Genomic DNA, 41,323 nt, shown 5'->3' on the forward strand with positions numbered 1-41,323 from the left:
TGCACTCCACCCGCAGGGTGCCGTGGCCTGTGACGTGGTCGAATCCGGCGTGGACGAAGTGGTCGGCGACGGAGCCCTCGGGACGGCGGTGGAGCGAGACGTTCCGGAAGATGCCGGGCAGCCACCACTGGTCCTGGTCCTCCAGGTAACTGCCCGACGACCACTGGTGGACCCGCACCGCCAGCACATTGCGGCGCGGCCGCAGCAGCGGCCCGACCTCGAACTCATGCGGCAGCCGGCTGCCCTTGAAGTGGCCCAGCTCCACCCCGTTGAGCCAGACCCGGGCACAGGACTCCACCCCGCCGAAGTGCAGCACCGCGGGCCCATCCCCCCACCCCTCGGGAAGATCGAAAAGGCGCCGGTGATCGCCCGTCGGGTTCTCGTCCGGCACCCGCGGCGGATCGACCGGGAAGGGGTAGGCGGTGTTGGTGTAGGCGGGCGCCCCGCCGAGCTGCGGCCGGTCACCTCCCCGGTAGGAGCCCTCGGCGGCGAAGCGTCCCATGAGCGGCCAGTGGCCGGGCACCCGCAGCTCCTGCCACTGGGTGTCGTCGAAGTCCGGCCGGGCGAACGCGTCGTCCTCGGCGGTGGCGGATGCCGAGAGCCGGAACCGCCAGGTGCCGTGCAGCGAGATCCGGGCGGCATCGGAGCGCGCGTACCAGGCGCGGGGCGGCAGTGCCCCGCTTCCCGGCGAGCGGTCCTCGTAGTACGGGAGGTGCTGGGGGTGGTGCGGTGCGCTGTCCGTCTCGTCGGGGGTCCGCGGGGGCGGTGCGGACGGCATGGGATGCGGCGCGTGCGGCGAGGTGCCGGTCACTGGTCCTCCTGCTGCGGGCGACGTGCCTGGCGGTGGGGGATCGGTTCAGCGAATCACGAGCGAGGGCACGGCGCAGCCGGATGAGGAGGATGGGGCCACACCGGCGGCCGGCCGGGGAGCCGCCCGCCGGCCCCGGGTGCGTCCCGGGTCCGGCCCCGGGTCAGTGGCTCACCCCGGCGGCGAACGGGATCCCGGCGGCAGCGGCGCCACCGGGGGCAACGGCGGCCTCCTCGGCCGCGTGGCCGGATGCCGCCACAGCCCGGCGTCCCACAGCACCCCTGGCGCGGGAACGGGCGGGAGCCGCCCCGCCCCACCCCCGCCCTCACCCCCACCCCGTTCCTCCTCACCCCTCCGCCGACAACCCCGCCAGCGCACCCGCCGGATCGTCCGTGGCCGGCCCCGCGGGCACCCACCGCCCGCCCTCCCGGCGATACGGCCACCAGCGGCCGTCCCGCCCGTAGCGCAACTGGGCCGCGCCGCCCACCACCGTCCAGCGGTTACGGGTGACCCGCAGCCGCGGCCGGATCTCGTCGTCCTCCCACGCGGCCGCCAGCCGGCCGGTGGCCCGTGCCAGGGCCTCGGGCTCCGGTGTCCACTCCTCCTCCAGGACCGCGAGCCCCGCCGCACCGCCCAGCTCCCAGGCCCGTACGGCCGACGCCAGACTCCGCGCATCACGCCCCGAACCGGCCGCCAGCCGCGCCGATATGGCCGTCCCGGGGCCGGCCGCCGCCAGCCGCACCGCGTCCTGGGCGGGCGTCAGTACGCGCGGCGGCGGACTGTCCGGATGCCAGGTGGACAGCGCATCCGCCAGCATCCGCTGGGCGCGCGCCGCCGCGTCCCCGATCAGGAACTCCAGCGCGGCCACGTCCACCCCGGGCGCGGGCGGGGTGCCGCCACCGAGCACCGGCGGGGCACCCGGTGCGCCGACCGGCGGCGGCACCGCGGGCAGCGGCGGCAGAATGTCGCGCGCCGCATACGCCTCGGCCGCCGGCACCCCCGCGCCGGGCCGCTCCGCCGCCGCGGCCCCGCCCGCCGGCCGCTCCGCCCGCGACGCACTGCGCGCCTGCAACTCGTCCAGCAGCTCCCGCTCACCCCGGCCCCGCATCAGCAGCAGGACGAACGGGTCCTGGTCCAGCAGCCGCGCCAACTGGTAGCACAGCGCGGTCGAATGCGCGCAGTGGTCCCACGCCCCACAGCTGCACTCCGACTCCAGGTCACCGATGCCCGGCAGCAGTTCGATGCCGGCCGCGGCGGCGTCCTCGACGAGGACCGGCGGCATGTCACGGTCCAGCAGCGCCGCGATATGCCCGGCCCGGTCCGCGACCATGTCCAGGAGACGGTCCCAGTCCGCCGCGCTCAACTGCTGCAGCAGGACATCGGACCGGTGCCGCGTATGGTCCCGGTCCTGCACCACCGCGGTGATCCGGCCGGGACGCACCGACACCGCGCCGACCGCACCGGCCCGTGCGTGCTGCCGGCCCAGCTTCACCTGCGCGCCGTCCAGCGCGGTGTCCTCCAGCGCCTTGAGCCACGCCTGCCCCCACCAGCTCCTGGCAAAGGCCCGTCCACGGGCCGCGGGCAATGCCTCGAACGTCCGCTCAGCGGCGGGGGGAGCCCCCTCGTCCAGGTACATCGGTCCCTCATCTCCAGGCGTGTTCATCGCTCGCTCCCCCGCAGTGCGACCAGATCCGCCAGCTCGGCGTCGGTGAGTTCGGTCAGCGCGGCCTCGCCGGACCCCAGCACCGCATCGGCCAACTGCTGCTTACGGGAGAGCATTTCGGCGATCCGGTCCTCGATCGTGCCCTCCGTGATGATCCGGTGGACCTGCACCGGCTGGGTCTGCCCGATGCGGTAGGCGCGGTCGGTGGCCTGTGCCTCGACGGCCGGATTCCACCAGCGGTCGAAGTGCACGACATGCGCCGCCCTGGTGAGGTTCAGACCGGTACCCGCCGCCTTCAACGACAGCAGGAACACCGGCGCCGCCCCGTCCTGGAAACGCCGCACCATCTCCTCACGGCGGGCCACCGGCGTCCCGCCGTGCAAGAACTGTGTGGGCACCCCGCGCGCCGCCAGATGCCCCTCCAACAGCCGCGCCATCTGCACATACTGCGTGAACACCAGCACGCTCGCGCCCTCGGCGAGGAGGGTGTCCAGCAGCTCGTCCAACAGCTCGACCTTGCCCGAACGCCCCGCGATCCGTACCGCTCCCGCCGCGCGGCCGTCCTGGGCCGGGCCGCTCTCCTTCAAGTACTGCGCGGGGTGGTTGCAGATCTGCTTGAGCGAGGTGAGCAGCTTGACCACCAGCCCGCGGCGGGCGAACCCGTCCGTCCCGGCGATCTCGTCGAGCCCCTCGCGCACCACGGCCTCGTACAGCCCGGCCTGCTCCCTGGTCAGCGCCACCGCACGGTCGGTCTCCGTCTTGGGCGGCAGCTCCGGCGCGATCCCCGGATCGGACTTACGGCGGCGCAACAGGAACGGCCGCACCAGCCGGGCCAGCCGCTCGGCCGCCGCGCCCGCCTCCGGGGACGCCGCCGCACCGCCCTCGATGGCCTGCGCATAGCGCGTACGGAACCTGCCCAGTGGCCCCAGCAGTACCGGTGTCGTCCAGTCCAGGATCGCCCACAGCTCCGACAGATTGTTCTCCACCGGGGTACCCGTCAGTGCCACCCGGGCCTTGGCCGGAAGGGTCCGCAGCGCCCCGGCGGTCGCGGAGAAAGGATTCTTGATGTGCTGGGCCTCGTCGGCGACGACCAGCCCCCAGCCCGCCTCCGCCAGCTTCCCGGCGTCGAGCCGCATCGTCCCGTACGTGGTGAGCACGAACTCGCCGTCCGCCAGCTCCGCCAGACTGCGCCGCCCCGCGTGGAAGCGGCGGACCGGTGTGCCCGGCGCGAACTTCTCGATCTCCCGCTGCCAGTTGCCCATCAGAGAGGTGGGACAGACGACGAGGGTGGGGCCGGCCGGCCCGGGACCGGCCTGGCGGTGCAGATGCAGGGAGATGAGCGTGATCGTCTTTCCCAGCCCCATGTCGTCGGCGAGACAGGCACCCAGCCCCAGCGAGGTCATCCGGTGCAGCCAGCCGAGTCCGCGCAACTGGTAGTCGCGCAGCGTCGCGGTGAGCGCCGCCGGCTGCCGGACCGGCGTGGTGTCGCCGCCCTCCGGGTCGGCGAGCCGGTCGCGCAGCCGGGCCAGCCAGCCGGAGGCCGCCACCTCTACCCGGCCGCCGTTACCGTCCTCGGCGCTGCCGGTGAGCGCGGCGCCGAGCGCATCGAGCGGCGTGATCCTTCGTTCCTGCCGGTTCCGGGCGGCCCGTACCGCCGCCGGATCGATCAGCACCCACTGACCGTGCAGCCGCACCAGCGGCCGCCCCGCCTCGGCCAGCCGGTCCAGCTCCGCCCTGTCGACCTCCTGGTCCCCCACGGCGAACCGCCAGCTGAAGGAGAGCAGGGCATCCGCCGACAACAGTGAGGGCAGCCCCGCCCCCTTCCCCCCAGACCCGTCACCGTTACCCTCCCTGTCACCTTCGCCGGCGTCCGGCGGCCCCACCACCGCCCGCGCCGTCAGCGTGCGCGTCAGCTCCTTCGGCCAGTGCACCTGCACCCCCGCGGCGGCCAGCGCACCGGCGGCCGGCCCGAGCAGCTCCGCGATCTCCTCGTCGGCGAGATCCAGCGCATCGGGCACCGCTGCCGACAACAACGGGGTGAGCGGCGCCCAGGCATCCGCCCCCCGGCGCAACGTCAGCAGCGTGTCCATCCGCGCCCGCGGCCCGAACGCCTGCCCCGCCGTCGAAGCCCCCGCCCACACCTCGGCGGCATCCGCGACCAGCGTCGGATCGGTGAGGCTGTGCAACTGCAGAACGGCCTTGAACGCGAAGGGAGAGCGGCCGGGCATCGCGTCGACCTCACCGACCTCACCGACCTCACCGGCCTGACTGGTTTCACCGACCTCACCGACCTGACTGGCCTCACCGGTCTGACTGGCCTCACTGGCCTCACCGGCCGCATCGCCGCCCAGCCGGCTTCCGGACGCACCCGCCTCGGCGCCCTGCTCCCCGTCCTGCCCACCGGGGCCCATCGGCCCGTCCCGGCCACTCAGCTCCGCCGCCTGCGCGCCGTGCACCTCCACCCGCAGCGAGATCCGTACGCCCGCGTCATGCCCCGCGGCGACATCCGCGGCCCAGGCGCGCTGTTCGGGGATGTGCTGCGGGGCGGTCACCGCGAAGGCCGGCGCTCCGGTGGCCAGCGCGGCGCCGGGGGAGCGCGGCAGCCCGTCCGCCACCGCGTCGAGGAAGGCCCGGACGTGCCGTTCGGGATCCGGCAGCTCCAACGGATCGGTGTCCGGGAGCGGGGTGGCGTGTGCGTACGGCGGCATCGCGGCGGCGAGATCGCGCAGCCGCGCGAGGTCCTCCGGGTCGAGCGGCCCGAGCCGCCAGGCGTCGTATCCGGCCGGACTGACCCCGGGCAGCATCCGGCCACGGGCGGCGAGCTGCAGCGCCAGTACGGACGCGGCCCCCCAGAAGGCGGCAGCCGGATGGGCGCCCCGGCCGGCCCGCGCACGGGTGAGCACCGGCACCGCGTCGGCCACCGTCAGCACCAGGGCCGGAACCTCGCACAAGGAGATCCCGCCGTCGTCATCCGGCAGGGCAACGCCCAGCGACGCGTCCCCCACGGGGTCACCATCAGGCCGCCAGAAGGCGATCTGCCCGGCCCGTGGCGGATCCGCCGGCAGGAAAACCGCTGCGCACTGCGCGAGCGCGGAGAGCTGTGCGGGGGTGACCGCGGGGAGGGATGTCACTGGGTCCCGAACTCCTCAAGTTTGACTACTGGCGCTGGAGCGCCCGAGAGTACAGGACGGCGCGCCCCCGGAAGGAACCTGCGGCGCGGAAACGGCGTTCAATGGAGTACACAGAGCGCGGCATGCGCCGCGGAAGGGGCGTGAAGGATGTCCACACAGGCGAAGGTCGCGGTTGGCGGCGTCGCGGTGGGAGTGATCCTGCTGTGGCTGCTGCCGTTCTGGGCGGCCCTCTTGGTCATGGTCGGAGTCCCGGCCGTCGCGTATCTGACACTCGACTCCTCCCAACGACGCCGCCTGCGCCGCGTCAGCGGCAAACAGATCGGCCGCTGAGCGAACGCGCCCCACGAGCCGACGCGGACCCGTCGCGGGCCCGGCCCTATCCGTGGGTGGGGTCGCGGCCTGCCTGCTTGGGCGGTGTCGCGGTGCGGGTTTGCCGTGGGCTGGGGCCGGTGCGCCTACGGGCGGTGGGTGGCGGGTCGGAGGGGACGTCCGGTAACCCGTCCTCGGCGCGGGCGACGCGGGTCCCAGAGGTTCCTCGCCCCGTTGTTCGCTCCGGGTCCTGCGGGCGGCTCACCGGGTATCCCCTCCGACCTCCGTTCGTGGGCGACTGTCCCGCCGTACCGATCACCGTCATGACCCCCGTGCGGCACCTCTTGGCAGGGACCTGGCCGGGCCACCCGATCTTTGGGCGCGGCCACGTCTGGGCGGTGACGGGCGGTGTCACCGGGCGGCAGTCGGCAACGCTGGACGGTTGGAGGGGAGGTGCCGGTGCCCGCCCGCAGGACTGGAGCGAACGCCGGGGTGCTCAATTGCACGTAGCCGCGTCGCCCGCGCCGTGGGGGCACCTCCCGGCCGAAGGCTGGGGGAGGGTACCGGTGCGTCCCCTCCAACCCCCGCGGCAACCACCCAACCCGCAACACCCCAACCCCCACCGACCCGAGCGGAACGCACGAAACCCGCAAAACCCCAACCCCGACGATTTCCGGCCGAGGGAGACGCTCTGTGGCCAGTGACCTGGGATTGAACGTAGCGGACATGTACGTCAGCGCTCCTGGTCGGGCGCTGTACCACTCGATCGAGTGCCGTGGACGGACCGTTGCCGGTGCGCCACGCGCGCCGTCGCCGGCCTGAAAGGTAGATCCCCCGTGCATTCCTTTTCCTGATGCCTAAGTTGCCGTCTTCACGCCAACGCGGCATACAGCGCACCATGCTCGCGTCTGATCGACCAGGGCCTTCACCGGTCCACTCGTGCGGAACATCGCGTCGGTGAGCTCGAAGAGCGCATCCGCACGAGAGTGCAGGTAGTCATAGAACTCGACCCGAAAGCGGGACAACGGGTACCTCGACGGGCAGACTCACACGCAGCGACCGTTCAGGCCGACTGAAGGGGAGGAACACTGTCCTGTGAAGCCCTGTCGGGTCCCGAGTTTTCCTGCCACGATCTAACTTTCCTAATGGGCGTGGGAGTTGAGGCATGGTGGAAGCGGAAAATCTGTCGGCGGTTGCTATGCAGTTTCTGACGGCCGCTGCCACTGGGACCGGAACAGGTCTCGGGGATGGCGTGGCAAACTTGATTCGGGAGCGACTCGGGGAGTCGCCGACCGGCGTTGGAGCCTTGGAACGCTTCGAGCGGAGCCCGCAAGATCCACAAGCAGCTGATGAGGTAAGCGAGTTGGTGGGCGAGGCCATCACGGCAGACCCGGCCTTCGCTGAGCGCCTGGAGCATGCTTCGATCACGGTCCGTGCGACCGCGCAGGGCACAGGAAACACCGTGCACGGAAACCTCAGTAATGTATCGATTTCCGGAAGAATGAAAGGCAATATCACGATCGGTCCAGTCACCATGTCGGACACGCCCAAAGTGCGTGCCGCACTGGTAGGGGCTGGCCTCGTGATGGTCGCACTACTCGCGCTGGGAGCCTATGGCGGTGTGCGAATGCTCGAAGACTCCTCGCCCGACAAGAACAGTCAGGGCTCGACATCTGGTGGACCTGAAAGCAGCCAAGGCGTGGACCCCGCCGTGTCTGGTGGACCTGAAGGCGACCAGGGGGTGGACTCCGGCAGCGGTCAGCCGCTGGGGCAGTTAGCGGTAACGACGCCGGACTTGTCCGCGAGCCCCTTCGGTTGGATAGTAAGCCCCGTCACGAACGCGGATGGACCGGTCGTTGCCAACACAGTCGGTGCGGTCGCCGATGACCCAGCGTGCCAGCCCGTGGTGGATCTTACCGACGGCGAACCAAAGGGAGCGGAACCTGTGCTGCTGGGACCGATGTCGTCACTCACTTCAACCGGCAAGGGGTGGCAAGTCAAATTGCTCTTGCGGGAGTACAGCAACGAGCGCGACGCTAAAGACACCATCGATCATTCCATCGCCGCTATCCGAGATTGTCCATCATTCACTGTTGATCTATCTCCGGACTTGGTTAATGACTCCGTGGAAACACGAGTAATAGCCGCTGGCGACAACAACTTGGCTGGCGAACGAGTTGAATTCACCCTTCGCCAGAGCAGTGAAACGGGAAAAGTCCAGGAAGGCGAGGAGTACTTGCGCATGACTGCGACCCGCAAGGGAAACCGCCTGGCAATGTTCTATCAGGGTGCAAGCTCCGTCAGTGAACTCGCCCCCTCTGCGGCGTTGCCCATCGAGGAGCAGAGCAAAAAGCTCGGCTGACTGTTAGCACCCGGTGCGGCTTCGCCTACACTCGCGCTGCCGACCAGCTTGTGAAGCGTCTGCCAGGAGGCGCCGAACAGCGGAGGCAAGGAGACGTCCGCCAACGCACGAGCCCCACAAGCCCCCGCCCCCACTGCGCCACGCCCCCCACGAACCAACGCCTCAGACCGGCCGCGCCGCCAGTTCGTCGAGTGACGACAGCAGGCCGGGCAGTTCGGGGCCCCGGCCCACCGGATGCACCTCGCCCGGTTCCTCGTCCAGCAGCACGAACGCAATGTCATCGGTCCGGGCGACCATGCTCCAACCCGGCCCGTCAACCCGCAGCGTGCGGGCCTCGCCGGCCGCGAACGACGACCGCACCCGCCCGGGCGGCGGCGGATCGTTCACATAGCCGCGTGCCTCCTCCAGCACCCGCCGCACACCCTTGTGCGCCTCATCGCCCGGCTCGGCAAAGCTGATCTCGCCCTCCACCTGCTCCCGCCACGCCGCCCATTGCATGGCGATCTCGTCCGCACCGAGCCGCCGTTGCGCCGGCCCCCACTCCTCGGCGTCCGGAGGGGTGAGCGGTGTCGGGTCGCCTTCCTGCGGCTCAGGGTCGTGCGGCTGCGGCACACCGGGTGCCGCTACGGCGAGCGCGAGCGGCCAGCCGGGAAGCGCCCCGACGATGCTGTTCTCGCCGGGCGAGAGATCGTACTCCATGCCGCAGTCCCAGGCCGCGATCGCGCAGGCGACCAGTGACACATCCTCCGTCACCACGGTCCAGCGCGCACCGTCACCGTCCTGACCGAGGACCAGCCCGTAGCCTTCCGCGTACGGTTCGAGGCCAAGGCCCGCGCACACCTCGGGGTAGTCGTCGCCGAGCACGCTCGGGAACTGCGCGGGCGTCAGCAGCACCGCCGTCAGCACGAACAACTGGTCGTTGTCGGCGCTCTCGGTCGTGGGCACGCGGGCCTCCCCATCCGGTCCATTGCGAAGTATGTCGGCGCACCCTAATTGGCTTGGTACGGGCTTGTCACCAGCCGTACGCTGCGCAGATGTGTTTTTACAGCCGCCGGATGCACTTCGTGTGCCTGGCCTGCCGGGCCGCGTGGAAGAAGACGCCGACCTCGCAGGAGCCCGGCCGCTGCCCGCAGTGCCGTGGTGAGCTGATCAACGCGGGCGCGGACCTGGCGGTGCCCAAGCGGCGCGATGTGGCCGGCTGGCGTGCGCTGGAGGCCGTGTTGCGCGCCGGGCTGACCTTCCATGGCGGGTGCTGCGGTACGGGGCCGGGCTACCGTCCGCGCACTCCACGCGAGGTCCAGGAGCGGCTGGCGCTCGCGGGCCGCACCGGCATGCCGGTGCGGACGGCACTGGCCGTAGTGGATCCCACGCTCACCGACCGCTATGGTGCCGACGCGCGTACCCCGGGCGCGGCACCCGTAGCGGTCGGCGGCCGGCCGGTGTGCCGAAGCGCTCACGGGAGAGCGCCCGGCGCGCCTGATTCCGGCCACCGCGCGGCGCGATCTGATGCCCCGTAGCACCCTTCAAGTGCCGCCCCCGCCCGTAAAATTGGCGGTTCGGCAAGCGAAGGGACGGTTGTCAGGTGCGGCGCTACGACTGGTTGAGGGAGATCCGGCGGCTCGACCCGGAGCGCGACTACCTGCGGATCTACCGCATCATCGCGACCCATGAATTTCCCTGGGACCTCACCCGGGCCCTGGAGCTGGCGCTCTACCGCACCTATGCCGTGCCGAGCATCGGCCGGCTGCTCGCCGAGACGGCGGAGCTGACGGACCGTACACAAAAGCGCTATGACGACACCGCCCTTCTCCTGGATGCCGTCGTCGAGCACGGCTTCGACAGCGACGACGGCCGGACGGCGATCCGCCGCATCAACCAGATGCACCGCAGCTACGACATCAGCAATGAGGAAATGCGCTATGTCCTGTGCACCTTCGTGGTGGTGCCCAAGCACTGGCTGGACGAGTACGGCTGGCGGCGGCTGACCGCACATGAGCAGCATGCCGTCGCCACCTACTACCGCACCCTCGGCCGCCATATGGGCATCACCGAACTCCCGCAGACCTACGAGGACTTCGAGCGGTGCCTCGATGCCTACGAGGAGGCGCATTTCGCCTGGGACGAGGGCGGGCGAAGGGTCTCGGACGCGACCCTGGACCTGATGGCAGGGTGGTACGGCCCGCTCGCCCCGGTGGTGCGCGGTGCCAGCATGGCTCTCCTGGACGACTCGCTGCTGGACGCCTTCCGGTACGAGCGCCCCAAGCCGGCGGTCCAGAAGGCGGTACGCACCGCTCTGAAGCTGCGCGCCAAGGCCGTACGGCTGCTGCCGCCCCGCCGCACCCCGCACTACGCCCGCCAGAACCCCGAGATCAAGGGCTACCCGAACGGCTTCCGGGTGGCCGAGCTCGGTACCTTCCCCGCCTCCCGCCGCACCGGCAGCTGCCCGGTTCCGCACGGGGAGGGCCCGGCGGCCTCCTGAGGCACCGGTGCCGTCCGCGCGGCGTCATCCCCGGCGGACCGCCAGCGCCAGGTAGCGGGAGTCCTCGTCCTCGTACCGGACGAGGTCCCAGCCACAGCCGGCGAGAAGGGGCCGCAGATTCGGCTCCGCCCGCAGATCGTCGGGTGTGATCGGGCGGCCCTTGCGCGCGGCGAGGGCGGCCCGTCCGATGGGGTGGAAGAGGGCCAGCCGGCCTCCGGGGCGGACGGTTCTGGCGAGTTCGGTGAGGCCGCCCGCCGAGTCCGGCAGATGGGAGAGGAGCCCCGCGGCGAAGACGGCGTCCAGTGCGGCATCGGGCAGCGGCAGCCGGGCCACGTCCGCGAGCAGCAGCGCCGCGTCACGGTCACGCCCGGCCTGTACGGCGGCCTGCAGCATCTCGGGCGTGAGATCGGCGCCCAGCACCGTTCCGCGCGGTCCCACGGCCGCCCGCAGCGCGGGCAGCGCGCGCCCCGTACCGCAGCCGGCGTCCAGGACTCTTTCGCCTGCCTGGAGGCCCAGTTCGGCGACGCCCGCCGCATAGGCGGGGCCGTCGTCGGGGAACTTCGTGTCCCAGGTGGCGGCGCGTGACGCGAAGAACGCACGGACCTCGTGCGGACGGTCGGCGTGGTGGTCGGTCATCGGGATCCTCCGGGAGTGGGACGGTCGGCGGGGGAGGCGGTGCGGGCCTACAGGGCGCCCTCGACGGTCAGGGCCATCCGTTGCGCTCGACGGCACCGGCCGGGGCGGTCGCCGCGGGCGGTGATCCGTGCCGCCCCGGTGATTGCTGCTGCGCCATGAGCTCATGATCCCGCACAAGCCCGGCCGGTCAGCGGGCGAACGACCGCCCAGCACGGACCGGACTCCGGGCGGAGGAGGCCTCGCCACGGTCCAACTATCACGAATCCGGAGGTTGATGAGCTTCTTGATCGAAAGACGTGACGGCTTTGGCAATTTCGAGAAAATCCCGGTCAGCGGGCGGTACGGTCCTCGCCATGGATTCGGACGGCCCTCTGCCGCCGAAGGCTCCCCCCGTCGAGCCATGGATCCGCATACCCCGTTACGCGCAGGACCCTGCATCCTGGAGGAGACGGCCGATGAACGCCGCACAAGGGGCCCCGGAGGGCGCAGCCCCGGGCCTCGACGCCGAGTTGACCCTGAAGATCTTAGTCGCGGGTGGCTTCGGCGTGGGCAAGACAACCCTGGTGGGCTCGGTGAGCGAGATCCACCCGCTGCGTACGGAGGAACGGCTCAGCGAGGCGGGCGAGACGGTCGACGACACCGGGGGAGTGGACCGCAAGGGCAGCACCACCGTGGCGATGGACTTCGGCCGTATCACCATCCGGCAGGGCCTGTCCCTCTACCTCTTCGGCACCCCGGGGCAGGACCGCTTCTGGTTCCTGTGGGACGACCTGTCGGAGGGCGCGCTGGGCGCCGTCGTACTGGCCGACACCCGGCGCCTGCAGGACTGCTTCCCGGCGGTCGACTACTTCGAGCGCCGCGCGATCCCGTTCCTGGTGGCCGTCAACTGCTTTGCGGAGTCCCGCTCCTACGGCGCCGATGAGGTGGCCCGCGCGCTGGACCTGGACCGTAGCACTCCCGTTGTGCTGTGTGACGCCAGGGACCGCGACTCCGGCAAGGAAGTGCTGGTGCGGCTGGTCGAGCACGCGGGGCGGCGGCACTCCGACAGAGTGCTGGATTCGGTGGGATGACCGGCGGCGGCACGTGGCGCGGCGCCGGACGGCCCGCGCCACGTGTGCCTCAGCTCGCCACGTCCGCCAGGGCGATGGCCTTGTCGATCTTGACCCGGACCACCACCTCGCCCGGAACGCCGTTGCGGGCGCCGAACTCCTCCGCCTGCTCCTCGCCCATGTAGCGGGCCGCGATCTTGGTCGCCCAGTGACGGACGTCCGCCAGATCGTTGCTGATCTCCGCCGACCCCTGTACCACCACGAAGGAAAACGGTGGACGGTCGTCATCGACGCACAGTGCCACCCTGCCGTCGCGGGCGAGGTTACGGCCCTTGACCGTCTCCTCCCCGGTGTTGAACACCAGCTCATCACCGTCCATGAGGAACCACACCGGTGCGACGTGCGGGCCGCCGTCGTCCCGGACGGTCGCCAGCTTGCCGGTACGGGTGCCCTCGGAAAGGAACCTCTGCCACTCGTCCTTCGTCATCTTGTGTGCCATGCCGACATCCTCGGCCATGCGGCGCGAACCGGAACCGCGTGGCACGCCGGACCGCGGGGCCGCTTGCCGAGACGGCGGAGGTGGGACAGGCTGGCACGACAGCCTTCGAACGGACCACGGGCTGCGGTCCGGCAAAGAGTGCGGGCTAAGACACGGGGAGGAAGCAGCAATGGCATTGAGCAGCGGACTCGACTGGCTGCTGGACGACCTGACCAAACGGGTGGAGAAGGTACGGCACGCGCTGGTGCTCTCCAACGATGGCCTGGTGACCGGGGCGAGCGAAAGACTGCCGCGGGAGGACGCCGAGCATCTCGCGGCGGTCGCCTCGGGACTGCACAGCCTCGCCAAAGGTTCGGCGCTCCACTTCGGTATCGGGCGGGTGCGCCAGACCATGGTCGAGTTCGACGACGGGGTGTTGTTCGTGACGGCGGCGGGGGACGGCAGCTGCCTGTGCGTGCTGGCCGGCGCCGACGCCGACCTGGGCCAGATCGCCTACGAAATGACGCTGCTGGTCAACCGTGTCGGCGAGCATCTGGGCGTCGCGGTCCGCCAGCCGGAAAGTTATCCACAGGTCTGAGGCGGGGGTTGACCCACTGTCATCGCCTGCGGCTACAGTCGTCACTGTCAGTGATCGACCGAGTTGCGGGGGAACCGACATGACAGTGATGTGCGACGGGCCGCAGACGCTCACGATGGGGCGAGCGGCCCGTGAACTGGAGCTGAGGACCGGCGAGTTCGAGCTCGCCGCCCAGCTCGGAAAGGTGCGGACGGTCCCGGCCGGGACCGGCGCCCGCCCGGGAGCCGCCGGATCGCTCGGCCGACGCCGGGTCCCGGCGGAGGAGATCACCCGCCTGCAGGCCGAGCCGGGCTTCCCCGACGCGCTCCGCGAACGGATCCGCACGGTCAGCACGACCGAGGCAGCCGAGCTGATGGGCGTCGGCCCCGGCCGGGCCGTGCGCCTGACCCGGGCCGGCTGCTTGGGCCCCGTCAGGTTCTATGTGAACCGCTTCGGCGCGGTGGTTTGGCTCTATCTCGCGGCCGAGGTCACCGACTTCGCCGACCGCGAACCCGACCTGATGCGGGGCCACACCCCCGCAGCGATGCGGGTGATGCTCGACAGCGGACAGGACTGGCGGGCCCGCCAGTGGCGCAGCCGACGGGTCGCCCAGCTCATGGGACAGACCGACGACCCCTGGGAAGCGGCAGCGGTGATCGCCGCCGTGCTGCCCCCGGAGGAACTGGCCTCGGTGGCCGAGGACCCGCGGGAGCGGTCCCTGCTGCGCCGGCTCAGGCCTGCTCTGGCATCCGTGATCACGGTGACCCCGGCCGCCCGGGAATCCTTCGAACGCGTGCTGACGGCGGACGAGTTCGACGAGGTGATGTGGTACCGCGTCAACCTCTCCCGCGAACTCGAAACGGCCCGCAGGGAAGACCCGGGACGGCTGCGGACATCCACCGCGGCGACCTCCGCCACCCGCCCCGGTCAGCCGCCGAGCTTCCTGAACAGCCCCTCCTGGGGTGGTCGGACACTTCCCACGGTGCCCTGAAGAATCCTTCTGGGATGGTCTTGCACGTCCACGTTCCTACAGAGGACGAAAGAGTCCCTCCTGGACGACCGACACCAGCAGCCTGCCCTCCCGGTCGTAGATCCGCCCGCGGGCCAGCCCGCGGCCGCCCGTGGCGATCGGCGACTCCTGGTCATAGAGGAACCACTCGTCCGCGCGGAACGGACGGTGAAACCACATCGCGTGGTCGAGCGAGGCCATGTCGAACCCGCGTGGTCCCCAAAGCGGTTCGATGGGGATGCGGACGGCGTCCAGCAGCGTCATATCGCTGGCGTAGGTCAGCGCGCAGGTGTGGACGAGCGGATCGTCCCCGAGCGGACCGACCGCGCGCATCCACACCGCGCTGCGCGGCTCCCCACCCTCGATCTCGTCCGGGGTCCAGCGCAGCCGGTCGACATACCGGATCTCGAACGGCATCCTGCGCGCCATTCGCTCCAGCCCCTCGGGCAGATCGCGCAGGTGCTCGCGGACCTCGTCCGCAACCGTCGGCAGATCCTCCGGGTCGGGCACCGCCCGGCGCATCGGCAACTGATGATCGAAGCCGGGTTCCGGCTTGTGAAAGGAGGCGGTCAGATTGAAGATCGTGCGTCCCTGCTGGACGGCGACGACCCGGCGCGTGGTGAAGGACCGCCCGTCGCGGACCCGCTCGACCTGGTACACGATCGGCACCCCCGGCCGGCCGGGCCGCAGAAAGTACGCATGGAGCGAATGGACCGGGCGGTCCCCTTCCGTGGTCCGCCCGGCCGCCACCAACGCCTGGCCCGCGACCTGCCCGCCGAAGACCCGCTGCAGCGATTCCTGGGGACTGCGGCCCCGGAAGATGTTCACCTCGATCTGCTCGAGATCCAGCAGATCGACTAGCTTCTCGGCAGGATTGGTCATGACCGGTGGCCCTCCGTCATATGCCTCGGCGGCTTCGGCCGAAGCCGCCGCCTCACAACTGACCCACGTCCGTGACCCGCACGACCGCGCGCCCCTCCTCGTCGGAGGCGGCCAGATCCACCTCCGCGGAGATGCCCCAGTCGTGATCACCGTTCGGGTCGGCGAAAGTCTGCCGGACCTTCCACAGTCCGTGCTCGGCATCCTCCTGAATCTGCAGCAGCTTCGGACCACGCGCATCCGGACCCGTGCCCAGCTCGTCGTATTCGTCCCAGTAGGAGTCCATCGCCTCGCCCCAGGCGTCCACGTCCCAGCCGGAATCGGCATCCATCTCGCCGAGCTCCTCGACCTTGTCCAGCGCCGCCAGCTCCACCCGCCGGAACATCGCATTGCGCACCAGCACACGGAACGCCCGCGCGTTGGACGTGACCGGCCGGACCTGATCCGCCCGCTCCGCGGCCTGCTCCACAGTCTCCACCTCCGGATTGGCGAGCTGTTCCCACTCGTCCAGCAGGCTGGAGTCGACCTGCCGCACCATCTCGCCCAGCCAGGCGATGATGTCCTGGAAGTCCTCGGACTTCAGATCGTCCGGCACGGTGTGGTCCAGCGCCTTGAACGCACTCGCCAAGTAGCGCAGCACGATCCCCTCGGTGCGCGCCAGCTCGTAGAAGGACGTGAACTCCGTGAAGGTCATGGCGCGTTCGTACATATCGCGGATGACCGACTTCGGCGACAGCGGGTGGTCGCCGACCCACGGGTGGCTCTTGCGGTAGAGGCCGTAGGCGTGGAAGAGCAGCTCTTCCAGCGGCTTGGGGTACTCGACGTCCATGAGCCGTTCCATGCGCTCTTCGTACTCGACGCCGTCGGCCTTCATCTGGGCGACCGCCTCGCCCCGGGCCTTGTTCTGCTGCGCGGCCAGGATCTGCCGCGGATCGTCCAGCGTGGACTCCACCACCGAGACCATGTCCAGCGCGTAGGACGGCGACTCGGGGTCGAGCAGGTCGAACGCGGCCAGGGCGAACGTCGACAGCGGCTGGTTGAGTGCGAAGTCCTGCTGAAGGTCCACGGTCAGCCGGACGATCCGGCCCTCCGCGTCCGGCTCCGCCAGCCGCTCCACGATCCCGCCGTCCACCAGCGAGCGGTAGATCGCGATGGCCCGGCGGATGTGCCTGATCTGGTTCTTGCGCGGCTCATGGTTGTCCTCGAGGAGCTTGCGCATCGCCTCGAAGGCATTGCCCGGCCGGGCGATCACGGACAGCAGCATCGCGTGCGTCACCCGGAAACGGGAGTTCAGCGGCTCGGGATCGGACGCGATCAACTTCTCGAAGGTGTTCTCACCCCAGTTGACGAAGCCCTCCGGCGCCTTCTTGCGCACCACCTTCCGGCGCTTCTTGGGGTCGTCGCCCGCCTTGGCCAGCGCCTTCTCGTTCTCCACGACATGCTCGGGAGCCTGCGCGACCACAAAGCCCGCGGTGTCGAAACCCGCCCGGCCGGCGCGTCCGGCGATCTGATGGAACTCCCGCGCCCGCAGCGTCCGCACCCGCGTGCCGTCGTACTTGGTCAGCGCGGTGAACAACACCGTACGGATAGGGACATTGACACCCACGCCGAGCGTGTCCGTACCACAGATGACCTTCAGCAGACCCGCCTGCGCCAGCTTCTCGACGAGCCGGCGGTACTTCGGCAGCATGCCGGCGTGGTGCACGCCGATGCCATGGCGGACATACCGCGACAGGTTGCGGCCGAACTTCGTGGTGAACCGGAAGTTCCCGATGAGCTGAGCGATCTCATCCTTCTCGGCACGCGTACACATATTGATGCTCATCAGGGCCTGCGCCCGCTCCACGGCGGCGGCCTGAGTGAAGTGCACGATGTAGACGGGAGACTGGCGGGTCTCCAGCAACTCGGTGAGCGTCTCCGTGAGCGCCGTCGTGCGGTACTCGTACGACAGCGGCACCGGCCGGGTGGCCGAGCGCACGACCGACGTCGGCTTCCCCGTGCGCCGGGTCAGATCCCCCTCGAAGCGCGACATGTCGCCGAGCGTCGCCGACATCAGAATGAACTGCGCCTGCGGCAGTTCGAGCAGTGGAATCTGCCAGGCCCAGCCGCGGTCCGGCTCGGCATAGAAGTGGAACTCGTCCATCACGACCTGGCCGATGTCGGCGTCCTTGCCGTCCCGCAGAGCTATCGAGGCGAGCACCTCGGCGGTGCAGCAGATGACCGGTGCGTCGGCGTTGACCGATGCGTCACCGGTGAGCATCCCGACGTTCTCGGTGCCGAACATCTTGCACAGATCGAAGAACTTCTCCGAGACCAGCGCCTTGATGGGCGCGGTGTAGAAGGTGACCTGATCATTGGCGAGAGCGGTGAAGTGCGCGCCGGCCGCCACCAGGCTCTTACCGGAGCCGGTGGGGGTGGACAGGATGACGTTCGCTCCGGAGACCACCTCGATCAGCGCCTCCTCCTGGGCAGGGTAGAGCGAGATGCCCTGCTGCTCGGCCCAGCCCGAAAAGGCTTCGAAGAGGGCATCGGGGTCGGCGTCGTTCGGCAGATGATCGATGAGGGTCACGCCCCCATACTGCCTGTCTTCGGCCCAGATCAGGGAACCGGCGGCCCGGAGGAACACCCGTCGAAGATCGACAGCACCGCAAACAGCTCGCCCTGCGCCCCGGCCCTCCCCGCAAAGCCCCCCGCCGCAGCCCTGCGATCCACCAACATATCCGCCCTGAACTGCAAAAACGTGGACCACCGGATCCGGGCGGCCGGCTGCCCCACACCGGGGTGAGTGGACCGACGGCGCCGACGAAAGCGAGGCGGTGGCCGCCCCTGGTGGCTCTCAACAGCCCCGGCATCCAGGGAGGCTTCCGTGCAAGGTCTTTACAACCCGTACACGACTACGAACGCACCGTCGCCATCGGTGATCCCGCTTCGTGTGGCGGCGCGCTCGTTGCGTGGTGGAGATCACCCGAGGTGGTAGACCGCTGAGCCGCGAGAGGGGCGCCCGTTCCGCACCGGGAGGTCGCGGGGGTGGGGCGCTGCGTAATGGGGGGGCGCCTGGTCGGGAGATGGGGCTGAGGCGGGGTGGAGGTGGTGAGGGGAGGGGAGGGGCCCCGGGTGTCCGCCCGTCACACCCCGCCCCGCCCTGCCCCGGCCGTCCCCCGCCCTGCCCGCCCCTCGACTCTGCCTTGCCCCCACACCCCGCCCCACCCGCGCTCGTCCCCCGCCCTCTCGTCCCCTCGCCCCCTCGACCCTGCCCTGCCCCACACCCCGCCCCACCCGCGCTCGTCCTCCGCCCTCCCGTCCCCGACTCCGCCCTCCCGGCCCTGCCCGGCCCGCCCTGCGACGCGCTGTAGCCGCCCCTATGGCGGCGCCTGACGGAGCGTCAGAACTGCGCGACCGGCAAGGAAGCAGCGCCCCCAGTGCTGCATTCCTTCTCCCCCCAGCACTGCATTTCTCCGCGCAGCTGGCGTGGGGTGTCCCGGCCGGGCGGGAAGGAGTTGGCTCCCCCCTCCCCGTGCGGAGATCATCTGGCGCTACGCTGAGTCGCCGACCGGGCGTCAGCGGCGCGGTTCAGCAGCCTGTGAGCCACACACCGCGCAGGTGAACACGCGCAAGAGAACAAGGGGTGGGAAGAACCATGATGGGACCGGCGCACTCGCTGTCCGGGGCCGCGGCCTGGCTGGGGGTGGGCGCGGCGACGGCTGCCGCCGGACATCCGATGCCCTGGCCGGTGCTCGTCTGTGGGGCTCTGATCTGCGCCGGAGCGGCGCTTGCCCCGGACCTTGACCACAAGTCCGCGACCATCTCGCGGGCTTTCGGCCCACTGTCACGGACGTTGTGCGAGGTGGTCGACGCCATCTCGCACGCTGTCTACAAAGCGACCAAGATGCGCGGTGACTCGAACCGCAATGGAGGTCACCGCACGCTCACGCACACTTGGGTGTGGGCCGTGCTGGTCGGCGGCGGGATGTCGCTGCTGGCGATGCAGGGTGGCCGCTGGGCGGTACTCGGCATCCTCTTTGTCCATATGGTGCTCGCCATCGAGGGGTTGCTGTGGCGAGCGGCACGGGTCTCCAGCGATGTGCTGGTGTGGTTGCTGGGTGCAGCCTCGGCCTGGATCCTGGCCGGTGTCCTCGACCAGCCGGGCAACGGTGCGAGCTGGCTGTTCACCGAGCCGGGGCAGCAGTACCTCTGGCTGGGCCTGCCGGTCGTCCTGGGCGCGCTGGTCCATGACATCGGCGATGCCCTGACGGTCTCGGGCTGCCCCGTCCTGTGGCCCATCCCGATAGGCCGTAAGCGCTGGTACCCCGTCGGTCCGCCCAAGGGCATGCGTTTCAAGGCCGGCAGCTGGGTGGAACTGAAGGTGCTGATGCCGCTGTTCATGGTGCTGGGTGGCCTCGGCGGTCTGGGCGCGCTCGGCTACATCTGACATCTGATTGATGTGCACCAGATGCCGGGGGTGCGCTTCTCTCTCCCCCCCCCCCCGGGCGTGCACCGCGCAGAAGCAGGGCACCGATGTGGTGGTGTCGTCCATGAGGCCCTGAAACCACGAGGCCATGACGCCCTGACGCCATGAGGCCATGAATCCATGAGGTGCGCCTGGGGTGGATGGTCGTATCCGGGCTGTGTGCGCGGTGTCGGCCTGTCCGGGGGAAGGCAACTGTGGAGGTGGAGGGTGTCGGATGATGAACGGTGCGAGCTGGTCAGTCCGTTGTTGCCGGGCAAGGAGTGCCAGTTCTGGTACCCGGGGCGCAAGCCGCCGCCGGACCGGCAGGTACGGTGCGGGATTCCGTACGTGCTCCACAACGACATCCAGCGGAAACAGCTGCCCAGAGGGCTGGGGTCTGGCCCGGGTATGACTTGCTGCGGTGACTTGCTGCGGTGGGCCCTGCCCGTCAGTTCGTTGAGGATGCGGGCGCCGAGGTTGGTCGGCGGGCCGTTCTTCCCGTGTGAGGAGTAGCCGCCCTCGACCGGATCGAGGTCTGGAGCGTAGGGCGGTAGCTGGACCACCGTGAGCCGGGCGGGCTGCTCGGCAACGTGGTTGGTCGGTCACCGACGCCGTTGCCCGGCTCCGGCGCATCATCCGCCGGATTCGGTCGCTGCCCAGGTTGTCCCCCACCAGCACCCTGCGGTCGGCACGTTCGAGGGATGCGGAAGGATGTCCAGGCTCCTGCCACCGATGAAGTGAGAGAACCGACAACCGTGACTCACCAGCCGCCGCAGATGCCACAGCCCGGATATGGCGCCCCTCAGCCGCCGTATCCCGGCGCACCGGTTCCGCCGCAGAACGGCCCGACGCCGCCGGTCGGACTGCCGGCTCATGGAGGCGCGGGCTTCGCTCCGCAGCCTCCGACTCCTCCTGAGCGCCGCACCGGCCTGATCGTGACCGTCGCCCTGATTGTCGTTGTGCTGCTCGCCGGGGGCGGTTTTCTGGCGTGGTCGCAGCTCGGTGGTGGGGGCGAAACCGAGGCGCGGCAGGGGCAAGGGCAGAGCCAGGAACGGGAACAGGGGCAGAGCCAGGGCCAGGGGCAGAACGTCCCCGAGGTGGTGAAGTCGACGCCGGCCGAACTTCGCTACGACGCGAAGGCCACGGCGCAGATGTACCCGCCGGAGAAGCGGGACCCCTCGTCGTACCCGGAGTTGAAGGGCCTGGCCCAGACCGACTCGGTCTACTACCCGAAGGACAACCGCTCGGTCACCCTGGGGGTCCACACCGGTGCGGGTACGGTGTCCAACCCGGAGCAGCGGGTGGCGGCAGCGTTCGCCCCGAACGCGATGGCCGTCGCGCCGAAGGACTTCGATCTCCAGGAACCCGACGCGGAGGGAGCCGTCCTGCGCTGCGGGATCTCCAAGGGTGATGGCGTCTACATCCCCCTGTGCGTCTGGGCCGACAGCACCTCGGTCGGTGACGTGGTCGGGGTGGGCGACGCGACCTCGCGCTCCCTCAAGAAGGTGGACCTGAAGACGCTTGCGCAGCAGACGAGCGACCTGCGCAAGGCAATGCGCGGCGACTCGGCCGGCTGACCGCTGACCGCTGACCCGTCCCGCATCCGGAAACGGCGGCGCGGACTTCCTGACGTCTGCGACTTCCTGAGTTCTGCGACCTCCTGAGTACTCGACCTCCTGACCTCTGCGACTTCCTGACCTCTGCGCCGCCGTCGCACCACCAGCATCACCGGTCCCCCCGATCCCCCCGAACACCGCCGGAAACACTCCCCGGACCAGCATGCCCGGGCCGGAACTTGTGTCTTGACCAGCGGTCGCTGCGACGGACGCCCAGGCCGGCGGACAGCGAGCGCAGGCGGCCGGACAGCGAGCGCAGGGTCGAGCTGCACACGCCGATGCCGGATAGGCGGACCAGCACACGAGGTCCTGGTGGAGACGGATTTCTTGGTGGAAAGCCGATCTACACCAGGGGTTTCGCTGCGCCCTGTCAGCTCAACTGGCGGACTGCACACGGCAGGTGGCAGGACCGACCGCTCACCGGTGTGTGGAGCGGAGACGCCCATGAACACCCGCGCGGCGCGCCCGTGCCTAACCGGCACTGGTGAAGCGGGCCCGCCACAGGTCGCGGAGCAACGCGATCTCGGCCATGTGGTGGATGAATTCGAGGTTGGAGCCCGCCAGCACGGCGATGAACGGGTCGTCGGGGTCGGAGCCGTAGGGGTACTGCGAGAAGCCGACGGTGTCGAGCTGCTCGTCGGTGACGGTGGCGACGCTGTCGCGCCAGCGGTCGATCAGCGCCCAGAACCGGTCGAGTGCCAAGGCGGCGGAGGGGGTGAAGTCGACCAGCAGCTTCGGCTCCTGCCGCCGTTCGCCGAAGGTCCACTCCCATCGGCCCGCGAATTCGAAGTGCAGGTGATTCAGCCGCCACGCGAGGGTCGTGATCGGTGTGTTGTCGGGCTCCGGGGTACCGGTGTGGGCGAGGATCTGCTCGACCCGCTCGACACTCACGCTCCAGTCATCAGCGATCTTGGTGACGGACATGCCGCCGGCGGCCTGCCGGGCGACCTCGGCGTACTCGTTTGCCGGGATCTCCGGGGCGCCCTTGTCGAGCAGCCACTCGCCCGGTCCGAACGCCCTGGGCGTCGCCGCCTCGTCCCGGCGCCGGATCGACCAGCAACCGGGCACCGGCTCCCACAGGTACTCCTCGTCACCGAGCCCCGTCAGCCGTACCTGGGCCATCTCCCTGGCCTGGTCGAACTGGCCGAGCAGTAGGCCCAGACGGCCGGTCTGCGCGCCCGCGATCTCCATACCTGACTCCCTTCGGTCGCGGCGCGTCACCCGCCGCGCTCAGGTGGAAGGTAGTCGCTCGCCTCCCGGGGTGCGACCGATTTCCTCGCCCACGAGGCGGTGCCGCACCACCCGCATCACCGCAACTCGTGCAGGCCGTCCGCACCCTCCGCTCTCCCAGGCCGTCCCGATAGCGGGCCCATGTTGCTCCCGGCCGGTACCACCGCATCAGCCGTGCCAGGACCGCCAGAGTGCCGCGTAGGCGCCGTCGGCTGCGACCAGTTCGTCGTGGCTGCCCAGTTCGCTGATCCGGCCGTCCTCGACGACCGCGATCACATCGGCGTCATGTGCGGTGTGCAGCCGGTGCGCAATGGCCACGACCGTGCGGCCGTCCAGCACTCTGCCCAGCGAGCGCTCCAGGTGGCGGGCCGCCCGTGGGTCCAGCAGGGAGGTCGCCTCGTCCAGCACCAGGGTGTGCGGATCGGCGAGCACCAGCCGGGCCAGCGCGATCTGTTGGGCCTGGGCGGGAGTCAGGGGGTGCCCGCCCGAGCCGACCTCGGTGTCCAGCCCTTTGCCCAGGGCCCGCGCCCAGTCATCGGCGTCCACCGCGCCGAGTGCGGCCCACAGTTCGGCATCGGCCGCTCCGGTGCGGGCCAGCAGGAGGTTGTCGCGGAGCGAGCCGACGAAGACGTGGTGTTCCTGGTTGACCAGCGCCACCTGTTCGCGGATCCGCTCGGCCGGCATCGTGGAGAGCTCGGCGCCGCCCAGGGTGACGCTGCCCATGCGGGGCCCGTAGATACCGGCCAGCAGCCGGCCCAGCGTCGATTTGCCTGCGCCGGACGGCCCGACCAGTGCCAGCCGGGTGCCCGGCCGGACCCGCAGCGAGACCTCGTGCAGCACATCAGCGCCCGCGCGGTAGCCGAAGCTCACCTCGTCGGCACGGAGGTCCCGGCCGTCCGGGCGCCGGTCCGGGTCGGTGGGCTCCGGCGCGATCTCCCGGACGCCGACGAGTCGCGCGATGGACACCTGGGCCACCTGCAGCTCGTCGTACCAGCGCAGGATCATGCCGACCGGCTCGATCATCATCTGTGCCAGCAGCGCCCCCGTCGTCAGCTGCCCGGGGCTGAGCCAGCCCTGCATGACGAATGCGCCGCCGAGCAGCAACACCGAGCCCAGGAGCAGCACATGCGTCAGATCGATGACGGGGAAGAGCACCGAGCGCAGAAAGAGCGTGTAGCGCTCCCACTGGGTCCAGTCCCGGATGCGGCGCTCCGACAGCGCGATCCGGCGGGCGCCCAGCCGGTGGGCCTCGACCGTATGCCCCGCGTCCACGGACTCGGTGAGCACGGCGGACACCGCGGCGTAACCGGCGGCCTCCGAACGGTAGGCGCTCGGCGCCCGCTTGTAGTACCACCGGCAGCCGACGATCAGCAGGGGCATGGCGACCACCACGGACAGGGCCAGCGGCGGCGCGGTCACCGTCAGTCCGCCGATCAGCAGCGCCACCCACACCACGCCGATGGCCAGCTGCGGTACGGCCTTGCGCATCGCGCTGGAGAGCCGGTCGATGTCCGTGGTGATCCGCGACAGCAGATCGCCGGTGCCGGCCCGCTCCAGTACGCCCGGCGGCAGCGCCACGGACCGTACGAGGAAGTCCTCCCGCAGATCCGCCAGCATCCGTTCGCCGAGCATCGCCCCGCGCAGCCGGACCATGCGCACGAACACCGTCTGGGCGGCCAGCGCGACGGCGAACACCGCGAGGGTGCGCTCCAGCGGGAGGTCGCGGGCGCCCGCGGACAGCTGCTCGACGACTCCGCCGAGCAGATATGGGCCGGCCATGGAGGCGATCACCGCGGCGGTGTTCACGGCGATCAGCACCGCGAACGCCGTGCGGTGACGGCGGAGCAGGCCGCCGACGTAGCTGCGGACGGTTGCCGGTGAGCCGACGGGGAGGGTCGTGAGGGTCTGCGGGGCGTCCGGATCGTGGTCCGGCGGTGCCAGGCCGATCATGCGGTCTCCTCGATCTGGCCGGTCGACAGCGCCGGCGCGGGGTCCGTTTCGCGGGTGACGACCGCGCGGTAGCCGGGGTGGCTGTGCAGCAGTTCGCGGTGGGTGGCCATGGCGACGGCCTTGCCCTCCTGGAGGAACACCACCTGCTCGGCCCGGTCCAGGAGGAGCGGGCTGGAGGTGAGCACGACCGTCGTCCGGCCGGTCCGGACCGTCCGCAGGCCGTCGGCGATCCGGGCCTCGGTGTGTGCGTCGACGGCGCTGGTCGGCTCGTCGAGCACCAGCACCTCCGGGTCGGTGACCAGCGAGCGGGCCAGCGCCAGTCGCTGCCGCTGCCCGCCGGACAACGACCGTCCGCGCTCGGTGATGAAGGTGCGCATCGGGTCTCCCGAGTCGTCGACCGAGGCCTGCGCGAGCGTGGTCAGCACATCGCCGCACTGGGCCGCGGCCAGCGCTTCCGTCGCGCCCACCCGCCCGGAGCCCGGTACGTCGAGCAGTTCGCCGAGCGTGCCGGAGAGCAGCATCGGGTCCTTGTCCTGGACGAGTACGGCCCTGCGGGCGGCGTCCCGTGGCAGGTCGTCCAGTGGGGTGCCGCCGAGGACGGCGGACGGGCCGATGCCGCCGTCACTGCCGTCCTCCTCCTGCGCCGGGTGTCCGCCGAGGCGTTCGGCGAGCCGGCCGGCGGCGTCGGGGTCGCCGCAGACCACCGCGGTCAGCCGGCCGGCCGGGGCGGTCAGCCCGCTGACCGGGTCGTGCAGAGCGCCGGTGGGCGTCGTCCCCCGGTCCTCGGTCCGTCCGCCGGCCGGCCGGTGCTGGGCCAGGACGCGGGCCGTGCGCTGCGCCGAGGGCCTGGCGAAGGAGTAGGCCTGGGCGATCTCTTCGAAGTGCTGCAGCGGGAAGAGCAGGAAGGCGACCGCGCTGTAGATGGTGACGAGATCGCCGACGGCGATGGTGCCGTCGAGGGCGAGCCGGGTCCCGTACCAGACCACCGAGATGAGCAGCAGGCCCGGCAGCAGGACCTGGACGGCCGAGATCAGGGACCACATCCGGGCGCTGCGGACGGCGGCCTTGCGTACCTTTTGGGAGGCGCTGCGGTAGCGGCCGAGGAAGAGTTCCTCGCCGCCGATGCCGCGCAGCACGCGCAGCCCGGCGACGGTGTCGGAGGCCAGCTCGGTGGCCTGGCCGGCCTTCTCGCGCTGGGCGTCGGCGCGCCGGGTGGCGGGCGGCAGCAGCGGCAGGACGGCCAGCGCGAGTACGGGTACGCCGACGGCCACCAGGACGCCCAGTTCCGGCTGGTAGAAGGCCAGGGCGACGGAGACGCCGATCGCGGTCAGCGCCGAGGCACCGAACCGGGAGAGGGCCTCGACGAACCAGCCGATCTTCTCCAGGTCGCCGGTGCTGACGGTGACGATCTCGCCGGCCGCCACCCGTCGGGTTATGGCCGAGCCCAGTTCCGTGGTCTTGCGGGCGAGCAGCTGCTGCATCCGGGCGACGGTGGTGATCCAGTTGGCGACGGTCGCGCGGTGGAGCATGGTGCCGCCGAGCGCGATCAGTACGCCCAGGGCGAGGACCAGGCCGCCGGCCAGGAGGAGCCGGCCGCCGTCGCGGTCCACCACGGCCTGTACGGCGAGACCCACCGGCAGCGGGGAGGCGGCGATGGCACCGACGTTCACCAGCCCCCAGGCGAGGGCCTTGAGCTGTCCGCCGAGCTGCTGTCGGCAGAGCCACCGGAGGAAGGCGCCGCCCGTACGGACGTCCGGGACGCCCGGGTCGGGGTGCGGAAGGTCACGAAGGTGCATGCTGTTCCAGCCGGAGTCGTGGTGAGGGGGCGGCAGCAGGCCGTCCCGGCAGGCGAAATGCCCCTCCCGCACGTCTTGTCGCCGGCGGAGGTTCTGGAAGATTGGCCCGCGGACTGGGCTGATTTCAAACGGGTTTTCCGCTGTGGCCATGTGATTCGGACAATCGTGTGGTGGCCGGGAGACAGTGGATGGGGCTGAACGGCGGTCAGGTCCACGGTGCGACCATGGGGCCATGCGGACAGCGGGCAGTGCGATGCGGACGGCGGCGGTGGCCCTGGCGGGGCTGGTTCTTCTGGCGGGCTGCGGCGGCGGTGCGGGCGGCGGCCGGGACGGTGGCGGCAAGGACGACGGTGCGGCGAAGGGGGAGCGCCCCGGCGGCCCGGCCCGCGGCGGGTCGTCCACCACCCACCTCAAGGACATCCCCGAGGTCGGCCCGGCCCTGCGGTCACGGATCCCGGCCGCTTCCCGGCAGGTCGTGGCGGTCTACGGCGCGGGTGTGAATTCCGCCGACGCCACCGTCGTCCTCTACGACAAGGGCGCCAACGGCTGGGACCGCAAGGCGAGTTGGGCCGCTCACAACGGCCGGCGCGGCTGGACGGTGAATCATCACGAAGGGGACAAGCGCAGCCCCGTCGGGGTGTTCTCGCTGACCGACGCGGGCGGTGTGCTCGCGGACCCCGGCGCCAAGCTCCCCTATACGCACTCCTCGGCGTTCACCCCGCCGTCGTACTGGTCCAAGAACACCCGTCACGACTTCGACCTTGTCGTCGCGATCAACTACAACCGCGTCAAGGGGACCTCCCCGCTGGACCCGACCCGGCCGGAGGGGCAGTCCAAGGGCGGCGGGGTCTGGCTGCATCTGGACCACGGCAGCGGCACGTCCGCCTGCGTCAGCGTCCCGAAGCCCGGGATGCGGGCCTTGCTGCGGGCCCTCGATCCGGCGCGGCACCCCGTCATCGTCATGGGGGACAAGGCGCACCTCGCGGCCTGAGGGTCTCGGCGGGCGTAACGAGGCGTGCGAGGCGTGTGAGGCGGGCCCGCGCCGCGATGGGGACGAAAGCGAAGAGTGCGGCGATGGCTGCTCAAATCGCTACAGGGTGCGCGGGCCACCTTGGACCAAGCTCCAAGATTTCCAGGGAAGTTACCTCGACCTCTTTCGTGGTGAACAACAAGCGGCAATAGTGGCGGATCGCGGAAGTCCACTTCCGCATCCCAGAATCCGTCCATGGAGGAGTGCCCGTGCCGCACGCCACCGGAACTCTCGCCCGCCGCGCCGGCCGTCACCTGCGCACCAGCCTGTTCACACAGGTCCTCATCGCCCTGGTTCTCGGCGTTCTCGTCGGACGCCTGTGGCCGGAGGCGGGTTCGTCGCTCCAGCCGCTCGGTGACGGCTTCGTACGCCTGATCAAGGCGATGATCGCGCCCCTGGTCTTCTGTGTGGTCGTCGCCGGCATCACCAAGGCGGGCGACCTCAAGGCCTTCGGCCGGATCGGGGTCAAGGCCCTGATCTGGTTCGAGGTGGCGACCAGTATCGCGCTCGTCGTCGGCCTGCTGGCCGCCAATGTCTTCACCCCCGGTGCCGGGATGCACATCGACCCGGCTTCCCTGGACAAGGGCGCGGTGGACGCCAAGACGGGTGGCGGACAGCTGCCCTCCGCCGCCCAGTTCGTCCTGGAGTCGCTGCCGAACAGCGCGGTCGGCGCGTTCGCGGAGAATTCGCTGCTGCAGGTCCTGGTGCTGGCCTGCTTGGTGGGTGCCGCGCTGCTGCACCTCGGGCAGACGAAGGTGCCGCAGATCCTGCCGCTGATCGAGCAGGCCCAGGACGTCGTGTTCACCGTCGTCGGCTTCCTCATGAAGCTCGCCCCGCTCGCCGTCCTCGGTGCCACCGCCCACCTGGTGGGGGAGTACGGCCTGGGCGCGATGTCGACGTACGGCAAGCTGATCGCGGTCTGTTACGGCGTCGCGCTGGCCTTCCTGGTGCTGCTCGCGGGTGCCCTCAAGGCCGTCACCGGGCTGAGCCTGTGGAAATTCGTCCGCTACACCCGTGAGGAGCTGCTGCTGGCGCTCGGCACCGGCTCCAGCGAGACCGTGATGCCGCGGATGATGCAGAAGCTGCGGGCCGCGGGCTGCCGGGACGACGCGGTGGGCCTGGTGCTGCCGACCGGCTACTCCTTCAACCTCGACGGCGCCTCTATCTACCTCTCCATCGGCACGCTCTTCATCGCGCAGGCCATCGGTGTCGATCTGTCGCTCGGTCAGCAGATCACCGTGGTGCTGGTACTGATGCTGACCAGCAAGGGCATGGCGGGCGTACCGGGTTCGGCGTTTCTCGCGCTGTCCGCGACGGCCTCCGCGCTGGGCGTCATCCCGGCCTCCGCGGTCGCCCTGCTGCTCGGTGTCGACCGGATCATGGACTCGATGCGGGTGGCGACCAATCTGCTCGGCAACTGTGTCGCGGTCTTCGCGGTCTCCCGCTGGGAGGGCGCACTGGACCGGGTGACGGCGAAGAAGGTCCTGAACGGTGCAGAGCCGGCTGCTGCCCCGGCCGACGGGCCGGCCGCCGCCCCGGCCGACGGGCCGGCGGAGCGGGACCGGCTGCCGCAGCGGGGGGAACCGGCGCCGGACACGCCGCGGGAGGACGCGGCCGAACCGGGCGCCGCAGCCGTCACGACCCGCGACACCTGAGGCGGCGGGCCCGGCCGGCGTGCAGCCGCCTGCCGGGCCCGGGGAGCGCTCCGGGCTCTTACTCCTCGGGCTTCTTCGAATCCATCCCCGGCCGCGCCTTCTTCCACAGTCCGCGGGTGAAGTCGGGAATCTCCTGCGGGGCGCCCTTCGCCTTGATCGACAGATCGCTCAACGGCACCGGCGCGGTCCAGGTCGCCCCGTCATAGACGTCGAAGTCCGGTACGAGGCCCAGCCGCATGCACTGCATCAGCCGGAAGACCAGCATGTAGTCCATGCCACCGTGCCCGCCGGGCGGGTTGGCGTGCTCCTTCCAGAGCCAGTGGTCCCACTCCGCGTACTTGCGGAAGTCGCCCCACTCGTCATTGCTCTGGTCCGGCTCCAGATAGATCCGCTCGGGGTAGTCCTCGAAGACGCCCTTGGTGCCGCCGAGGCTGTTGATCCGGCTGTAGGGGTGCGGGGTGGAGACATCGTGCTCCAGCCGGATCACCCGCCCCTTGGCGGTCTGTACGAGGCTGATCGTCCGGTCGCTCTCGATGTACGACTCCTTCCAGCTGGGGTCGTTCGCGGGCATGTGCTCCTTGCGGTACGCGGCGAGACCGAGCGCCGGGGTGCCGAAGCTGGAGATCCGTACGGCGCGGTCGCCGCGGTTGACGTCCATGTAGTTGGCGACCGGACCGAACCCGTGATTGGGGTAGAGGTCGCCGCGCAGCCGGGTGTGCCACAGCCGGCGCCAGGGCCCCTCGTAGTACTTGGGGTCGAACATCAGGCCGCGCAGATCGTGGTTGTAGGCGCCGGCGCCGTGCAGCAGGTCACCGAACAGGCCCGCATGGGCCATCCGCAGCACCCGCATCTCGTTCTTGCCGTAACAGCAGTTCTCCAGCTGCATACAGTGCTTGCGGGTGCGCTCGGAGAGGTCGACCAGCTCCCACAGCTGGTCCAGGCGCAGCGCGAGGGGGCATTCCACGCCCACGTGCTTGCCGTTGAGCATCGCGGTCTTCGCCATGTCGAAGTGCCAGTCCCAGGGCGTGGCCACGTAGACGAAGTCGATGTCGCCGCGCTTGCAGAGGTTCTCGAAGTCATGGTCGCCCTTGGTGTAGACGGCGGGCGCCGGCTGCCCCGCGTCGGTGACCTTCTTGGCGGCCGTGGCGGTCTTCTCCTTCACCGGGTCGCACAGGGCGACGACACGGGCGCCCGGCACCGCGAGGAAGAGGTCGATCATGCTGCCGCCCCGGTTGCCGAGGCCGACGATGCCGACGCGTACGGTGCCGCGCCGCTCGAACGGCACCCCGATCATCGTCCTGCCCGTGGCGCGGGGGGACGCGGCGGCGGCCGTCGCGGAGCCGGCCGCGCCGGGTGCGGCCGCCGCGGCCGGTCCGGCCGGGAGGCCGCCGAGCCCGAGCCCGGCGCCCGCCGCACCGGCGGTCCACAGGACCGAACGGCGGCTCGGCCCCGCCTCGTTGTGGTCGTCGTGCTGCGATGGTGCCTCGTTCATCGGTCCTCCAGGAGCGGTGGTGTGCCGGGGCCTACGTGAACCTCGGTCAGGACCCTGTCGGCCGGAGGCCTGAGGCACAAGAGGGCCGATTGGACTCTTGTTACGGCACGCTTGGACTCTTTGCCGCATTACCGGATCCATCGCGGCAAGGCAGGATGCGCCGCTGCCAGCATCTTTCGCAAGGCGCTGAAAAGCCTTGCAGAAAGCCTTGACGTGTCCACGAGGCGAACGGCAGGCTCCGATACGGAAATCCCCCCATGGCGGCCCGGCGCGTGGCTGCTCTCGTGGGCGCGGTGCGCGCTGCCGTGCCCCATGACCAAGGAGCCGCAAGATGCAGCAACGTTCCCGTGTGCTGGGCGGGGCGCTGGCCGGAGTGCTGGCCGCGGCCGGCCTCGCCACCTTCGCGCCGTGGTCCTCCCAGGCCGCCCCACCCGGCGAAAAGACCGTCACCGCCACGCTGTTCGAACGGAAGTACGCGGACGTCGCCCAGGCCTGCACCGACCAGCTCGGACCGGCCGGCTATGGCTATGTCGAGGTCTCACCCGCCTCCGAGCACATCCAGGGCGATCAGTGGTGGACCTCCTACCAGCCCGTCAGCTACAAGATCGCCGGACGGCTGGGCGGCCGGTCCGCGTTCGCCGCGATGGTCAGCGCCTGCCATACCGCGGGCGTCAAGGTCATCGCCGATGCCGTCATCAACCACATGGCGGCCGGATCCGGTACGGGCACCGGCGGCACCCAGTACACCAAGTACCACTACCCCGGCACCTACCAGGACCAGGACTTCCACGGCTGCCGCAAGAGCATCTCCGACTACGGCAACCGCGACGACGTCCAGACCTGCGAACTCGTGGGCCTCTCCGACCTCGACACCGGCCGCGACCAGGTCCGCACCACCATCGCCAAGTACCTCGACGACCTGCGGTCCTTGGGCGTCGACGGCTTCCGGGTGGACGCCGCCAAGCACATCTCCGCCGCCGACCTCGCCGCCATCAAGGGCAAGATGAGCGACCCCGGCTACTGGGTGCAGGAGGTCATCCACGGCGCCGGCGAGGCGGTGCAGCCCGAGGAGTACACCGGCAACGGCGACATCGACGAATTCCGATACGGCAGCCACCTCAAGAGTGCCTTCCAGGGCGGCAACCTCGCCCAGCTCAAGTCCGTCGCGGACGGCAAGCTCGGCAGTGACAGGGCCCGCACCTTCGTCGACAACTGGGACACCGAACGCAACGGCTCGACGCTCACCTACAAGGACGGCGCGGCCTACACGCTCGCCCATGTCTTCATGCTCGCCTCGCCCTACGGGTCGCCGAACGTTCACTCCGGCTACGAGTGGTCCGACAAGGACGCCGGACCGCCGAGCGGCAGCGGCGGCTGGACCGACCAGCACGCCAAGCAGGCGATCACCGGGATGGTCGGGTTCCGCAATGCGGTGGGCTCGGCGGAGCTGACCGACTGGTGGGACAACGGCGGCAGCGCCATCGCCTTCGGCCGGGGCGCCAAGGGGTTCGTCGCCCTCAACAACGGGGACGCGGAGCTGAAGCAGACCTTCGCCACCTCGCTGCCCGCCGGCACCTACTGCAATGTCGTGGCGGCCGCACCGTCCGCGTGCGACGGCCACACGGTCACCGTGGGAGACGACGGGAAGGCGCAGCTCTCCGTCCCCGCCAAGGGAGCGGTCGCGCTGCACCGCGCGCGCTGACCCGCACGCTCCCGCACCCGCCGGGCGGACCTGCCCTCCCGGCGGGTGCGGGACACCGGCCGTTCCGCACCGCCGCCGGGCGCCGCGCCGCACTGCACACCCTCAAGCGGGCCGGGTGGCCCACTCCAGCGCCTGGAGGGCCGAGTAGTAGCCCCGGCCCGCCGTCGCATGGTCCATCCCCACCTCGCACATCCGGTTCGCCGACAGATGCGCATCGAAGTGCCGGGCGGTCACCTCGGCCGCCTCCTTGGCGGTGGCCGACTCGGTCAGCTCACTGTGCAGCATCCCCCGGTCACCGGCGAACGCACAGCAGCCCACGTCGTCCGGCACCACGACCTCCCGCGCACAGGCCTCGGCGACCCGGCGCAGCTGGCTCTCGTCGCCCAAGTGCTGCATGGCGCAGGTGGGATGGAGCACCGCCGAGCCGACCGTACGCACCAACTCCAGACGGGGCAGCAGCTCCTCGGCGGCCCAGACGACCGAGTCGACGACGGTCAGCCCGGCATGCAGTGCGCGATTGCCGGGTGTCAGATACGGCACGACGTCATGGGCGAGGCCCAGCGTGCACGAGGACGCGTCCACCACCAGCGGCAGCCGGCCGCCGGCCGTCCATCCCCAGGCCGCCTCGACGATGCGGTTGGCCATCACCTCGGTGCCGCGCCGGTACCCCTTGGAGTGCCAGATCGTGGCGCAGCAGGTACCGGCCACCTCCGGCGGGATCCACACCGGCCGGCCCGCCCGCCGCGACACCGCCACCACCGCTTCGGGCAGGGGCAGCCCGCGGAACCCGGCGGGCGGGCCGAAGATCCGGTTCACACATGCCGGGTAGTAGACCGCGGCCGCCCCCACCCTCCGGGTCGCGGGCCGCGTACGGGGCGCCGCACCGGGAATCTGCGGCAGCCACTCGGCACCAGGTCGGGGCGAACGGCCCTGCGGGCGGCGCCGGTCACCGACCTCAGCAGCCGGTCGCCGATCCGGTCGGCGGCGGCCACCGCCAGCCGCGCCGCCTTCTCGACGGCCTTGAACTGCCGGGCGGACTGCGCGGCGACCCACTCCTCGCGCGGTGTGTGCCGCCGGTGCCGGAAGTCCTTCATCAGCGCACCGGTGTCGATCCCCACCGGGCAGGCCAGTTTGCAGACCGAGTCACCGGCGCAGGTGTCCACCGCGTCATAGCCGTAGGCGCCCAGCAGCGCGCCGGTGACGGGGGAGCCGGCCGGCTGGCGCAGCATTTCGCGGCGCAGCACGATCCGCTGGCGGGGTGTGGTGGTCAGGTCCCCGCTGGGGCAGGCCGGTTCGCAGAAGCCGCATTCGATGCACGGATCGGCGCGGGCCTCGACCCGGGGGATGGTCTTCAGCCCGCGCAGATGCGCCCGCGGGTCGCGGTCGAGCAGGATGCGGGGCGCCAGGATGCCGTGCGGGTCCACGGTCTCCTTGATCCGCCACATCAACTCCGTTGCCCGTGGGCCCCATTCGAGCTCCAGGAACGGCGCGATGTTCCGTCCGGTGGCGTGCTCCGCCTTCAGCGACCCGTCGAAGCGCTGGACGGTCAGCCGGCAGAACTCGTCCATGAACGCGGCGTAGCGCGCCACCTCGGCCGGCTCCGCCGCGTCGAAGGCGAGCAGGAAGTGCAGATTGCCGTGCGCGGCGTGGCCCGCCACCGCCGCGTCGAAACCGTGCCGCGACTGCAGTTCCAGCAGGGCCGTACCGGCCTCCGCGAGCCGGGCCGGCGGTACCGCGAAGTCCTCGGTGATCAGCGTCGTCCCGGGCGGCCGGGAGCCGCCCACCGCCGTCACGAACGCCTTGCGGGCCTTCCAGTAGCCGCCGATCGCCCCCGCGTCCCGGGTGAAGGCATTGGTGACGGACGCAACCGGCGCGACCAGCTCCAGTTCCGTCAGCACCTGCGCCGCGGCCCGCTCGTACGCCTCCTGGCCGGCCTCGTCGGGCGCCCGGAACTCCACCAGCAGCGCCGTGGTCTCCTTGGGCAGCGCTGCCCAGTCGGCGGGCACCCCGGCCACGCTCACCGAAGCGCGCAGCGTATGACCGTCCATCAGCTCCACGGCCCGCGCGCCCGCCGCGTTGAACCGCGGGACGGCCGCGGCCGCGGCGCCGAGCGTCGGGAAGAACAGCAGCGCGCTGGAGGTGTACCGGTCCAGCGGCACGGTGTCGAAGACGGTCTCGGCCAGGAAGCCGAGGGTGCCCTCGGAGCCGACCATCAGTCCGCGCAGGATCTCCACCGGTGTCGCGCCGTCGAGGAAGGCGTCCAGGCGGTAGCCGTTGGTGTTCTTGATCTCGTACTTGGCGCGGATCCTGGCCACCAGTCCCGGATCCGCCTCGATCTCCGCCTTCAGCGCCAACAGGCCCGCGCACAGCGCCGGTTCGGCGTGCGCCAGCTCCGCGTCCGCGTCCGGTTCCGCGGTGTCCACGATGGTGCCCGACGGCAGCACGACGGTGACCGAGGCCAGCGTCCGGTAGGAGTTATGGGTGGTGCCGGCCGTCATCCCGGAGGCGTTGTTGGCGACCACTCCGCCCAGTGTGCAGGCGACGGCGCTGGCCGGATCGGGCCCGAGCAGCCGCCCGTACCGGGCCAGGGTGGTGTTGGCGCGCAGCACGGTGGTGCTCGGCCGGATGCGGGCGCGGAGCCCGTCGTCGAGCACCTGGACGCCCGTCCAGTGCCGGCGTACGTCGACGAGGATGTCCTCGCCCTGCGCCTGGCCGTTGAGCGAGGTGCCGGCGGCCCGGAAGACGACCTTGCGGCCCTTCCCGTGCGCGTAGGAGAAGACCGCGGAGATGTCGTCGAGGTCCTCGGCCACCACCACGACCTGCGGGACGAAGCGGTACGGGCTGGCGTCGGAGGCGTAGCGGACCAGGTCGGAGATGGTGTGGAGCACCTTGTCCGCGCCGAGCAGCGCGATCAGCTCACCGCGCAGCGGCTCGGGGGTGCCGGATGCCCACGGGCCGGTCACCCGGTCGTGGGCCGGGCTGCCGGTGGCGGTGGGTCGCAGGGTCTCGGGGTCCGGCTCCAGCAGGGGCATGGCGGCACTCCTCCGTTGACTGCGCGTCAGGGCCTCTCCGGCGGGTCGGCGTGGGCCGCGGCATCAGACGCCGCGGGCTGATCCACGCCGGCCCACCGGACCGGCCCGAGTTCAATGCGGGACCCCTGGCCCGTCGACCAGGGTGGACAGCAGTCCGCCGAGCACCTCGCGCTGATCGGCGGTGAGTGGTGCCAGGATCTCCTCCGCCGCGGCCCGCCGGGCGCTGCGCAACGCCCGCAGGGTGGCACGGCCGGTGTCGGTCAGCTCGATCCGGATCACCCGCCGGTTGGCCGGATCGGGTACCCGGCGCACCGCGTCATGGGTCTCCAGCGCGTCCACCAGCGTGGTCACCGCCCGCGGGACGACCTCCAGCCGCTCGGCGAGGTCGGCCATCCGGGGCGGGGTGTCGCGGTAGTGGTCGACGATCCGCAGGAGCCGGGACTGCGCGGGGGTGAAGACGATGTCCAGGTGTTCCAGATGGTGCTTCTGGGCGCGGTGCATACGACGGGTCAGCCGTACCAGCTGCTCGGCGAGGTTCGTGGTGCTGACCGTCGGCTCGGGGGAGGGCATACGGCGAGGATAGCGGACAGCAGGACCTTGTTCATTGTGAGCATAGGTAACAATGAGCTAGGCTCCACGATGCTTGCTTCCCCGTCCGTCCGTGTCTGTCTTCCGCACACCCTCGAAGGAGCCCATGCGCAGCGACGAACCCCAGTGGACCCCGCCGCCCAAGGACCCGGGAAAGCCGGTCCAGTTGCGGCGGATCCTCGCTCTCTTCCACCCCTACCTCGGCCGGCTCGCCCTCGTCGGCCTGCTTGTCGGCGCCTCCTCGCTGGTCTCGGTCGCCTCGCCGTTCCTCCTCCGCGAGATCCTGGACGTGGCGATACCCGGCCGGCGCACGGGACTGCTGACCCTGCTCGCCCTCGGCATGATCGTCACCGCCGTCACCACCAGCGTCTTCGGCGTACTGCAGACCCTGCTGTCCACCACCGTCGGGCAGCGCGTCATGCACGATCTGCGCACCGCCGTCTACGCCAAGCTCCAGCGGATGCCGCTGGCCTTCTTCACCCGCACCCGCACGGGCGAGGTCCAGTCCCGGATCGCCAATGACATCGGCGGTATGCAGGCGACGGTCACCACCACCGCCACCTCCCTGGTCTCCAATCTGACCTCCGTCATCGCCACCGTCTGCGCCATGCTCGCGCTCGACTGGCGGCTGACCGTCGTCTCGCTGCTGCTGCTTCCGCTCTTCGTCTGGATCAGCCGCCGGGTCGGCAACGAACGCAAGAAGATCACCACGCAGCGGCAGAAGCAGATGGCCGCGATGTCCGCGATGGTCACCGAGTCCCTCTCCGTCAGCGGCATCCTCCTGGGCCGCACGATGGGCCGCGCCGACTCCCTCACCCGGACCTTCGCCGGCGAGTCCGAGCGCCTGGTCGACCTGGAGGTCCGCGCCAACATGGCCGGCCGCTGGCGGATGGCCACCATCGGGATCGTCATGGCCGCCATGCCCGCGCTGATCTACTGGGCGGCAGGTGTGGTCCTCCAGCTCGGCGGCCCGGTCTTCTCCCTCGGCACCCTGGTCGCCTTCGTCTCGCTCCAGCAGGGCCTGCTGCGGCCCACCGTCTCCCTGCTGTCCACCGGCGTACAGATGCAGACCTCGCTCGCGCTCTTCCAGCGCATCTTCGAATACCTCGATCTGCCGGTTGCCATCACCGAGCCCGCCGAGCCGGTCCGCATCCCGGCCCCACGTGGTGAAGTCCGCTTCGAGAACGTGACGTTCCGCTACGACCCCGAGGCCGCCCCCACCCTCGACGGCATCGATCTGACCGTCCCCGCCGGCGGCAGCCTCGCCGTCGTCGGGTCGACCGGCAGCGGAAAGAGCACCCTGAGCTATCTCGTGCCGCGGCTCTACGACGTGACCGCGGGCCGGGTCACCCTCGACGGCACGGACGTCCGTGACCTCGACTTCGACACCCTCGCGCGCTCGGTCGGCGTGGTCTCCCAGGAGACCTACCTCTTCCACGCCTCGGTCGCCGACAACCTCCGCTTCGCCAAGCCGGACGCCACCGACGACGAGATCGAACGCGCCGCCAGGGCCGCCCAGATCCACGACCACATCGCCGCCCTCCCTGGCGGCTACGACACCCTCGTCGGCGAGCGCGGCTACCGTTTCTCCGGCGGCGAGAAACAGCGCCTGGCCCTCGCCCGGACCATCCTGCGAGACCCGCCCGTCCTCGTCCTGGACGAAGCGACCAGCGCCCTGGACACCCGCACCGAACACGCCGTGCAGCAGGCCATCGACGAGCTGTCCGAGGGCCGCACCACCCTCACCATCGCGCACCGCCTCTCCACGGTCCGCGACGCCGACCAGATCGTCGTGCTGGAAGCCGGCCGGATCGCCGAGCGCGGCACCCATGACGAACTGCTCGCCGCCGAGGGGCGTTATGCGGCGCTGGTGCGGCGTGACGCACACCTCACTCCGGTCGGTGATCAAGCGATGGCCCCGTAAGTGACCCGCGGGTAAGGTCGGCTCCGCGGCGGCCAGTTCAATGGTCGGGGTGGCCGCCGCACCCACTCCTCGGCCGCCCGGCCCGGCGCGTCTGCCGGTCTCAAGGACCCGTTCGGCCGGCTTCAAGGATCGGTTGGGCCGGTCTCAAGGATCGGTTCGGCCGGCCTCAAAGACCAGCGGTGAAGTCCGCCAGTGCCGATGTCGAAATGCTCAGCTTCGCGCAACTGCGGCTCATGGACCGCAGCCGCCGGCGAACCCGACCCCAGCGCCCGGCCTTCCATGTCATGGCCTTGGTGCAGTCGGGCGTAGGACGACACACCGCCGATTTCATCGAGCACCCCCTGCGGGAGCGAACCGTCGTGTGGATACGTCCTGGTGTGGTGCACCGCTGGACCGATGTCGACGCCCTGGAAGGCCCCCTCCTGCTCTTCACACAGGGCTTCCTGCCCGCTCCGGGCCCCGTGGCGCAGGCGGCGGGGGATGTCTTCGGTCCGGCCTGCTGGCAACTGGAGCAGGACGTCTGGGAACTGGCCATACGGGCCGCGGATCACCTGCGGCACGAGCACGCGGCAGCGGTATCGCATCCACGGCTGTCCTCGGTCCCGCTGCTCGCCCACCTTCTGTCTGCCCTCGTGCTGCGGGTGCTGCCCGCCGAGCCGGCCGAGCCCCCGACCGGCAGGCCCCACGAACACACCGTCTTCCACCACTACCGGACCGCGGTGGAGGAACGGTTCACCGAGCACCACCACGTACGTGACTACGCCTCCACCCTCGGCTACGGTCCGCGCACCCTCACCCGGGCGACCCGCGCCGTAACGGGCCTGGGCGCCAAGCAGTTCCTCGACCAGCGGATCCTGCTGGAGGCCAAACGGCTGCTCGCACACACCGACCTGCCTGCCGCGCGCTGCGCAGGGCGTCTCGGCTTCCACGACGCCGCGAACTTCACCACGTTCTTCCAGCGTCAGGCCGGTCTGTCCCCGAGCCGCTGGCGCACAGGGCACGCCGGCCGCTGAGCCCTCGTTGCGAATACAGCGTCGTGGTAGCGGTGATGAAGAGACGGTTGTTCTTCGGCCCGCCGAAGGCGATGTTGGAGACCGCTTCGGGGACGCGGAGACGCCCGATCAAGGTGCCGTCCGGGTCGTAGCAGTGCACCCCGCCGAACATGGCGGCCGCCCACAACCGGCCCTCGTCATCGAAGCGGATGTTGTCGAACCGGCCCTGTCCATCGGCAATTTCGGCGAAGACCCTGCCCTCCGAAAGCGACCCGTCCGCACGCACGTCGAAGACCCGGAGGTGACCGGCGCGGGTGTCCGAGACGTACAACTGCCGCTCGTCTGGCGAGAGGACCAGCCCATTCGGCCCGCTGAAGCCGTCCGCCGCAAGGCTGACGCCGCCCGTCGACGCGTCGATCCGGTAGACGTGGCATGCGCCGATCTCGCTCTCGGCGCGATAGCCCTCGTAGTCGCTGGTGATTCCGAAGTCGGGATCGGAGAACCAGATGGTGCCGTCGGAGTGCACGACCGCGTCGTTGGGGCTGTTGAGCCGCTTGCCGTGGAAGCGGTCGGCCAGCACGGTGATGCTTCCGTCGTGCTCGGTGCGGGTGACGCGGCGGTTGCCCTGCTCGCAGCTGATCAGCCGGGACTGGCCATCGAGGGTGTTGCCGTTGCTGTGCCCGGCCGGGGAACGGAAGACGCCGACGGAACCGGTCGGCTCGTCCCAGCGCAGCATCCGGTCGTTCGGGATGTCGCTCCAGACCAACTGGCGCTAGGCGGGCAGATAGACCGGCCCCCCGGCCCAGCGGCAGCCTTCGTACAGCTTCTCCAGACGCTCGTCGCCATTCGCGCATCTCCCGGTCCGGAAGCGGTCGTCCAGGACCTCGTAGGTGCCATTCATGAGCGGGTCCGCAAGCTCCGTGAGCGCGGAGTCATTCGCCGTACGACCGTGGAGGTGGACCCCGCCGCCCTCGGCCGTGGAGTACTCGCGTTCGTCATGGTCGAGTCGTCGGCGTGGATGGGCGATTCGGCAGCCGCCTTCCTGGCCATTCCCGAGATCGAGGAGGCACATGTGATCGCGGGCACCGCCTCCGTCCTGGCGAAAGTGCGCACCGCGACCACCGAGGAGCTCCAGGACGTGCTGCGCAGGCTGTACGCGATCGAGGGCGTCAGCGGAACCCAGGCGACGGTCTCACTGGAGACCTTCTTCGAGCGCCCGGTGTCGCCGCGGGCGTCCTGACGTTTCAGAAGGGGACCTCGCGTCCGCAGGCAGTGTCTGTGGCGGGTGGTAGGCATGGGGAGTGATCACACAGGAGGTCTACGAGACCAAGGCGGCCCGGCCCGCTGGAAGCAGCAATGGCCCGAACTCACCGTGCTGGACCGGCCGGTAGTCCCGGCGCCGCTGCCGGGACCATCACCAAGGCCATGGGCGAGCTGGGCCAGGCGCGGCTAGGTGTACTCGGCCAAGAGGTTGGTGACGCGGCTGGAGCGTTTCATCGAGCATGCCCGTCGTATCCATGGCGAGGACGGTAGGCGAGGTGCGACAGCGGCGTAACGGGCTCAAGGCTCAGGGCCTGTCCGGCGGGTCGCATGCACCGTCTCAGCATCAGGCCGGGAGGTCTTTGTCCGTGCGGTTACAGTCGCACCATGACTGATGGGGAGCAGGGGTCGGAGCTGACGACGCCGGGCATGGCGGAGCTTCGGGCAGCAGATGCCGACCGGGAGTTGGTGGCTGAGAAGCTGCGGGTCGCGGCGGGCGAAGGCCGTATCGACTTTACCGAGTTGGAGGAGAGGCTCGATAGGGCTTACGCCGCGAAGACGTACGGCGAACTCGACACCCTGGTCGCTGATCTGCCACAGGAGCGGCCCTCCGGCTCGCGTTCTGGCACTGACGTGGAAACCCTCGTCCTCAAGCCCCGCCTGCGCAACGTCGAGCAGAGCGGCCGGTGGACAGTCCCCCGGAGGATCGTCGCCGAATGCAAAATGCTGCACATCGTGATCGATTTCACCGAGGCGCTCTGTGCGCACCGTGACGTTACTGTCGAGGCGAGTTGCGGAACGGGCAACATTCAGTTGATCGTTCCGCAGGGCTGGGCGGTGCGGATCGACGGGGCGAGCACCAATACCGCGCACATCAGCAACAAGGCCACTGCGCCGGCAGACCCGAGCTCCCCGACGCTCACAATCGTCGGACACCCGCGAGCCGGCCGCATCAAGCTCAAACAGCCCCGCCGGAGGCGATAGCCTGCGCTGGCGCGGCCCGGTTCCCAAGCACTGTCCGCTGGGTTACGAGCGGAGCCAGAGACGTACGGCGGTCGGCGATCCAGGTCCGGATGTCCTTCTCCAGGGCCTGGACGCTCTTGTGGACGCCTCGCCGTATCTGCTTGTTCGTGGGCTCTGCGAACCAGCGTTCCACCAGGTTGAGCCAGGATGATCCGGTGGGTGTGAAGTGCAGGTGGAAGCGGGGGTGCGCAATCAGCCAGGTCTTG

Annotated in this window: 28 protein-coding genes and 6 pseudogenes (1 of these 34 running past the window's edge); 17 read left to right on the forward strand and 17 right to left on the reverse strand. The window is 70.5% G+C overall.

From position 1 onward, the window contains the following. The 3 genes from AB0C46_RS30635 to AB0C46_RS30645 form a co-directional block, all read right to left on the reverse strand. A protein-coding gene (locus tag AB0C46_RS30635; RefSeq protein ID WP_362831787.1) for a glycoside hydrolase family 2 TIM barrel-domain containing protein crosses the window boundary here: on the reverse strand, positions 1-811 show its start. Its footprint begins 2,240 nt before the window's first position; the window shows 811 of its 3,051 coding nt (coding positions 1-811); it begins with the start codon at positions 809-811; its stop codon lies off the left edge, out of view. A gap of 343 nt (positions 812-1,154) precedes the next feature. Beyond that, a complete protein-coding gene (locus AB0C46_RS30640; protein ID WP_362831788.1) occupies positions 1,155-2,471 on the reverse strand; it encodes an SWF or SNF family helicase in 1,317 nt (438 codons plus the stop codon). Beyond that, positions 2,468-5,602: a DEAD/DEAH box helicase gene (locus AB0C46_RS30645; protein ID WP_362831790.1), complete on the reverse strand. Its 3,135-nt coding sequence runs from the start codon at positions 5,600-5,602 to the stop codon at positions 2,468-2,470. Before AB0C46_RS30645 ends, AB0C46_RS30640 begins: the two co-directional genes overlap by 4 nt. Before the next feature lie 147 nt (positions 5,603-5,749). On the opposite strand from AB0C46_RS30645, the gene AB0C46_RS30650 reads away from it, so the two are divergent. Further along, positions 5,750-5,932 (forward strand): hypothetical protein, encoded by a 183-nt coding sequence (locus AB0C46_RS30650; protein WP_362831792.1) that lies wholly within the window; start codon positions 5,750-5,752, stop codon positions 5,930-5,932. Between the two features lie 856 nt (positions 5,933-6,788). Here the strand turns inward: AB0C46_RS30650 and AB0C46_RS30655 are convergent. Continuing rightward, positions 6,789-6,936 (reverse strand): annotated as a pseudogene (locus AB0C46_RS30655) (transposase); the annotation flags it as partial. 140 nt (positions 6,937-7,076) lie between these two features. Between AB0C46_RS30655 and AB0C46_RS30660 the strand changes: the two are divergent. Continuing rightward, positions 7,077-8,273, forward strand: a complete 1,197-nt coding sequence (locus tag AB0C46_RS30660) for a hypothetical protein (protein WP_362831793.1) — start codon at positions 7,077-7,079, stop codon at positions 8,271-8,273. Positions 8,274-8,435: 162 nt separating this feature from the next. On the opposite strand, the gene AB0C46_RS30665 is transcribed toward AB0C46_RS30660, so the two are convergent. Next, on the reverse strand, positions 8,436-9,218 hold the full coding sequence (locus AB0C46_RS30665; protein ID WP_362831794.1) for a hypothetical protein: 783 nt from the start codon (positions 9,216-9,218) through the stop codon (positions 8,436-8,438). 89 nt (positions 9,219-9,307) lie between these two features. On the opposite strand from AB0C46_RS30665, the gene AB0C46_RS30670 reads away from it, so the two are divergent. Further along, entirely contained in the window at positions 9,308-9,790 is a 483-nt protein-coding gene (locus tag AB0C46_RS30670; RefSeq protein WP_362831796.1) for a hypothetical protein, read from the forward strand. 65 nt (positions 9,791-9,855) lie between these two features. Next, positions 9,856-10,752, forward strand: coding sequence for an oxygenase MpaB family protein (locus AB0C46_RS30675; protein ID WP_362831798.1), 897 nt, complete (start codon positions 9,856-9,858; stop codon positions 10,750-10,752). A 24-nt stretch (positions 10,753-10,776) separates the two neighbouring features. Here the strand turns inward: AB0C46_RS30675 and AB0C46_RS30680 are convergent, their stop codons facing one another. After that, positions 10,777-11,388: a methyltransferase domain-containing protein gene (locus AB0C46_RS30680; RefSeq protein ID WP_362831799.1), complete on the reverse strand. Its 612-nt coding sequence runs from the start codon at positions 11,386-11,388 to the stop codon at positions 10,777-10,779. Positions 11,389-11,843: 455 nt separating this feature from the next. Between AB0C46_RS30680 and AB0C46_RS30685 the strand changes: the two genes are divergently transcribed. Then, a complete protein-coding gene (locus AB0C46_RS30685; RefSeq protein ID WP_362831800.1) occupies positions 11,844-12,458 on the forward strand; it encodes an ATP/GTP-binding protein in 615 nt (204 codons plus the stop codon). Positions 12,459-12,507: 49 nt separating this feature from the next. Here AB0C46_RS30685 and AB0C46_RS30690 read toward each other — a convergent pair whose 3' ends face one another. Continuing rightward, positions 12,508-12,936: a PPOX class F420-dependent oxidoreductase gene (locus AB0C46_RS30690; protein ID WP_362831801.1), complete on the reverse strand. Its 429-nt coding sequence runs from the start codon at positions 12,934-12,936 to the stop codon at positions 12,508-12,510. A 169-nt stretch (positions 12,937-13,105) separates the two neighbouring features. Here AB0C46_RS30690 and AB0C46_RS30695 point away from each other — a divergent pair, with 169 nt between their 5' ends. Then, a complete protein-coding gene (locus AB0C46_RS30695; protein ID WP_362831803.1) occupies positions 13,106-13,513 on the forward strand; it encodes a roadblock/LC7 domain-containing protein in 408 nt (135 codons plus the stop codon). Between the two features lie 79 nt (positions 13,514-13,592). Further along, positions 13,593-14,483, forward strand: a complete 891-nt coding sequence (locus AB0C46_RS30700) for a DUF6397 family protein (RefSeq protein WP_362831804.1) — start codon at positions 13,593-13,595, stop codon at positions 14,481-14,483. A 36-nt stretch (positions 14,484-14,519) separates the two neighbouring features. Here the strand turns inward: AB0C46_RS30700 and AB0C46_RS30705 are convergent, their stop codons facing one another. Further along, positions 14,520-15,383 carry an acyl-CoA thioesterase II gene (locus tag AB0C46_RS30705; RefSeq protein ID WP_362831806.1) on the reverse strand — a complete coding sequence of 288 codons (864 nt, stop codon included), beginning with the start codon at positions 15,381-15,383 and terminating at the stop codon, positions 14,520-14,522. 52 nt (positions 15,384-15,435) lie between these two features. Further along, entirely contained in the window at positions 15,436-17,949 is a 2,514-nt protein-coding gene (locus tag AB0C46_RS30710; RefSeq protein ID WP_362831807.1) for a DUF3516 domain-containing protein, read from the reverse strand. Between the two features lie 1,068 nt (positions 17,950-19,017). Between AB0C46_RS30710 and AB0C46_RS30715 the strand changes: the two genes are divergently transcribed. From AB0C46_RS30715 to AB0C46_RS30725, 3 genes and pseudogenes are all read left to right on the forward strand, one after another. Further along, positions 19,018-19,809 (forward strand): metal-dependent hydrolase, encoded by a 792-nt coding sequence (locus tag AB0C46_RS30715; RefSeq protein ID WP_362831809.1) that lies wholly within the window; start codon positions 19,018-19,020, stop codon positions 19,807-19,809. A gap of 198 nt (positions 19,810-20,007) precedes the next feature. Next, positions 20,008-20,244, forward strand: a pseudogene (locus AB0C46_RS30720) (hypothetical protein); the annotation flags it as partial. Positions 20,245-20,762: 518 nt separating this feature from the next. Further along, the gene (locus tag AB0C46_RS30725; protein WP_362831810.1) at positions 20,763-21,404 is read left to right on the forward strand and encodes a hypothetical protein; all 642 of its coding nucleotides are present in this window, start codon (positions 20,763-20,765) and stop codon (positions 21,402-21,404) included. A 510-nt stretch (positions 21,405-21,914) separates the two neighbouring features. Here AB0C46_RS30725 and AB0C46_RS30730 read toward each other — a convergent pair. The 3 genes from AB0C46_RS30730 to AB0C46_RS30740 all read right to left on the reverse strand — a co-directional run bounded on the left by AB0C46_RS30730 (position 21,915) and on the right by AB0C46_RS30740 (position 26,419). Beyond that, a complete protein-coding gene (locus tag AB0C46_RS30730; protein ID WP_362831812.1) occupies positions 21,915-22,634 on the reverse strand; it encodes a DinB family protein in 720 nt (239 codons plus the stop codon). A 207-nt stretch (positions 22,635-22,841) separates the two neighbouring features. Next, on the reverse strand, positions 22,842-24,623 hold the full coding sequence (locus tag AB0C46_RS30735; RefSeq protein ID WP_362831814.1) for an ABC transporter ATP-binding protein: 1,782 nt from the start codon (positions 24,621-24,623) through the stop codon (positions 22,842-22,844). Then, positions 24,620-26,419, reverse strand: a complete 1,800-nt coding sequence (locus AB0C46_RS30740; RefSeq protein WP_362831816.1) for an ABC transporter ATP-binding protein — start codon at positions 26,417-26,419, stop codon at positions 24,620-24,622. Before AB0C46_RS30740 ends, AB0C46_RS30735 begins: the two co-directional genes overlap by 4 nt. 232 nt (positions 26,420-26,651) lie before the next feature. On the opposite strand from AB0C46_RS30740, the gene AB0C46_RS30745 reads away from it, so the two are divergent. Together AB0C46_RS30745 and AB0C46_RS30750 are read left to right on the forward strand one after the other, a co-directional pair. Further along, positions 26,652-27,410: a hypothetical protein gene (locus tag AB0C46_RS30745; RefSeq protein WP_362831817.1), complete on the forward strand. Its 759-nt coding sequence runs from the start codon at positions 26,652-26,654 to the stop codon at positions 27,408-27,410. A 248-nt stretch (positions 27,411-27,658) separates the two neighbouring features. Next, complete coding sequence (locus tag AB0C46_RS30750) at positions 27,659-29,104, forward strand: cation:dicarboxylase symporter family transporter (protein WP_362831819.1); 1,446 nt, start codon at positions 27,659-27,661, stop codon at positions 29,102-29,104. Positions 29,105-29,162: 58 nt separating this feature from the next. On the opposite strand, the gene AB0C46_RS30755 is transcribed toward AB0C46_RS30750, so the two are convergent. Further along, a complete protein-coding gene (locus tag AB0C46_RS30755) occupies positions 29,163-30,596 on the reverse strand; it encodes a Gfo/Idh/MocA family oxidoreductase (RefSeq protein ID WP_362831820.1) in 1,434 nt (477 codons plus the stop codon). Between the two features lie 331 nt (positions 30,597-30,927). On the opposite strand from AB0C46_RS30755, the gene AB0C46_RS30760 reads away from it, so the two are divergent. Then, positions 30,928-32,298, forward strand: coding sequence for an alpha-amylase family protein (locus AB0C46_RS30760; protein ID WP_362831821.1), 1,371 nt, complete (start codon positions 30,928-30,930; stop codon positions 32,296-32,298). Positions 32,299-32,400: 102 nt separating this feature from the next. On the opposite strand, the pseudogene AB0C46_RS30765 reads toward AB0C46_RS30760, so the two are convergent. Continuing rightward, positions 32,401-35,330: pseudogene (locus tag AB0C46_RS30765) on the reverse strand (FAD-binding and (Fe-S)-binding domain-containing protein). A 111-nt stretch (positions 35,331-35,441) separates the two neighbouring features. Continuing rightward, positions 35,442-35,900, reverse strand: a complete 459-nt coding sequence (locus tag AB0C46_RS30770) for a MarR family transcriptional regulator (RefSeq protein ID WP_362831822.1) — start codon at positions 35,898-35,900, stop codon at positions 35,442-35,444. Between the two features lie 124 nt (positions 35,901-36,024). On the opposite strand from AB0C46_RS30770, the gene AB0C46_RS30775 reads away from it, so the two are divergent. After that, positions 36,025-37,842: an ABC transporter ATP-binding protein gene (locus AB0C46_RS30775; protein WP_362831823.1), complete on the forward strand. Its 1,818-nt coding sequence runs from the start codon at positions 36,025-36,027 to the stop codon at positions 37,840-37,842. 179 nt (positions 37,843-38,021) lie between these two features. Further along, positions 38,022-38,855: a helix-turn-helix domain-containing protein gene (locus tag AB0C46_RS30780; RefSeq protein WP_362831825.1), complete on the forward strand. Its 834-nt coding sequence runs from the start codon at positions 38,022-38,024 to the stop codon at positions 38,853-38,855. Here AB0C46_RS30780 and AB0C46_RS30785 read toward each other — a convergent pair. Further along, positions 38,785-39,735 (reverse strand): annotated as a pseudogene (locus AB0C46_RS30785) (SMP-30/gluconolactonase/LRE family protein). The gene AB0C46_RS30780 and the pseudogene AB0C46_RS30785 overlap by 71 nt on opposite strands. On the opposite strand from AB0C46_RS30785, the pseudogene AB0C46_RS30790 reads away from it, so the two are divergent. Together AB0C46_RS30790 and AB0C46_RS30795 are read left to right on the forward strand one after the other, a co-directional pair. Continuing rightward, positions 39,724-40,074, forward strand: a pseudogene (locus AB0C46_RS30790) (Lrp/AsnC family transcriptional regulator); the annotation flags it as partial. The pseudogenes AB0C46_RS30785 and AB0C46_RS30790 overlap by 12 nt on opposite strands. Before the next feature lie 407 nt (positions 40,075-40,481). Further along, on the forward strand, positions 40,482-41,078 hold the full coding sequence (locus tag AB0C46_RS30795; protein ID WP_362831827.1) for a DUF1707 domain-containing protein: 597 nt from the start codon (positions 40,482-40,484) through the stop codon (positions 41,076-41,078). On the opposite strand, the pseudogene AB0C46_RS30800 reads toward AB0C46_RS30795, so the two are convergent. After that, positions 41,053-41,323, reverse strand: a pseudogene (locus tag AB0C46_RS30800) (IS630 family transposase); the annotation flags it as partial. The gene AB0C46_RS30795 and the pseudogene AB0C46_RS30800 overlap by 26 nt on opposite strands.

It is taken from the genome of Streptomyces sp. NPDC048637 (assembly GCF_040650675.1).
GTDB lineage: Bacteria > Actinomycetota > Actinomycetes > Streptomycetales > Streptomycetaceae > Streptomyces.

What these genes read in the sequence shown, in the direction of transcription:
- AB0C46_RS30640 (WP_362831788.1), bottom strand. Translation starts at nt 2,471, where the DNA reads ATGAACACGCCTGGAGATGAGGGACCGATGTACCTGGACGAGGGGGCT.
- AB0C46_RS30650 (WP_362831792.1), top strand. Translation starts at nt 5,750, where the DNA reads ATGTCCACACAGGCGAAGGTCGCGGTTGGCGGCGTCGCGGTGGGAGTG.
- AB0C46_RS30660 (WP_362831793.1), top strand. Translation starts at nt 7,077, where the DNA reads ATGGTGGAAGCGGAAAATCTGTCGGCGGTTGCTATGCAGTTTCTGACG.
- AB0C46_RS30670 (WP_362831796.1), top strand. Translation starts at nt 9,308, where the DNA reads ATGTGTTTTTACAGCCGCCGGATGCACTTCGTGTGCCTGGCCTGCCGG.
- AB0C46_RS30680 (WP_362831799.1), bottom strand. Translation starts at nt 11,388, where the DNA reads ATGACCGACCACCACGCCGACCGTCCGCACGAGGTCCGTGCGTTCTTC.
- AB0C46_RS30685 (WP_362831800.1), top strand. Translation starts at nt 11,844, where the DNA reads ATGAACGCCGCACAAGGGGCCCCGGAGGGCGCAGCCCCGGGCCTCGAC.
- AB0C46_RS30690 (WP_362831801.1), bottom strand. Translation starts at nt 12,936, where the DNA reads ATGGCACACAAGATGACGAAGGACGAGTGGCAGAGGTTCCTTTCCGAG.
- AB0C46_RS30695 (WP_362831803.1), top strand. Translation starts at nt 13,106, where the DNA reads ATGGCATTGAGCAGCGGACTCGACTGGCTGCTGGACGACCTGACCAAA.
- AB0C46_RS30700 (WP_362831804.1), top strand. Translation starts at nt 13,593, where the DNA reads ATGACAGTGATGTGCGACGGGCCGCAGACGCTCACGATGGGGCGAGCG.
- AB0C46_RS30705 (WP_362831806.1), bottom strand. Translation starts at nt 15,383, where the DNA reads ATGACCAATCCTGCCGAGAAGCTAGTCGATCTGCTGGATCTCGAGCAG.
- AB0C46_RS30715 (WP_362831809.1), top strand. Translation starts at nt 19,018, where the DNA reads ATGATGGGACCGGCGCACTCGCTGTCCGGGGCCGCGGCCTGGCTGGGG.
- AB0C46_RS30730 (WP_362831812.1), bottom strand. Translation starts at nt 22,634, where the DNA reads ATGGAGATCGCGGGCGCGCAGACCGGCCGTCTGGGCCTACTGCTCGGC.
- AB0C46_RS30735 (WP_362831814.1), bottom strand. Translation starts at nt 24,623, where the DNA reads ATGATCGGCCTGGCACCGCCGGACCACGATCCGGACGCCCCGCAGACC.
- AB0C46_RS30740 (WP_362831816.1), bottom strand. Translation starts at nt 26,419, where the DNA reads ATGCACCTTCGTGACCTTCCGCACCCCGACCCGGGCGTCCCGGACGTC.
- AB0C46_RS30745 (WP_362831817.1), top strand. Translation starts at nt 26,652, where the DNA reads ATGCGGACAGCGGGCAGTGCGATGCGGACGGCGGCGGTGGCCCTGGCG.
- AB0C46_RS30755 (WP_362831820.1), bottom strand. Translation starts at nt 30,596, where the DNA reads ATGAACGAGGCACCATCGCAGCACGACGACCACAACGAGGCGGGGCCG.
- AB0C46_RS30760 (WP_362831821.1), top strand. Translation starts at nt 30,928, where the DNA reads ATGCAGCAACGTTCCCGTGTGCTGGGCGGGGCGCTGGCCGGAGTGCTG.
- AB0C46_RS30770 (WP_362831822.1), bottom strand. Translation starts at nt 35,900, where the DNA reads ATGCCCTCCCCCGAGCCGACGGTCAGCACCACGAACCTCGCCGAGCAG.
- AB0C46_RS30775 (WP_362831823.1), top strand. Translation starts at nt 36,025, where the DNA reads ATGCGCAGCGACGAACCCCAGTGGACCCCGCCGCCCAAGGACCCGGGA.
- AB0C46_RS30795 (WP_362831827.1), top strand. Translation starts at nt 40,482, where the DNA reads ATGACTGATGGGGAGCAGGGGTCGGAGCTGACGACGCCGGGCATGGCG.